The 57,671-nt window shown below is 64.9% G+C and carries 43 protein-coding genes (2 of these 43 cut by a window edge); 14 read left to right on the top strand and 29 right to left on the bottom strand.

Annotated features, from left to right (window positions below; all coding sequences use genetic code 11):
• The 8 genes from ACG04Q_RS09275 to ACG04Q_RS09240 form a co-directional block, all read right to left on the bottom strand.
• Positions 1 to 320, bottom strand: partial view of a CHASE3 domain-containing protein gene (locus ACG04Q_RS09275; RefSeq protein ID WP_394510623.1) — the start only. It extends 1,075 nt beyond the left edge of the window; only the first 320 of its 1,395 coding nucleotides appear in the window; it begins with the start codon at positions 318 to 320; the stop codon falls past the left edge of the window.
• 152 nt (positions 321 to 472) lie between these two features.
• Positions 473 to 1,510, bottom strand: coding sequence for a GGDEF domain-containing protein (locus tag ACG04Q_RS09270; RefSeq protein WP_394510622.1), 1,038 nt, complete (start codon positions 1,508 to 1,510; stop codon positions 473 to 475).
• Positions 1,511 to 1,514: 4 nt separating this feature from the next.
• Entirely contained in the window at positions 1,515 to 7,619 is a 6,105-nt protein-coding gene (locus ACG04Q_RS09265) for an Hpt domain-containing protein (RefSeq protein WP_394510621.1), read from the bottom strand.
• A 9-nt stretch (positions 7,620 to 7,628) separates the two neighbouring features.
• Positions 7,629 to 9,983, bottom strand: a complete 2,355-nt coding sequence (locus ACG04Q_RS09260) for a methyl-accepting chemotaxis protein (RefSeq protein WP_394510620.1) — start codon at positions 9,981 to 9,983, stop codon at positions 7,629 to 7,631.
• A 70-nt stretch (positions 9,984 to 10,053) separates the two neighbouring features.
• On the bottom strand, positions 10,054 to 10,584 hold the full coding sequence (locus ACG04Q_RS09255; RefSeq protein ID WP_394510619.1) for a chemotaxis protein CheW: 531 nt from the start codon (positions 10,582 to 10,584) through the stop codon (positions 10,054 to 10,056).
• A gap of 11 nt (positions 10,585 to 10,595) precedes the next feature.
• Positions 10,596 to 10,961, bottom strand: coding sequence for a response regulator (locus ACG04Q_RS09250; protein ID WP_394510618.1), 366 nt, complete (start codon positions 10,959 to 10,961; stop codon positions 10,596 to 10,598).
• Between the two features lie 24 nt (positions 10,962 to 10,985).
• Positions 10,986 to 11,375, bottom strand: coding sequence for a response regulator (locus tag ACG04Q_RS09245; protein WP_394510617.1), 390 nt, complete (start codon positions 11,373 to 11,375; stop codon positions 10,986 to 10,988).
• A 60-nt stretch (positions 11,376 to 11,435) separates the two neighbouring features.
• Positions 11,436 to 11,588, bottom strand: a complete 153-nt coding sequence (locus ACG04Q_RS09240) for a rubredoxin (RefSeq protein ID WP_394471142.1) — start codon at positions 11,586 to 11,588, stop codon at positions 11,436 to 11,438.
• A gap of 182 nt (positions 11,589 to 11,770) precedes the next feature.
• Between ACG04Q_RS09240 and thiD the strand changes: the two genes are divergently transcribed.
• The 4 genes from thiD to ACG04Q_RS09220 all read left to right on the top strand — a co-directional run bounded on the left by thiD (position 11,771) and on the right by ACG04Q_RS09220 (position 16,203).
• Positions 11,771 to 12,709 (top strand): bifunctional hydroxymethylpyrimidine kinase/phosphomethylpyrimidine kinase, encoded by a 939-nt coding sequence (gene thiD / locus ACG04Q_RS09235; protein WP_394510616.1) that lies wholly within the window; start codon positions 11,771 to 11,773, stop codon positions 12,707 to 12,709.
• Between the two features lie 18 nt (positions 12,710 to 12,727).
• Positions 12,728 to 14,014, top strand: a complete 1,287-nt coding sequence (hemL, locus tag ACG04Q_RS09230; protein WP_394510615.1) for a glutamate-1-semialdehyde 2,1-aminomutase — start codon at positions 12,728 to 12,730, stop codon at positions 14,012 to 14,014.
• A gap of 31 nt (positions 14,015 to 14,045) precedes the next feature.
• Positions 14,046 to 15,413, top strand: a complete 1,368-nt coding sequence (gene mpl / locus ACG04Q_RS09225; RefSeq protein WP_394510614.1) for a UDP-N-acetylmuramate:L-alanyl-gamma-D-glutamyl-meso-diaminopimelate ligase — start codon at positions 14,046 to 14,048, stop codon at positions 15,411 to 15,413.
• 247 nt (positions 15,414 to 15,660) lie between these two features.
• Positions 15,661 to 16,203: a PEP-CTERM sorting domain-containing protein gene (locus tag ACG04Q_RS09220; protein WP_394510613.1), complete on the top strand. Its 543-nt coding sequence runs from the start codon at positions 15,661 to 15,663 to the stop codon at positions 16,201 to 16,203.
• A gap of 92 nt (positions 16,204 to 16,295) precedes the next feature.
• Here ACG04Q_RS09220 and aspS read toward each other — a convergent pair whose 3' ends face one another.
• The 6 genes from aspS to ACG04Q_RS09190 all read right to left on the bottom strand — a co-directional run bounded on the left by aspS (position 16,296) and on the right by ACG04Q_RS09190 (position 22,904).
• Positions 16,296 to 18,086: an aspartate--tRNA ligase gene (aspS, locus tag ACG04Q_RS09215; RefSeq protein WP_394510612.1), complete on the bottom strand. Its 1,791-nt coding sequence runs from the start codon at positions 18,084 to 18,086 to the stop codon at positions 16,296 to 16,298.
• Between the two features lie 98 nt (positions 18,087 to 18,184).
• Positions 18,185 to 18,868, bottom strand: a complete 684-nt coding sequence (locus tag ACG04Q_RS09210; RefSeq protein WP_394510611.1) for a DUF502 domain-containing protein — start codon at positions 18,866 to 18,868, stop codon at positions 18,185 to 18,187.
• A gap of 11 nt (positions 18,869 to 18,879) precedes the next feature.
• On the bottom strand, positions 18,880 to 19,209 hold the full coding sequence (locus ACG04Q_RS09205; protein ID WP_394510610.1) for an FmdB family zinc ribbon protein: 330 nt from the start codon (positions 19,207 to 19,209) through the stop codon (positions 18,880 to 18,882).
• Positions 19,210 to 19,280: 71 nt separating this feature from the next.
• Positions 19,281 to 20,744 (bottom strand): high affinity choline transporter 1, encoded by a 1,464-nt coding sequence (locus tag ACG04Q_RS09200; RefSeq protein WP_394510609.1) that lies wholly within the window; start codon positions 20,742 to 20,744, stop codon positions 19,281 to 19,283.
• A gap of 64 nt (positions 20,745 to 20,808) precedes the next feature.
• Positions 20,809 to 22,371, bottom strand: a complete 1,563-nt coding sequence (gene ubiB, locus ACG04Q_RS09195; protein WP_394510608.1) for a ubiquinone biosynthesis regulatory protein kinase UbiB — start codon at positions 22,369 to 22,371, stop codon at positions 20,809 to 20,811.
• Complete coding sequence (locus ACG04Q_RS09190) at positions 22,368 to 22,904, bottom strand: hypothetical protein (protein ID WP_394510607.1); 537 nt, start codon at positions 22,902 to 22,904, stop codon at positions 22,368 to 22,370. The genes ubiB and ACG04Q_RS09190 overlap by 4 nt, the downstream gene beginning before the upstream one ends.
• A gap of 105 nt (positions 22,905 to 23,009) precedes the next feature.
• Here ACG04Q_RS09190 and ACG04Q_RS09185 point away from each other — a divergent pair, with 105 nt between their 5' ends.
• Genes ACG04Q_RS09185 through rfbC form a run of 8 tightly spaced genes read left to right on the top strand, consistent with a single transcriptional unit; the run spans position 23,010 to position 31,527 of the window.
• Positions 23,010 to 24,419, top strand: coding sequence for an undecaprenyl-phosphate glucose phosphotransferase (locus tag ACG04Q_RS09185; RefSeq protein ID WP_394510606.1), 1,410 nt, complete (start codon positions 23,010 to 23,012; stop codon positions 24,417 to 24,419).
• Complete coding sequence (locus ACG04Q_RS09180; protein ID WP_394510605.1) at positions 24,400 to 25,656, top strand: hypothetical protein; 1,257 nt, start codon at positions 24,400 to 24,402, stop codon at positions 25,654 to 25,656. Before ACG04Q_RS09185 ends, ACG04Q_RS09180 begins: the two co-directional genes overlap by 20 nt.
• On the top strand, positions 25,656 to 26,669 hold the full coding sequence (gene galE, locus ACG04Q_RS09175) for a UDP-glucose 4-epimerase GalE (RefSeq protein WP_394510604.1): 1,014 nt from the start codon (positions 25,656 to 25,658) through the stop codon (positions 26,667 to 26,669). Before ACG04Q_RS09180 ends, galE begins: the two co-directional genes overlap by 1 nt.
• A 12-nt stretch (positions 26,670 to 26,681) precedes the next feature.
• Entirely contained in the window at positions 26,682 to 28,127 is a 1,446-nt protein-coding gene (locus ACG04Q_RS09170) for a mannose-1-phosphate guanylyltransferase/mannose-6-phosphate isomerase (RefSeq protein ID WP_394510603.1), read from the top strand.
• Positions 28,128 to 28,130: 3 nt separating this feature from the next.
• Positions 28,131 to 29,186, top strand: a complete 1,056-nt coding sequence (gene rfbB / locus ACG04Q_RS09165) for a dTDP-glucose 4,6-dehydratase (RefSeq protein WP_394510602.1) — start codon at positions 28,131 to 28,133, stop codon at positions 29,184 to 29,186.
• Positions 29,187 to 29,188: 2 nt separating this feature from the next.
• The gene (gene rfbD / locus ACG04Q_RS09160) at positions 29,189 to 30,070 is read left to right on the top strand and encodes a dTDP-4-dehydrorhamnose reductase (protein ID WP_394510601.1); all 882 of its coding nucleotides are present in this window, start codon (positions 29,189 to 29,191) and stop codon (positions 30,068 to 30,070) included.
• A 9-nt stretch (positions 30,071 to 30,079) separates the two neighbouring features.
• Entirely contained in the window at positions 30,080 to 30,967 is an 888-nt protein-coding gene (rfbA, locus tag ACG04Q_RS09155) for a glucose-1-phosphate thymidylyltransferase RfbA (RefSeq protein WP_394510600.1), read from the top strand.
• Positions 30,968 to 30,975: 8 nt separating this feature from the next.
• Complete coding sequence (gene rfbC, locus ACG04Q_RS09150) at positions 30,976 to 31,527, top strand: dTDP-4-dehydrorhamnose 3,5-epimerase (RefSeq protein ID WP_394511339.1); 552 nt, start codon at positions 30,976 to 30,978, stop codon at positions 31,525 to 31,527.
• 56 nt (positions 31,528 to 31,583) lie between these two features.
• Here rfbC and ACG04Q_RS09145 read toward each other — a convergent pair whose 3' ends face one another.
• The 3 genes from ACG04Q_RS09145 to ACG04Q_RS09135 form a co-directional block, all read right to left on the bottom strand.
• On the bottom strand, positions 31,584 to 32,687 hold the full coding sequence (locus tag ACG04Q_RS09145) for a nucleotidyltransferase family protein (RefSeq protein WP_394510599.1): 1,104 nt from the start codon (positions 32,685 to 32,687) through the stop codon (positions 31,584 to 31,586).
• Between the two features lie 60 nt (positions 32,688 to 32,747).
• Positions 32,748 to 34,082, bottom strand: coding sequence for a UDP-glucose dehydrogenase family protein (locus tag ACG04Q_RS09140; protein ID WP_394510598.1), 1,335 nt, complete (start codon positions 34,080 to 34,082; stop codon positions 32,748 to 32,750).
• Between the two features lie 64 nt (positions 34,083 to 34,146).
• Positions 34,147 to 35,154: an NAD-dependent epimerase gene (locus tag ACG04Q_RS09135; RefSeq protein WP_394510597.1), complete on the bottom strand. Its 1,008-nt coding sequence runs from the start codon at positions 35,152 to 35,154 to the stop codon at positions 34,147 to 34,149.
• Between the two features lie 268 nt (positions 35,155 to 35,422).
• Between ACG04Q_RS09135 and ACG04Q_RS09130 the strand changes: the two genes are divergently transcribed.
• Both ACG04Q_RS09130 and ACG04Q_RS09125 read left to right on the top strand, forming a co-directional pair.
• Entirely contained in the window at positions 35,423 to 41,131 is a 5,709-nt protein-coding gene (locus ACG04Q_RS09130; RefSeq protein WP_394510596.1) for a DUF1800 family protein, read from the top strand.
• Positions 41,131 to 42,555 (top strand): DUF1501 domain-containing protein, encoded by a 1,425-nt coding sequence (locus ACG04Q_RS09125; RefSeq protein ID WP_394510595.1) that lies wholly within the window; start codon positions 41,131 to 41,133, stop codon positions 42,553 to 42,555. Before ACG04Q_RS09130 ends, ACG04Q_RS09125 begins: the two co-directional genes overlap by 1 nt.
• Positions 42,556 to 42,791: 236 nt before the next feature.
• On the opposite strand, the gene ACG04Q_RS09120 is transcribed toward ACG04Q_RS09125, so the two are convergent.
• The 12 genes from ACG04Q_RS09120 to epsF form a co-directional block, all read right to left on the bottom strand.
• A complete protein-coding gene (locus ACG04Q_RS09120) occupies positions 42,792 to 44,963 on the bottom strand; it encodes a phage head spike fiber domain-containing protein (RefSeq protein WP_394510594.1) in 2,172 nt (723 codons plus the stop codon).
• Positions 44,964 to 45,330: 367 nt separating this feature from the next.
• Positions 45,331 to 46,458, bottom strand: coding sequence for a DUF1972 domain-containing protein (locus tag ACG04Q_RS09115; RefSeq protein ID WP_394510593.1), 1,128 nt, complete (start codon positions 46,456 to 46,458; stop codon positions 45,331 to 45,333).
• Between the two features lie 4 nt (positions 46,459 to 46,462).
• Positions 46,463 to 47,557 (bottom strand): glycoside hydrolase family 99-like domain-containing protein, encoded by a 1,095-nt coding sequence (locus tag ACG04Q_RS09110; protein ID WP_394510592.1) that lies wholly within the window; start codon positions 47,555 to 47,557, stop codon positions 46,463 to 46,465.
• Positions 47,544 to 48,713 carry a glycosyltransferase family 4 protein gene (locus ACG04Q_RS09105; protein WP_394510591.1) on the bottom strand — a complete coding sequence of 390 codons (1,170 nt, stop codon included), beginning with the start codon at positions 48,711 to 48,713 and terminating at the stop codon, positions 47,544 to 47,546. The genes ACG04Q_RS09110 and ACG04Q_RS09105 overlap by 14 nt, the downstream gene beginning before the upstream one ends.
• Complete coding sequence (locus ACG04Q_RS09100) at positions 48,710 to 49,987, bottom strand: glycosyltransferase (RefSeq protein ID WP_394510590.1); 1,278 nt, start codon at positions 49,985 to 49,987, stop codon at positions 48,710 to 48,712. The genes ACG04Q_RS09105 and ACG04Q_RS09100 overlap by 4 nt, the downstream gene beginning before the upstream one ends.
• A 17-nt stretch (positions 49,988 to 50,004) precedes the next feature.
• On the bottom strand, positions 50,005 to 51,528 hold the full coding sequence (locus tag ACG04Q_RS09095; RefSeq protein WP_394510589.1) for a lipopolysaccharide biosynthesis protein: 1,524 nt from the start codon (positions 51,526 to 51,528) through the stop codon (positions 50,005 to 50,007).
• A 36-nt stretch (positions 51,529 to 51,564) separates the two neighbouring features.
• Positions 51,565 to 53,058: a hypothetical protein gene (locus ACG04Q_RS09090; protein ID WP_394510588.1), complete on the bottom strand. Its 1,494-nt coding sequence runs from the start codon at positions 53,056 to 53,058 to the stop codon at positions 51,565 to 51,567.
• 77 nt (positions 53,059 to 53,135) lie between these two features.
• Positions 53,136 to 54,377, bottom strand: coding sequence for a polysaccharide pyruvyl transferase family protein (locus tag ACG04Q_RS09085; RefSeq protein ID WP_394510587.1), 1,242 nt, complete (start codon positions 54,375 to 54,377; stop codon positions 53,136 to 53,138).
• 88 nt (positions 54,378 to 54,465) lie between these two features.
• Positions 54,466 to 55,164: an exosortase-associated protein EpsI, B-type gene (gene epsI / locus ACG04Q_RS09080; RefSeq protein WP_394510586.1), complete on the bottom strand. Its 699-nt coding sequence runs from the start codon at positions 55,162 to 55,164 to the stop codon at positions 54,466 to 54,468.
• Positions 55,161 to 56,066, bottom strand: a complete 906-nt coding sequence (xrtB, locus tag ACG04Q_RS09075) for an exosortase B (protein WP_394510585.1) — start codon at positions 56,064 to 56,066, stop codon at positions 55,161 to 55,163. The genes epsI and xrtB overlap by 4 nt, the downstream gene beginning before the upstream one ends.
• Positions 56,066 to 56,929, bottom strand: coding sequence for a polysaccharide biosynthesis tyrosine autokinase (locus tag ACG04Q_RS09070; RefSeq protein ID WP_394510584.1), 864 nt, complete (start codon positions 56,927 to 56,929; stop codon positions 56,066 to 56,068). Before ACG04Q_RS09070 ends, xrtB begins: the two co-directional genes overlap by 1 nt.
• A gap of 45 nt (positions 56,930 to 56,974) precedes the next feature.
• Positions 56,975 to 57,671, bottom strand: partial view of a chain length determinant protein EpsF gene (gene epsF, locus ACG04Q_RS09065; RefSeq protein WP_394510583.1) — the 3' end only. 743 nt of this gene lie beyond the right edge of the window; only the last 697 of its 1,440 coding nucleotides appear in the window; the start codon falls outside the window, past its right edge; its stop codon occupies positions 56,975 to 56,977.

Genomic DNA, 57,671 nt, shown 5'->3' with positions numbered 1-57,671 from the left:
TGCAGTGACAGGGACGGCGCCCCCGCCCGTGCCAGCCTCTCGCGCAGGCCGGCCTTGAGCTGGCCCAGCTCCAGCAGCGCCTCCTCATAGGGGCGCAGAAAAGGCTGCTGGCCGGTGATGATGAAGCCGCGCTGCCCCGTCTCGATGTCCAGCAACAAGGTCTTGAGCCGCTGCAGATCCGCCTCGGTACGCATCGCCTCGCTGCGCTCCGTGTCGCGCACGAGCAACTCCGCCAGACTGCGCGACGTGCCCACGGCGGCGCCCACGAAGGCCAGCACGGCAGCCAGCAACAGGCTGAACGGGAGCCAGGAATAACGCATCTGTTGACCGGCGCGCGGGTCCAGGGACCGGGGTCCACACCGGGCGCAGGCGCCGGCGCGGGGAAGTCGCGCCTAGGCTATGGCCCTGCCCGAGAAAATGCAAGAACCGGGCTTGCCGCGCTTGACGGACGCGTTAGGACTCTGACACAGGCCTAGAACAGCTCAACGTCGCTGAGCTGCGTGGCTTCCTGGATCACGCCGCTGGCCACCAGCGCCGCATAGTTGTGCACCTGGTTGCGGCCATGTGCCTTGGCGTGATAGACGGCCTTGTCCGCGCGCTCAAAGGCGGCGGCCGGCGCATCACCCGCGCGCACCTCGGTGAAGCCGATGCTGACCGTGATGCGGCCCACCTGCGGGAAGGCGTAGCGCTCGGTGTTCAGCCGCAGCCGCTCGAAGGCCTCGCCGGCGTGTGCCTCCTCGTCGCAGCGCATCAGCACGACGAACTCCTCGCCGCCGAAGCGGTACAGCAGGTCGTGGAAGCGGAACGAGCCGCGCATCAGGCGCGACAGCAGCAGCAGCACCTCGTCGCCAATCAGGTGGCCGAAGCGGTCATTGACGGACTTGAAGTGGTCGATGTCGATGACGCCCAGCACGTAGTGGGGCGTGGCCGTCTCGTGGCGGCGGTCTTCGGCCTCATGCTCCACTTCCGGCCGGTGCGGGATCTCGGAGAGCACCTTGAGGAAGCTCTCGTCGAAGGTCTTGCGGTTGAGCAACCCCGTCAGCGTGTCGCGCTCGGAGTAATCCAGCAGGCCCTGGAAGTTGTGATAGATCCGCAGCACGCTGCTGACCATGCGCTGCGCGGCCGTGCCCAGCCTGCGCGTCGACAGGATCTCGATGACGCCAATGACGTCGCGGTCCGTGGCGATGGGGAACAGGTACAGCCACTGCCCCGCCTGCGCCACCTGCGTGACGCTGCGGCTGCGCATGGCCTCCAGCCGCAGCGGATGCTCGGCGGACAACGGCAGCGCCTCGGGCTTGGCCCACAGCGGGTCGGCCGACGCGACGGCATCGCCCGCGCGCAGGTGCGCGCGGGTGAGCCAGCGCTCGTTGCCAGGCTCGCCCACCAGCCGGTAGATGGCGGCCGACTCGGGCTCGAGCAGGTCGCGCAGCGCCATGACCAGTGTGACGTCCATGACGTCACGGTCACGGAAGCCCGTGAGCTCGGCAAGGTGGTCGACTACCTGGGACATGGCGTCAGGCTACCACCGACGCCCGCGTGTACTGGCGAATCAGGCCCAGCAGTTGCTCTTCGTCATAGGGCTTGCCGAGATAGTGATCCACGCCAAGCTGCGCTGCATAGTCGCGATGCTTCTGCGCGATGCGGGACGTGATCATGATGACCGGCAGGCCGGCCAGGCGCGTATCCGCCCGCATGTTGCGCACCAGGTCGAAACCGTCCATGCGCGGCATCTCGATGTCCGACAGCACAACCGACGGCAGCTCGTCCGCCGACAGCTTCTCCATCGCATCCAGGCCGTCCTTGGCGAGCATGACGCGGAAACCCACGCGTTCCAGCAGGCGCTGGGTCACGCGGCGCACAGTCAGCGAATCGTCAACCACCAGCACCAGAGGCGCCTGCACGACGTCGTCGAACACCGGCGCGGCCGGCATCGGCGTGTCGACCTGAGCGTTGACCGCGGACAGGCGCGCCTGCGCGTCGGCACCGTACCAGTCCGCCAGCGCGACGACGTTGTAGATCAGCGCCACTTCACCCGAGGCCAGCAGGCTGATGCCTGCCAGGCCCGGCACGCGGTTGAGCTGCGCACCCAGGTTCTTGACGACGACTTCCTGGTTGCCGACCACTTCGTCCACATGCAGCGCGAGCGCGGCCTGCGCGCTGCGCACCAGCACGACCGGCGCGTGCTTGCCATGCGTATGACCCCGGCCGGCATGACCCAGCAGGCCGCCCAGCCAGTAGAACGGCAGCTCGATGCCGCCGTACTGCAGCTTGCCGGTGGCGTAGGCCGCCTCGACGGCCTCCACCGGCACACGCTGCACGGACTGCATCAGTGCCGCAGGCACGGCCACCGTCTGCTCGCCGCTCTTGAGCAGCACGATCTGCGTCAGCGCGGTGGTCAGCGGCAGGCGCAGCAGGAAGCTGGTGCCCTGGCCCGCCGTCGAAGCGGTCTCGATGCTGCCGCCCAGCGTGCCGACCTCGGCGCGCACGACGTCCATGCCGATGCCCCGGCCGCTCAGCTCGGTGATCTGGCTGGCCGTGGAGAAGCCCGGCGCGAAGATCAGCCGCTTGAGCTGGGCCTCGTCGGGTTCGGCGTCGGCCGAGATCAGCCCCAGCTGCAGGCCGCGCTCGCGGATGCGGGCAAGGTTCAGGCCGGCACCGTCATCGACGAAGTTCAGCAGCACTTCGTTGCCGTGCTGGCTGACCTCGATGCGCAACGTGCCGGTGGCGTCCTTGCCCACCGACGTGCGCACGTCCGGCATCTCGATGCCGTGCGCCACGCTGTTGCGCAGCAGATGCTCGAAGGCGCCCGCCGTGCGCTCCAGCACCGAGCGGTCCAGCTCGGTCTGGCCGCCGCTGATCTCCAGCTTGACCTGCTTGCCGGCATCGCGGGCCGCCTGCCGCACGACGCGGTGCATGCGCTCGCCGATGCTGTCGAAGTCGACCAGGCGCGTGCGCAGCAGGTCGTCCTGCAGCTCACGCGTCAGCCGCGACTGGGCGGCCAGTTCGTCTTCGCCGGACTGCACGCTGCGCGTCAGCGTGCGCTGCAGCGTGGCCACGTCGCCGACCGACTCGGTCAGCATGCGGGTCAGCTCCTGGAAGCGGGTGTAGCGGTCGAACTCCAGCGGGTCGAACTCGCGGCCACCCTGCTGCGCGGCTTCCTGCTGCGCGTGCATCTGCGCCTCGGCCTGCAGGTCCAGCTCGCGCAGCTGGGTGCGCAGGCGCTCCAGGTTGTCGTCCAGGTCCAGCAGCGCGCCCTTCATCTGGACGAGCTCGGACTCCATCCGCGCACGGCGGATGCTGACCTCGCCGGCCTGCGTGGCCATGCGCTCCAGCAGACTGCCGCGCACGCGCACCAGCGCCTGGCCGATGGCCAGGTTGTCGCTGCCCGGCGCCACTTCGGCCTCGCCGGCAAAGCGGCTCCAGTCGATCTCGCGCGACGGCTCGGCCGCGGCCTCCTCGATCGGCGCCGGCTGCGCAAAGCGCGCCAGCGGCTCGGGGCGGGGTTCCGGCTGTGGCAGCGGCTCCGGCGCGGCGACCGGTGCCGGTGCCGCCACAGGCGCGGCGACGGCGGCCGGCGCGCTCAGGCTGCGGCCCAGCGCTTCAAAGGCATGCTCCAGCGCGTCGCCCTCGTGCTGCAGTGCTTCGACCTGACCGTAGTCGGCCGTGCCGGCGCGCAGCAGCGTCTCGACGCCCGACTCCAGCTGGTGGGCCTGCTCGCCCAGACGCATCGCGCCGGCGAGGCGGGCCCCGCCCTTGAACGTGTGCAGCGCACGCATGCAGGCGTCGGAGCGCGCCAGGTCGGCCGGCTCGGCCAGCCAGTCGCGCAGCGCGGCGTGCAGCTGCTGCAGCAGGTCGCGCCCCTCTTCCTCGAAGATCGGGAAGAGCTCCGGCTCGATGGCATCGGGCAGCCCGGGCTCGGGCTCGGCCTCTGCAGCCGGCATGGCCGGCTCGACGGGTTCGGGTAGCACGTCCGCCAGCGCGGCGGCGACGGTGACCTGAGGCTCCGGTTCCAGCTCGTTCACCGGCTCCGGCTCCGGCTCCAGCGCCAACTCCGGCACGGCTTCGGCCGATGCTGCAGGCTCCGGCTCCGGCTCCGGCTCGACGACTGGCTCGGGCTCCAGCTCCGGCAGCGCCGCCGCGACGGTGGCCTGAACCTCGGGCACGGGCTCGGCAAGGTCGGCGGCCACGGTGTCGGTGCCGTAGGACGAGGCCAGGTGCGGCTCGTCCAGCGGCACGGCAGCGGTCAGCGGCTCCTCCTGCGGCTGGTAGGCATGCAGGCGGGCGACGACGTCCGGGTCGTGCGGTTTTAGGAAGCCGGCCGCGAACTGGTGCAGCAACACGCGGATGTCGTCCGCGGCGCGCACGAACAGCTCGGCATCCTCCGCCTCGTAGGCAACGGCACGCTGGGCGCGGCCCAGCGCATGCTCCAGCTCGCGGGCCAGGCTGGAGAGGTCTTCATAGCCCACGGTACCGGCGTTGCCCGCCAGCGCATGGGCCTGCACCTCGCAGCTCTGCGGCACCGGCGGCGTGCGCTCGACGGCCCACTCCGCCAGTCCCACGGCCAGCTTGCGCGACAGCTCGTCGGCCTCGTTCAGGAAGATGTTGAACAGCGCGATGCTGATGCGCAGCGGGCCGATGACCTTGTAGCCTTCGTCCAGGTCGACCGGCTCGGGTTCCGGTTCGGGCTCCGGCGCCGGCACGACGGTCAGCAGCGGCTGCGACACGGGTTCGTGGTCGTGGTCGGGCGGCAGCGTGGGCTCGAAATCGGGCTCGCCCAGTTCCAGCGCCGACAGCGCCAGCGTCTGCTCCTCGGGCCGAGCCGGCACATCGACGTCCGGCAGCGGCTGGGGTTCGATGACCAGCGGCTCGTCCTGCGCCAATTCCAGCCGGAAGTTGGCCAGCGTCTGCTCCTCCGACGGCGGCACCGGCAGCAGCTCCGGCAGCGGCATCGGCTCGGTGGGCTCGTGGGGGGCCTCGTCGCGCGCAGCGGGCGAACCCAGGTCCAGCGTAGGCTCCTCGTCGGGCAAAGCCGGAGCGGCCTCCGCAATGACGGCATCGGCCAGGTCCAGCACGAAATCCGGCGCCAGCGGCGTCTCCTCGGCCGGTGGCGGGGCGACGTCGATGACCTCCGGTGCCGGCAGCGGCGCAGCCTCCGCAGCAAAGTCGACCACCTCCACCGAGGCCTCGGCCTCCAGCGGCAGGTCGACGTCGGCGGGCGCCGGCGCAGCGGCCAGCGGCAGGAGCTCACCATTCAGGCGCAGCGCATCGGCGCTGCGGCGCAGCGGGTCGGGCAGACTGGTGCCGGGCTCGTTGCCGGCGATCTGTTCGCGCCAGTGGGCGAAGTAGTCCAGCGCCTCGGTCGTGAAGGCCTGCAGCGCCGTGTCGGCCTGCGGGGTGTGCTCGGCCAGTCGGGCGTTGTAGAGCTGCTCGCAGGCCCAGGCGCCTTCGCCGAAGTCGGTGAGGCCCACCATGCGGGCACTGCCCTTGAGCGTGTGGAAGGCGCGGCGGACGACCGTGAGCTGGGCGTGGTCGGCCGGCGCATCGCGCAGCGCGGCCAGCGCGGCACGGGCGTTGGCGATGACCTCGTCGGCCTCCTCCAGGAAGATCTCGCGCATCTCCGGGTCGTCGGCGACGCTGGGCTCCGCCGAAGGAGCGGGGGCAGGCGGCGGCGGTGCGACGACCGGCGCGGGTGCGGGCGCCAGCGCGGGCTGGGACAGGTCCAGGTCGGGCAGGCTGAGATCGGGCAGATCCAGCGAGGCCAGGTCCACGCGCAGCGGCTGTGTGGCCTCGACGTCCAGCGTGCCTTCGACTTCGGGCTCCAGGTCGACATGGAAGCCGCTGGCCTCGAAGTCGGGCAGCTCGACAGCACCTTCGCGGCGGCCCATGACGGCGTCCAGCCGGCCGGTGCGGTCGTCGAACTGGAACATGCGCTTGGCCAGGGCCGGCTGCACGCTCAGCATGTCGATGAGGAAGCCCAACGCGCCCAGGTTGGTGGCCAGGCGCTCGAAGACGTCACGCGCACCGGGGCGGTTGAAGTCGATCTCGGTACTGGCCAGGCCGTCGATCTCGTCGCGCATGCGCACGGTCGCGAGCGCCGCCTGGTCCAGTCCCAGCACGCTGAGCACGCCGCGCATGGCCTGCAGCTGGCCGGGCACGGGGATCAGCAGCTCGCGGTGGGTCGGGTCGCGGAAGTACTCGTCGCACTGCTTCTCGACCTCCGACAGGCTGGCGCGCAGTTCATGCACCACGCTGCCCAGCGTCTGGCGGTCGGAGACACGGCGATAGAGGTCCTCCATCCAGTCTTCCAGCGGCTCGGCCGGCTGGCCGTGGCCGACGGCCTCGACGCGGCGCGCCAGGCGGCGCACGCGCTCGGCCTGTTCGGGCTGGTCGAAGGCGGCGTCTTCCAGCGCGGCTTCGACGTACAGCAGGCTGGTGGCGACTTCCATCGCCAGTGCCGGCGGCGGCGTGGAGCGCGAACGCAGCGTCGCGACGACGGCGCGCTGCAGCGTCTGCGCCAGCACCTCGCCGCTGGGGAACAGGCGGGTCAGCGATTCGGCCAGGCCGGCGAACTGCTCGTCCAGGCTGGACAGGCGATGCTGGTCGCCCTCGGCAGCGCTGGACCAGCTCTCCTTGGCGGCCAGCACGCGGCGCTTGGCCTGTGCGACCCAGGCCGGGTCGATGCGACCCAGGCTGGCGTCCTCGTAGTCGCCGGCATGTTCGTCGCTGAGGCGGAAGGCTTCGTGCACGGCCGACAGGCGCGGGCCGGCGCCCTGCGTCACGCGACACTGGGCACAGAAGAACAGCAGGTCCTGCGCGAGGCGCTCGGAAACCTCGCCCTTGCCCAGCACGCGCAGTTCATGCAGCAGCTTGGAACCCAGGCGCTTGGTGTAGGCGTCGCTGCCCAGCAGCTTCAGCGCCTGGCCTTCGAAGACGGCGGCGGCCAGTTGCCACAGCGTGCGGCCCGTGCCGGCCGGCAAGGTGGCGGCGAGGCCGGCACACAGGCCCGACAGGTTGGCGGCATGCGCCGAGCTGGGCTCGCGCATGTGGCGCAGCAGCGCCGCCTCGAACGGCGCACGCACGGCGTCGGGCGAGCGCGGCAGCACGCCCGGCTCCAGCGGAATGCTGCGCCAGGCCCAGTCGTAGGCCCACAGGTCGGCCGGGTGGATGCGCTCGGCGCCGTTGAGCTGCTGCAGCGCGCGGTAGCTGGGATACAGCGCCAGCGCGGAGGTCTTGTTGCCGGCCAGCAGGCGGGCGACGTAGGCCAGCAGCGCGAAGTCGGCACGCTCGATGACGTCCACCGTCGCGGCCTCGACCTCCAGCGGGCGCTCGGCCAGCCGCGCGACGGCCGACTCGGCGGCGCGCAGCACGGCTGCGCCGGCGGGCAGGCCCACCAGCGACAGCACACCGCTGACCTGGTGGAGCTGGGCCGAGGCCTGCTGCAGCGGTGCGCTGGGCTGGGCATCGGCGCCGAAGGCGTGGAGCCGGTTGTCGTTGCCTTCGCGCACGTGGCGGCGCAGGGTCTTGTGCACCGACTCCAGCGAGCGGCGCAGTTCTTCCTGAACCCACGCGAGCGGGCTGAGGTCGGCCGGGAGTTCGGCGTCTCGCAGGGAGCTGTCCATGTCGGCTCGTCAGGCGACCTTGAATCGCGACACGGATGCGCGCAGCGCCTCCGCGGACCGCGACAGTTCATGCACCATCTGCGCCGTGGAGCGCGTGCCCTCGGAGGTCTGCTCCGTCACGGCAAAGATGTGCTGGATGTTGGACGCCACCTCGTTGGCATGCTCGGCTTCCTGCTGGGCCTGCGAGGAGATGCGCACGATGAGTTCGTCCAGCTGGCGGGACACGCTGTCGATGTCTTCCAGCGCGCGGCCGGCCGCGTCGGACAGCTGGGTACCTTCCACCACACCGCGCGTGGAGCGCTCCATGGCGGCCACGGCGTCGTGGGTGTCGGTCTGAATGGTCTTGACCAGCGCGGCAATCCGGCGCGTCGCGTCGCCGGAGCGTTCGGCCAGCCGCTGCACTTCTTCCGCAACCACCGAGAAGCCGCGACCGGCTTCACCGGCGGAGGCGGCCTGGATGGCCGCGTTCAGCGCCAGCACATTGGTCTGTTCCGTAATGTCCGAGATCAGCTCCGTGATCTCGCCGATTTCCTGCGACGACTCGCCCAGCCGCTTGATGCGCTTGGACGTTTCCTGGATGGAGTCGCGGATGGCGTTCATACCGGCGATGTTGTTCTGCATCGCGGAGAGACCCTGCTCGGCAGCTTCCCGGCTCTTGCGCGCCACCTCGGCAGTCGTCTGCGCCTGCGCGGACACCTCGGTAATGCGGCTCGCCATGCCCAGCACGGCCTCGCCGGTCGCGCGGATCTCGTGCAGCTGTTCCTTGGACGCGGCCAGCAGGTCGGTGGACGTCTGGTCCACCGCGCCGGTGGTGTCCGTCACGCGGGCCGCCGTGGCCTGCACCTGGCCCACCAGGTTGCGCAGCTCTTCCACGGTGTAGTTCACCGAGTCGGCGATGGCGCCGGTGATGTCCTCCGTCACCGTGGCCTGTTGCGTCAGGTCACCTTCAGCGACCGTGGACAGTTCGTTCATCAGCCGCAGAATGGCCGCCTGGTTGGCGTCGTTGACGCGCTTGGCCTCCTGCTCCTGCGCTTCGGCTTCGCGGCGCTGGGCCTCGGCCAGCTCGGCGCGGCCGGCCTGGTCGGCCAGGTACAGCCGCAGGAAACCGACAGCGCCGGTCACCAGCGCGGCCAGCGACGCGATCAGCAGCAGGATCAGGCCCCAACCTGCACCGCCGGACTTTTCCAGGTCGGCAGCGGCCTGCTCCAGGCCCTTGCGCAGCGGTTCGGAGTCGCCCAGGATGGCCGTCTGCGCCTCACGCGCCGACACCAGGCCCTGCAGATTGCCCAGAATGGCGGAGGCCTGCGTGCGGGTCTGCTCGTACTGCTTCAGCAGCGTCTGCAGACGTTCCTTCAGCTGCGGGTCGCGGGCGGCGTTCAGGCGCAGCTCGGGGCTGCCGTTGATCAGAGCCTCGGTGATGAGCTTGAAGGAGTTCAAGTCCTTGCCCAGCAGGAACACGGCCTCGGGGCTCACGCCTTCCTGCGTCAGGAATTCGTTGGCACTCTTGCCGATACGCTGCGTCAGCATGACCAGCTGACCGACGGCGGACACCTCGCCCGCCGACGAGCCGATCTGCAGCGCTTGAGATGACACGGCCTCGGCGCTTTCCAGCAGGTCGCTGGACTGGCGGTTGATCGCGCGCAGCGCGGAACCCACCTGCGTCAGGATCTTTTCCTGGCCTTGCACGACCTTGCCGTTCTTCTCGGCACGCTCGACCAGCGGCTTGAGCGTCTCCAGCACGGGCTGCACGGCGGCCGGCGCGATGGCCAGGTCACCCTGGCCGGTGCGCAGGTTGCCGACCACGCTGCTCAGCGTGCTGACCGACTCGCGCAGTTCGCCGAACGCGGCCTGGTTGCCCACCAGCGCGGCGGACACGGACTTGGCCATCCGCTGCGAGTGCATCAGCGCCTGACCAGCAGCGCGCACCTGCGCGGCGCTGCGGTTGGACGACACCAGCACCAGCGAGACCGACAGCGCCGTGCCGACGAAGCCCAGGGCCACCAGACCCGTCAGCACGCGCTGGCGGTGGCGACCGAACAACTCGCCCAGCTTGGCCGGCCCGGAGGGCGGCGTGTCCAGCGACGGCAGCGACGTGGGGTCGGCCGCCTGCGTGGTCGGCGCGAAGTTCATCGTGCTGGCCGGAAACTCGCTGTTGGGGCCCGGCTCCGTGGGCATGGCCGGCGAGATGATGGATGGCGTCTCGGGACGCGGCAGATCGGCACCGGCGAGGGTGGAGTCGGCGGGGCGTGTGCCGTCAAAGCCGATGCCGCGCGTGTCGATGGTCGTATCGGCCGCTTCGACGGGCGCCGCCAGCGGCGACTCGTCGGCTTCGGACTTTCCCCTGATCTTGTCCAACAGGCTCATCTCACCCTCGTTCTTCAGTGTTTGTGACGTCCGCTTTCCCGCGCGGACTTCAGAGACTAGAAAGCGCGCATCACGCGACGATGTGCAGGAAGTTCTCCTGCCTGGACAACGCTTCCAGATTGATTTCCTGCCATTGCCGACCGGCATCGTCGCGGCGCAACGCCCCGGCGAAGCGGGGCAGCGGCCCGGCAGGCTGCTCGGCGGCCAGCGGCAGTTGTTCGTCACTGCGCAGCCCGGCCAGGCGGTCGACCAACAGTGCGCAGTTGAGGTTCAGTTCGCTGCTCAGCGACACCAGCCGCGTCTGCGCCGACACCAGGCGGCCCGGCGACGGTTCGCGCAGCCCGAGATAGACGGCCAGGTCCACGACCGTGAACAGACCGCCGCGCAGGTTGGCCACACCGGCCAGCCAGGGCTTGGCGTAAGGCACGGGCTTGATGGGCACGGGCGCGAAGATTTCGCTGGCCTGCTTCAGCGAGAAAAGCAGGCCGACGCCGGCGCAATCCACCGCGAGCCAGTTCGCGATGAGCGTGGTCTCACGCGCGGCCTGCATGCGCTCGGCCAGCCGCTGTTGCAGTTCACGGAGCGCGGTCTTGTTGGCCATGCGCTTTGCCTTCAGCCGAGGGCTTTGATCTTGGCCAGCAGCTCTTCGGCCTTGACCGGCTTGACGACGTAGTCGCTGGCGCCCTGGCGCATGCCCCAGACCTTGTCGGTTTCCTGGTTCTTGCTGGTGCACATGATGACGGGCACACCGGCGTAGCGTTCGTCGCGCGTGATGGCGCGCGTCAGCTGGAAGCCGTTCTGGCCGGGCATGACGACGTCCATCAGGATCAGGTCGGGCTTGGCCTCGGCCAGGCGCTTCATGGCCTCTTCGCCGTTCTCGGCGGTGCGGACGGTGTAGCCGCGCTTGGTCAGCATCTCCGAGAGCGCATGCAGCTCGGTCTTGGAGTCGTCAACCAGCAGGATGTTGTGGATGCTCATGGGGTTTCTCTCAGTGGATGCTTGTCAGGGCCGGTGCTGCAGCACCGCCTGAAGCAGCTGGTCCTTGGTGAACGGCTTGGTCAGGTAGTCCTGCGACCCCACCATGCGCCCGCGCGCCTTGTCGAACAGGCCGTCCTTGGACGACAGCATGATGACCGGCACGCCCGAGAACTCCGGGTTGCGCTTGATGATGGCGCAGGTCTGGTAGCCGTCCAGTCGCGGCATCAGGATGTCGCAGAAGACCAGATCGGGATGGAAGTCGCCCAGCTTGGACAGCGCGTCGAAGCCGTCTTCGGCCAGGGCCACCTCGTGGCCGCCCTGCTTGAGGAAGATCTCGGCACTGCGGCGGATGGTGTTGCTGTCGTCGATGACCAGGACCCGGGTGGGCCCCGCAGCGGAAACTTGCTCGTTCAAACCTTGTCTCCTGGGAACTTCAGCGCGGGCCCGGGCCCGATTGACCTCTGCAGTGCCGCGTCAGATGCGCACCATCTCGAAATCTTCCTTGCGGGCGCCGCAGTCGGGGCAGACCCAGTTCATGTCGACGTCGGCCCATTTGGTGCCTGGCGCAATGCCATGCTCGGGATCACCCGTTTCCTCGTCGTAGATCCATCCGCAGATCAGGCACATCCAGGTACTGGGTTCGCTCACGTTGCTCAGAGTTTGCTCACTACAATCAAATCATTCTAGCCAGGGGCCGACAGCGCAATGCTGAGGGCAAACGCCTGGGCCCAGGCCCTCGGAACAGCCCTTTTAGCGGCAGACTCCACGCTTTGCGGCAGCTCTTTGGCCGCGACCGCCAAGAACTCCAGATGAGCCCAACCTCCCACCCCACCGACCCCGAGGTCGGCCAGCCTCAAGACGAGGAAAGCCCGCCGCCAGCCTGCGTGCTGAGCTTCAACGCGAGCGACGCCTCCGGCGCCGGCGGCCTGGCCGGCGACATCGCCACCATCGCGGCCATGGGCGCCCACTGCCTGCCGGTCGTGTCGGCCGTCGTGCTGCGCGACACGGCCGAGACGTTCGAACACGTCAACCTCGACCCCGACACCATCGCCGAGCAGGCCCGCCACATCCTGGAGGACGTGCCCATCACGGCCTGGAAGGTCGGCTTCCTGGGCAATGCGGAAGGCGTCAGCGCCGTCGCGGAGGTGCTGAGCGACTACCCCGATGTGCCCCTGGTGACCTACCTGCCGTCGGTGGCCTGGATCGACGAGGACGAGCAGCAGCAGTACCTGGACGCGCTGCGCGAGCTGGTGCTGCCGCAAACGGCCGTGCTGGTGGGCAACCACAAGACGCTGACCGATTTCCTGCTGCCCGACTGGGACAACGAGCGCGCACCGTCCGCCCGCGAGCTGGCCGTGGCGGCCGCACAGTCGGGCACCCAGCACGTGCTGGTGACCGGCATCCAGCTGCCCAACCAGTATGTGGACAACGTGCTGGCCAACGCCTCCGGACCCATCACCGGCGAGAAGTTCGAGCGCTTCGAGACGACGTTCGTCGGCGCGGGCGACACGCTGGCTGCCGCGCTGGCCGCGCTGCTGTCCGTGGGCGCCGAGCTGCATTCGGCCGTCAGCGAGGCGCTGTCCTTCCTGGACCAGTCGCTGGACGCAGGCTTCCGGCCCGGCATGGGCAATGTCGTGCCCGACCGCTTCTTCTGGGCACTGCCGCCGGCGGACGAGGAAGCCGCGGAACCGGCGTTTGAGGACATCGAGCCGGAACAGCCGCCCAAGACGCCGCGGCGCATGCACTGAACCTCACCTTCCTTTCCGATGGTTACCAATTCCCAGTTGTTTGAACGCGCCACGCGCGTGATTCCCGGCGGCGTGAACTCACCCGTGCGCGCTTTCCGCGCTGTCGGCGGCACGCCGCGCTTCATCGCCCGCGGCGAGGGCGCCTACATCTTCGACGCAGAAGGCAAGCGTTATGTGGACTACATCGGCTCCTGGGGGCCGATGATCCTGGGCCACGGCCACCCGGCCGTGCTGGAAGCGGTGACCAAGGCTGCGGCCGAAGGTTTCTCCTTCGGCGCGCCGACCGAGCGCGAGATCGAACTGGCCGAGGAGATCCTCAAGCTCGTGCCCAGCATGGACCAGGTGCGCCTGGTCAGCTCGGGCACCGAGGCGACGATGAGCGCCATCCGCCTGGCGCGCGGCGCCACCGGGCGCCCGAAGTTCATCAAGTTCGAGGGCTGCTACCACGGCCACACGGACGCGCTGCTGGTGAAGGCCGGCTCCGGCCTGGCCACCTTCGGCCACCCCACCAGCGCCGGCGTGACGCCCGGCGCGGCCGCCGACACGGTGGTCCTGGAATACAACAACGTCGAGCAGCTCGAAGCCGCCTTCGCAGAGCATGGCGCGGAGCTGGCCTGCGTCATCGTCGAGCCCATCGCCGGCAACATGAATTTCGTGCGCGCGTCGGTGCCGTTCATGACGGCGATGCGCGAGCTGTGCACCAAGCACGGCGCGCTGCTGGTGCTGGACGAGGTCATGACGGGATTCCGCGTCGCGCTGGGCTCCGCACAGTCGCACTACGCCAAGCTCATCCCCGGCTTCGCGCCCGACATCTCGGTGTTCGGCAAGGTCATCGGCGGCGGCATGCCGCTGGCGGCCTTCGGTGCCAGGCGCGAGGTCATGCAGCACCTGGCGCCGCTGGGCGGCGTCTACCAGGCCGGGACGCTGTCGGGCAACCCGGTGGCCACCGCCTGCGGGCTGGCGACGCTGCGCGAGATCCAGAAGCCCGGCTTCTTCGACGCACTGTCCGCCCGCACGCAGCAACTGGTCGACGGCCTGAAGGCGATCGCCGCCGAGAACGGCGTGCCGTTCAGCGCCGACAGCGAGGGCGGCATGTTCGGCTTCTTCCTGCTGCCCGAGCTGCCGCAGAACTACACCACCGTGATGACGACGGACAAGGAGCGCTTCAACCGCTTCTTCCACGCGATGCTGGATGCCGGCATCTATCTTGCTCCGGCCTTGTACGAGGCGGGCTTCGTGTCGGCGGCCCACAGCCAGGCCGACATCGACGCCACCCTCGCGGCCGCGCGCACCGCCCTGCGCTGAACCCAGGCGCTCCTGCGGGAGCGATCCCGACATGCATCTCCACATCCTCGGCATCTGCGGCACCTTCATGGGTGGCCTCGCGGCGCTGGCCCGCGAGGCCGGCCATCGCGTGACCGGCTGCGACGGCAACGTCTATCCGCCCATGAGCACCCAGCTCGAGGCGCTGGGCATCGAGCTCATCGAAGGTTTCGGCGCCGAGCAGCTGGCGCTCAAGCCCGATGTCTTCGTCATCGGCAACGTCGTCACGCGCGGCGAGCGCTTCCCGCTGATGGAGGCCATCCTGGATGCCGGCCTGCCCTATGTGTCGGGCCCGCAGTGGTTGGCCGAGCACGTCCTGCAGGGCCGCCACGTGCTGGCCGTGGCCGGCACGCATGGCAAGACCACGACGACCTCCATGCTGGCGTGGATCCTGGAGCATGCCGGTTTGAAGCCAGGCTTCCTGGTCGGCGGCGTGCCGCAGAACTTCGGCGTGTCGGCCCGGCTGGGCGAAGGCGCGCCCTTCGTCATCGAAGCCGACGAGTACGACACGGCCTTCTTCGACAAGCGCAGCAAGTTCGTGCACTACCGCCCGCGCACGGCCATCCTGAACAACCTCGAGCACGACCACGCCGACATCTTTCCGGACCTGGCGGCCATCGAGACCCAGTTCCATCACCTCGTGCGCACCGTGCCGGCCAGCGGCCGCCTCGTCGTCAACGCCCGCGAGGAGGCACTGCAGCGCGTCATCGCGCGCGGCTGCTGGAGCGAGGTGCAGCGCTTCGGCGCCAAGAAGGAAGAAGCCGGCATGCTGCGCGCCCGCGGCGAGCCTCAGGCCTTCGACGTGCTGCGCGGCAGCCTCAAGGTCGCGCGCGTCGAGTGGGGCCTGATCGGCGAACACAACCAGCTCAACGCGCTGGCGGCCATCGCGGCGGCCGAGCATGTGGGCGTGTCGCCGGAGCGGTCGGCGACAGCGCTGGCCGAGTTCCAGAACGTGCGCCGGCGCATGGAGCTGCGCGGTGAGGCCGGCGGCATCAAGGTGTACGACGACTTCGCCCACCATCCGACGGCCATCCGCACCACCATCAACGGCCTGCGCCGCCGCATTGCGCCGGCCGACCGCATCCTGGCCATCTTCGAGCCGCGCTCCAACACGATGAAGCTGGGCACGATGAAAGCACAACTGCCCTGGGCGCTGGAGGAGGCGGATCTGGCCTTCTGCAACCAGCAGGGGCTGAGCTGGGATGCCAAGGACGCGCTGGCGCCGATGGGTGCCCAGGCGGTCGTCGGCGCGGATGTCGACGCGCTGGTGGCCGCCGTCGTGAAGGCGGCCCGGCCGGGCGACCATCTGCTGTGCATGAGCAACGGCGGTTTTGGCGGCATTCACGACAAGCTATTGCAAAGCTTGGCCGCCCGGACCTGACGGTCCGAGGAGCGGCATTCACGACAAGCTATTGCAAAGCTTGGCCGCCCGGACCTAACGGTCCGAGGAGCGGCATTCACGGCAAGGCACTGCAAAGCTTGGCCGCGCTGGCGGCACACACCCAGGGCAGTCGGGTGCGGCCCGCACCTGCTGAGGCACTTTGCGGTTAGGGGTGGCCGCCGCACGGTGACGGACTTGAAATGGCGACGCTCGCGCAAGTCGCCGTGAGCCCGCCAGGAGCCCAACCATGAATTCTCGTCCGCTTGCCGCCGCACTCCGCGCGGCCGCCTGTGCCGCGCTGGTGCTGGGCACGTTGCACGCCAAGGCCGACAGCACGTCCCTGGAGATCGCCGGCGTCCTGACGGACGGATTCGGCAACCGGATCACGGCCTCGCCGTACATGGTCTACACCGAGGGTATCTATGACCGCCCCACCGGCGGCGTGCTGCTGGCGAACCTCGGCACGGAGCGGGTGCAGGTCATCAACGGCAACTATGTCCAGATCTTCAGCCTGGATGACTCGGTGTTCGCGAGCGGCGCCTACCTGCAGGTCAACATCAACGGCTTCGACATGGGGCCGCGGCTGGACATCTTCTTCAACGGCAGCTACTACATCGCCAACGGCATCACCGGCGGCGGCCCTGGCCTGGAAGGCTCGCAGCTGTTCGTGATGTACGCCGGGCTGGCAACGCCCGTGCCCGAACCGGCGAGCGGCGCACTGCTGGCCGGCGGCCTGGCCTCACTGGGCGCGCTCGCCCGGCGCCGGACGGCCCGCAGCAAACAAACCTGACCGGGCGCACCGCCCGCCGCGCTCACGCAGAAACAACAAACCCCGCGGTCGGCACTGCCAGCGCGGGGTTCAGTGGCTTCAGCGCCGCTTGATCAGGCCGCGGCTGTCGCGTTGCGCAGGCGGATGTGCAACTCGCGCAGCTGCTTCTCGTCGACCAGCGACGGCGCGCCGGTCAGCAGGCACTGGGCGCGCTGGGTCTTGGGGAAGGCGATCACGTCGCGGATGGACTCGGCCTTGGTCATCATCGTGACGATGCGGTCCAGGCCGAAGGCCAGGCCACCGTGCGGGGGCGCGCCGTACTGCAGCGCGTCCAGCAGGAAGCCGAACTTGATGCGCTGGTCTTCCTCGCTGATGTTCAGCGCGGCGAAGACCTTGGCCTGCACGTCGGCGCGGTGGATACGCACCGAGCCACCGCCCAGTTCCCAGCCGTTGAGCACCATGTCGTAGGCCTTGGCGATGCACTTGCCCGGGTCCGACGTCATCAGATCCTCGTGCCCGTCCTTGGGCGCCGTGAACGGGTGGTGAACGGCCGCCCAGCGGTCGTTCTCCTCGTCGTGCTCGAACATCGGGAAGTCGACCACCCACAGCGGCGCCCACTTGTCCTCGAACAGGCCATTGGCCTTGCCGAACTCGCTGTGACCCACCTTCAGGCGCAGCGCGCCGATGGCGTCGTTGACGACCTTGGCCTTGTCGGCACCGAAGAACAGCAGGTCGCCGTCCTGCGCGCCGGTGCGCTTGAGGATCTCGGCGACGGCCTCGTCGTGCAGGTTCTTGACAATGGGCGACTGCAGGCCCTCGCGGCCCTTGGCCACTTCGTTGACCTTGATCCAGGCCAGACCCTTGGCGCCGTAGATCTTGACGAACTCGGTGTAGGCGTCGATCTCGCCGCGGCTCATGGCCGCACCACCCGGCACGCGCAGCGCGACGACGCGGCCGCCCGGCGTCGTGGCCGGGCCGGAGAACACCTTGAAGTCGACGGTGGTCATCGCGTCGGTCAGCTCGGTGAACTCAAGCTTCACGCGCAGGTCGGGCTTGTCGGAACCGAAGCGGTGCATGGCCTCCGCGTACTTCATGACCGGGTAGTCGCCCAGCTCGACGTTCAGGTTCTTGCGGAAGACGTGGCGGATCATGCCCTCGAACATCGAGCGAATCTCCTCTTCCGTCAGGAAGGAGGTCTCGATATCGATCTGCGTGAACTCGGGCTGACGGTCGGCGCGCAGGTCCTCGTCACGGAAGCACTTGGTGATCTGGTAGTAGCGGTCGAAGCCCGACACCATCAGCAGCTGCTTGAACAGCTGCGGCGACTGCGGCAGCGCGAAGAAGTGGCCGTCGTGCACGCGGCTGGGCACGAGGTAGTCGCGCGCGCCTTCGGGCGTGCTCTTCGTGAGCATGGGTGTCTCGATGTCGATGAAGCCGTGCTCGTCCAGGAACTTGCGCACTTCCATCGCGACGCGGTAGCGCAGCATCAGGTTGTTCTGCATGTACGGGCGGCGCAAGTCCAGCACGCGGTGCGTGAGGCGGGTCGTCTCGGACAGGTTGTCGTCGTCGAGCTGGAAGGGCACGGCCACCGACGGGTTCAGCACCTCGATCTCGTGGCACAGGATCTCGACCTTGCCGCTGACGAGGTTGGCGTTCTCGGTGCCGGCCGGGCGGGCCCGCACCTTGCCGATGATCTTCAGGCAGAACTCGCTGCGCACGCCTTCGGCGATCTTGAACATCTCGGCGCGGTCGGGGTCGCAGACGACCTGGACCAGGCCTTCGCGGTCGCGCAGGTCGATGAAGATGACGCCGCCGTGGTCGCGGCGGCGATGGGCCCAGCCCATCAGGGTCACGGTCTGGTCGAGCAGCTTTTCGCTGACTTGGCCGGCATAGCAGGTACGCATGGGATTACTCCGGATTCTTTTCTGGGAATGTTCTGGGTGGAGGCGCTGATGAGCTCGCGGCTCTGAGGATTGAACGCCGGCCGGGGCGCTCAACCCTTCTAATTTCGGCCTGGCTGTTGCGGGGCATCGGCCAGCGCCTCGCAGGGCTGACCCGGGTGCGGCAGAGGCGCCACGGTGCCCATGGAGATGATGTACTTCAGCGCCTCATCAACCGTCATCTGCAGCGGCCGTACGTCGGCGCGCGGCACGATGAGGAAGAAGCCGGACGTCGGATTGGGCGTCGTTGGCACGTAGAGGCTGACATGTTCGCCGTCCAGCTGGCAGGCCACTTCACCGCTGGGCGCCCCCGTCACGAACGCGATGGTCCAGGAACCGGCGCGCGGGTACTGGACCAGCACGGCCTCGCGGAACGCATTGCCGCTGCTGGAAAACAGCGTGTCAGACACCTGCTTGACCGAGCTGTAGATGCTCTTGACGATGGGGATGTGGGACATCAGCCGGTCCCACTGCGTCAGCAACCACTGGCCGAAGATGTTGGCAACGAAGACGCCCGTGGCCAGCAGGCCGACTGCCAGGATCACCAGGCCCAGCCCGGGCACATGCTGCAGGCTCAGGATGCCCTCGCGCCAGGCGGTGGGCATGATGAGCGCCAGCGTGGACAGCAGAGCGCCAAAAACGCCGTTGACCACATCCAGCGCCCCGGCCAGCACCCAGACGGTGATGGCCAGCGGCAACCAGACCAGCAGGCCGGCGACGAGGTATTTGCGAAGTGAGGCGCCCACGTCGACCCGCTTCAATGGCAGGCGCAAGAGCCGCCGCAAGCGGTGGACGCGCCGGCGGACGGCTCGGAGGCCGCCGAATCCGCCTTGGCCGGCTCGGCGGCCGGCGCAGTGGCTGCTGCGGCCCCGGTAGCCGCCCCAGCGGCCGCACCGCCGCCGCTGCCGCCGCGGAAGTCGGTCACGTACCAGCCCGAGCCCTTGAGCTGGAAGCCGGCAGCCGTCACCTGCTTGCCGAAGGCTTCGGCGCCACAGGCCGGGCAGGTGGTCAGGGGAGCATCAGAGAGCTTTTGCAGCACGTCCTTGGCATGGCCACAGGCACTGCAGCGATAGGCATAGATGGGCATGGTGGTGCAAAAGGAGGGTTGGGCAAAACCCGCGATTTTAGGGCCACCGCGCCAGCTTCAACCCCCGGGGCTCAAGGATGGGGGTGGAGATGGTGGCTGACGTGCTCGTGCCGGTTAGTCAGGACCTGCGGCATCAGCGAGCCGATCACCATGCCGGCAAGCGCTGCCAGCAGCCCGGCGAGCTGGCCCGGGAAGAACTCGCCCCAGGTCGTCACCTGCGGGAAGAACGCGACCCAGACGGCGATGCCGGCAAAGATCGAGAAGATGGCACCCTGCGTGGTGGCGCGCTGCCAATACAGCCCGAACACCAGCGGCACGAAGGCCGCCACCAGCGTGACCTGGTAGGCCGCGCTCACCATTTCATAGATGGGCGTGCCCTGCAGCGCGATGGAGTAGGCCAGCACGCAGGCCGCGAAGATGACCAGCGTCACCCGCATGGCCACGAGCTGCTGGCGGTCGCTCATGCCGGGACGGATCTGCTTGAGGATGTTCTCCACGAAGCTGGTCGTGGGCGCCAGCAGCGTGGCCGACGAGGTGCTCTTGATGGCCGAAAGCAGTGCGCCGAAGAACAGGATCTGCATCAGCAGCGGCATGTGGCCCATGATGAAGGTGGGCAGCACGCGCTGGTAGTCGTTCTGTGCGAGGTCCAGCGCCTTGTCACCCATGACGGCCACCGCGGCCAGCACGATGAACATCGGCACGAAGGCGAAGGCGATGTAGCTGAAGCCACCGATGATGGCGCCGCGCTGGGCGGTCTTGGCGTCCTTGGCGGACATCACGCGCTGGAACACGTCCTGCTGCGGGATGGAGCCCAGCATCATGGTGAGGGCCGCGCCGAGGAACATCGCGATCTGCGTGAAGCTCGGCTCGGGCAGGAACTTGCCCAGGTCCTTGGAGGCTGCCAGGTCCAGCACCACGCCAGCGCCGCCGGCCAGGTCGGCCGAGAACACCGCGATGACAGAGAGGCCGATGACCAGCACGATCATCTGGATGAAGTCGGTCCAGGCCACGGCCAGGAAGCCGCCGATGACGACGTAGATCAGCACCGCCAGCAGCCCGACGATCATGCCCATCTGCGGGCTCATCGCCCCATTGGTGAGGATGTTGAAGACGAGCCCCAGCGCCGTGACCTGCGCGGCCACCCAGCCCAGGTAGCTCAGGATGATGGCCAGCGAGCAGAAAATCTCCACACCCTTGCCGTAGCGCTGGCGGTAGAAGTCGCCGATGGTCAGCAGGTTCTTCTGGTAGAGCTTGGCCGCGAAGAAGGCGCCCACCAGCACCAGACACAGGCCGGCGCCGAAGGGGTCTTCCACGATGGCGTTCAGGCCGCCCTGCACGAACTTGGCGGGAATGCCCATGACCGTTTCGGCACCAAACCAGGTGGCGAAGGTCGTCGTGATGACCATGACCAGCGGCAGGCTGCGGCCGGCCACCGCGAAATCGCTGGTGTTCTTGACCCGCGTGCCGGCCCAGACGCCGATGCCCAGCGTGCCGAGCAGATAGAGCACGACGAAGACGATGAGCGTGGTGTTCATGGGCGAGGGACGCGTGGGGCCAAAAATTTGGCGCGGATTATGAAGGCGGGTCGCCGGCGCGGGCCTAGAGGCCGAGGTCCAGAAAGCGCAGAGCCAGCCACGCAAGCGTGATGCCAGCCGCGAAGCCGACACCACCCCACAACAGACCGGACAGCAGCCGGTTGGTGCTGCGCAGCTCGCGCACCAGCGCCTTCAGCTCGGCGTCGCCACGGCGCTGCGCCTGGTTCTTCAACGCGTCATGCAGCAACCGCGGGAGCTCGGGCACGAGCTGAGCGAAGCGCGGCGCCTCCTTCATGAGCTGCTTGTTGAACGCCGGCCAGCCGACCTGTTCATTCATCCAGCGCTCCAGGAAGGGCTTGGCCGTGGCCCACAGGTCCAGCTCGGGGTCCAGCTGGCGACCCAAGCCTTCGACGTTGAGCAACGTCTTCTGCAGCAGCACCAGTTGCGGCTGGATCTCGACATTGAAGCGGCGCGAGGTCTGGAAAAGGCGCATCAGCACCTGGCCCAGCGAGATGTCCTTCAGCGGGCGGTCGAAATGAGGCTCGCAGACGGCGCGGACCGCGCTCTCCAGCGCATCGACGCGGGTCTCGGGCGGCACCCAGCCGGACGCGATGTGCAGCTCGGCCACGCGCTTGTAGTCGCGCTGGAAGAAGGCGATGAAGTTCTGCGCGAGGTAGTCCTTGTCCACCTCGGTCAGCGTGCCGATGATGCCGAAGTCCAGTGCGATGTAGCGGCCGAAGGTCTCGGGCGCCAGGCTCACCTGGATGTTGCCGGGGTGCATGTCGGCGTGGAAGAAACCGTCGCGGAACACCTGCGTGAAGAAGATGGTCACGCCGTCGCGGGCCAGCTTCTTGATGTCGATGCCCGCCTCTTCCAGCACGGCGCGCTGGGAAATGGGCACACCCTTCATGCGCTCCATGACGATGACTTCAGGGCTGCACAGGTCCCAGTGCATCTCGGGCACCATGACGAGGCCCAGGCCGTCCATGTTGCGGCGCAGCTGCGCGGCATTGGCAGCCTCGCGCACCAGGTCCAGTTCGTCATGCAGATACATGTCGAACTCGGCGACCACCTCGCGCGGCTTCAGCCGGCGGCCATCCGCCGAGAAGCGCTCCACCCAGACCGCGACCTGGCGCATCAGGGCCAGATCGTCGTCGATGACGTCCAGCATGCCAGGGCGCAGCACCTTCACGGCCACCTCGCGGCCGTCCATCAGCGTCGCAAAATGCACCTGCGCGATGCTCGCGCTCGCCACCGGCTCTGCATCGAAGCTGGCGAACAGCTCGGTCAGCGGACGGCCGAAGGCGCGCTCCACCAGCTCGCGCGACAACGCCGCCGGGAACGGTGGCACGCGGTCCTGCAGCTTGGCCAGCTCCAGCGACACGTCCAGCGGCAGCAGGTCGCGCCGCGTGGACAGCACCTGCCCGAACTTCACAAAAATGGGGCCCAGGCGCTCCAAGGCGAGGCGCAGCCGCACGCCGCGAGGCTCCTGCCAGCGCCGGCCCAGCCGCGTGATGCGCCGCAGAAGCTGGAAGCGCCGCTGGCTCAGGCCGGACAGCGCCAGGTCATCGAGGCCGAAGCGCCAGATCGTCCACAGGATGACCAGCAGCCGGGAGACAAACCTCATGCGCCGCTACCGGCCATCTTGGGCGTCAGGCGTGCCGCCGCGCCCGACAGGGTGCGGCGCAGCGCACGGCCAAACTGCGCCAGCTGGCGGGCTGCCAGCGGGCCGACGATGCCGGCCAGGTCGTCCTCGACGTCCCAGCGCAGGTTGTCCATCAGCCAATGCATCTCGCCGGCAAAGGCAGCATCACCCTGCACGGACACGCGCGGCGGCTCGCCGCTGAGGGCGCCCAGCGCGAGCTTGGCCGGGTTGGCCGCGTCGATCTCTATACGCAGACCGCCGAGGCCGGCGGGCGGCGCGTCCAGCCGCTCGAACAGGCCCGCGGGGGTGACGCCCAGCACCAGGTCGGGCGCGGCCGGAAGCAGCGACGGCCAGCCGGCGAGGTGGACGACCAGGCCTCGGCCAGCCAGCGGCTGCAGCCGTTGTGCGGCGATGGGCTCGCGCGAGACGACGTGGTTGATGAGCAGCACGAGACGGTCTTGCAGGGCCGGCATCAGCAGCGGGGACAGGGAGGGCAGAGGCCAAGGGGCGGGCATGGTCAAGATTGTAGGCAGCGGACCCTGAACAGGGGACGCCCCCGCAACGACTGTCAAAATTGTTGGGGGAGAATCCCGGATCGCTTTTTGCAAGCCAATGCCCATTTGGGCCACCGACCTGTCACGATGTTCGAGGATCGCAGCTACAAGAGAACGTTCTACAGCGCACCGCAGTCGGTCGAGTCACTGATCGCCGCATTTCTTGAGCCCGGAATCATCGTCCTGACGTTCCTGCTCGTGAACGGCCATTTCGACGAGCCGGTCATGCGCCCCACGCTGACGCTGTGCCTGCTGGTGTTCGCCCTCACGTTCCCGGGGCGCAACCGCTTCAACGACCACCCGGCCAGCGCCTTTGTCGACGTCGTGTCGTCCTGGCTGGTGCTGCTGGGCATCCTGGCGCTGTGCGGCTATGCGACGAACAGCCTGCACTATTTCGAGGAAGAAGTGCTGATCTGGTGGGCCGTCATCACGCCCGTTCTCCAGGTCATCGCGATCGAGACGGGCCGTCGCGTGCAGCGCTGGCGGGCACGCGACCCCAGCGCGCGCCGCACGGCCGTCATCGTCGGCGCCGGGCCGCTGGGCCACAAGGTGACCAAGGCGCTACGCGACTCGCAGGGCGTCATCTGCCTGGGCTACTTCGATGACCGCAACCGCGAGCGCCTGCACCCCGATGCCGGTTCGGAGCTACTGGGGCCGCTGTCCAAGCTCAGCGAATTCGTGCGCGAGAAGGGCGTACGAGAGGTCTACATCACGCTGCCGCTCGGTTCGCAGCCGCGCATCGTGGAGCTGCTGGAGCAGGTGCAGGGCACCACGGCGTCGCTGTTCTTCGTGCCGGACGTGTTCGGCATCAGCATCATCCAGGGCCGGCTGCAGGACATGAACGGTGTGCCGGTCGTGGGCATCTGCGAGACGCCGTTCACGGGCACCAACCAGTTGATCAAGCGCATCAGCGACATCGTGCTGGCGTCCATCATCCTGGTGCTGATCTCGCCCATCCTGCTGGCGCTGGCCATCGGCGTGAAGCTGAGCTCGCCGGGCCCGGTCATTTTCAAGCAGCGCCGCAACGGGCTGGATGGTGAGGAAATCATCGTCTACAAGTTCCGCTCGATGCGCACACAGGACAATGGCGCAGTCGTCAAGCAGGCCACCAAGGGCGATTCGCGCATCACGCCGTTCGGCGCCTTCATCCGCAAGACCTCGCTGGATGAACTGCCCCAGTTCATCAACGTGTTGCAGGGCCGCATGAGCATCGTGGGCCCGCGACCGCACGCGGTGGCCCACAACGAGGAGTACCGCAAGCTCATCAAGGCCTACATGGTGCGACACAAGGTCAAGCCGGGCATCACCGGCTGGGCCCAGGTCAACGGCCTGCGCGGCGAGACGGACACCATCGACAAGATGGTGGCGCGCGTCGAATACGACCTGGAGTACCTGCGCAACTGGTCGCTGGCGCTGGATCTGCAGATCATCCTGCGCACCGTGCGACTGGTGGTGTTTGATCGTCATGCCTACTAAGCCCCCTCACCCACCCCGCATCAGCCGGCTGGCGCTGCTGGTCGCGATGGCGTCGCTCGCGCACGCTGCGTCGGCGCAGACGGACGACGCCGCGCCGTTCTACGCCGGCGGTTCGCTGGGCGTCTCGCACGTGTCGAACGTATACCGGCAAACCGACACGCCGAACAGTGACAGCGTCATCAGTGCCGGACTACTTGCCGGCATCGACCAACGCTTTGGCCGCCAGCATCTCAAACTCGATACCTCACTGCAAAACAACCGTTACCGCACGAATAGCGCCCTCAACTATCGTGCCTATAGCATTGCAGCCGCCTTGAACTGGCAAACGGCGGGAAATTTATCTGGCGTTCTCAGCGCAAAATCGGAGCAGACCCTAGCCGACTTTAACATAGGCAACGGGATAAATCCGATATTCAAGAAGAATATTGAAAAGAAGGACGAATATAAGGCGGTAGCACGCCTCGGCCTTGCCACTCGATACTTGCTTGAAGGCGCTTGGGTTTACAGACGCAAAAATTTCACGGCGGAAGAATACAACCGCTTCATATACAACCAACATGCAACATCGTTAGGCGCTTACCTTACGCCAGCCGGCAATTTAAGACTGGGGCTTGTTCTGCGCCGTACCGATGGAAGCAACCCTCGCTATCCCGCCGGCTTTGCCATCAACCCCGATACGGCGGAAATCGTAGCCGTGACGAAGTCAAACAAATACGTACGCAACGACTTTGATTTCACAACGCGATGGAGTGTCGGTGGGCACAGCACTCTCAATACGCGCGTCAGTCGCAGCAATACCAAGAACAGCTTGAACGAGTTGGTGAGCGACTTCAGCGGAACGACAGGTGCGATCGGCTGGACTTGGGTGCCTTCTGCCAAATTGAGGTTCGAACTGCAACATTCACGGGACACCGGCTTGGAAAGCGCCATTCGCAGCAGTGATTTGAACCGCATCTATACCATTTGGGACTTCGGGGCCGACTACGCGCTAACCAGCAAAATCGGCCTCCATGCACACCTGAGCAACAACAAAGCCCGCCGCACCAGCAGCACTGACATCGTTATTCGATCATCGCTGGACGACACAAAATCCTACAGCCTAGGGCTGCGCTGGGCTTTTTATCGTGGATTCAGCTTTGGCTGTCAATATGACCACGTAAGTCGCGACAGCAGCATTCCGCAATACGTTTACAGCGCCGGCAGTTACGGCTGCACAGGGCAGGCGCTCGTTTACTAATGACCACCATTTTGCTCACCGGCGCCGCCGGCTACATCGCCTCGCACACCTGGCTCGCGCTGCAAGAGGCCGGCTACCGCGTCGTCGGCGTCGACAACTTCAGCAACAGCTCGCCGCGGGTGCTGGAGCGCCTGGCCGAACTGTCCTCGGCGCCCATCGAGTTCGAACGCGGCGATGTCGGCGATGCCGCGCAGATGGACGAGATCTTCGAGCGCTACAAGCCGGCCGCCGTCGTGCACTTCGCCGCCTACAAGGCGGTGGGCGAGTCCGTCAGCCAGCCGCTGGCCTACTACCGCAACAACATCGGTGGCCTCCTCAACATCTGCGAGGTGATGAAGCGGCACGGCTGCTCGCGCTTCGTGTTCAGCTCCAGCGCGACGGTCTACGGCGCGGCGGAGCGGCTGCCGCTGCGCGAGGATGCCCCCACGTCGGCGACGAATCCCTATGGCGCGACCAAGCTGATGGGCGAGCAGATCCTGCGCGACCTCGGCGTTGCAGATCCGGCCTGGCAGACCGCCTGCCTGCGTTATTTCAACCCCGTCGGCGCTCACGCCAGCGGGCGCATCGGCGAAGACCCGCGCGGCACGCCCAACAACCTGATGCCCTATGTCGCCCAGGTTGCCGTGGGTCGGCGCGACACGCTGTCCGTGTTCGGCAACGACTACCCCACGCCCGACGGTACCGGCGTGCGCGACTACATCCACGTGACCGACTTGGCCGAGGGCCATGTCGCGGCACTGCGCCGGCTGCTGGACCAGCCCGGCTCGCTGACGGTGAATCTGGGCACCGGCCAGGGTTACAGCGTGCTGGACCTGGTACGCGCCTACGAGGCCGCCAGCGGCCGCAAAGTGCCCTACGAGATCGTCCCGCGACGCCCCGGCGACGTGGCCGCCTGCTGGGCCGATCCCGCGCTGGCGCGTGAGTTGCTTGGCTGGGAGGCCAAGCTGGATCTCGCCCGCATGTGCGAAGACAGCTGGCGCTGGCAGCACAACAACCCGCAGGGCTTCAACTGAACTGATACCGATATGTCGACCGAGAAGATTTCCGTCCTGCCCGTCATCATGGCCGGTGGCTCCGGCACGCGGCTCTGGCCGCTGTCCCGCGCCGGCTATCCCAAGCAATTCCTCGTGCTGTCCGGCAACGAAAGCCTGTTCCAACTGGCCGCACGGCGTCTCGCGTCGCTGGCATCGCCCGAGTTCGACTTGGCCGCCCCTTGCATCGTCGGCAACGAGGAGCACCGTTTCCTGGTGCTGGATCAGTTGCGCGAGACCCGCCAGGAGCCTGGCAGCGTGCTGCTGGAGCCGCTGGGCCGCAACACCGCACCCGCGCTGACGCTGGCCGCGCTGGCAGCGCTGGAAGGCGGCCAGGATCCCATCCTCGTCGTCACGCCGGCCGACCAGACGGTCACGAATGGCGCCGCCTTCACGGCTGCCCTGCAGGACGCCATCCGCATTGCCGCCGAAGGCGCCATCACCATCCTCGGCATCACGCCGGACCGCCCCGAGACCGGCTACGGCTACATCCGCACGAAGTCTGACACCAGCGGCCTGGCGGTTGCCCAGTTCGTCGAGAAACCCGACCTCGAGACCGCCCAACGCTACCTGGCCGAAGGCGAGTACTACTGGAACTCCGGCATGTTCGTGCTGCGCGCCAGCGTGTGGGTCAAGGCGCTGGAGCGCTTCCGCCCTGACATCCTGGCGGCAACACGGGCCGCCTGGGCGGTCCGAAAGACCGACGACAAGTTCGTGCGCCCCGGCAAGGCGGAGTTCGCCACCGTGCCCAGCGAGTCCGTGGACTATGCGGTCATGGAGCGCTGCCCAGGCACGGACATCCCGCTGCGCATGGTGGCGCTGGATGCCGGCTGGAACGACCTTGGCGCCTGGGAGGCCGTCTGGCAGGTGGCCGACAAGGACGACGCCGGCAATGCCTTCGTCGGCGATGCGCTCATCGCCGACAGCCAGAACACGCTGGTGCACGCCACGAGCCGACTGGTTGGTGTCGTGGGCCTGAAGGACATCGTCGTCGTCGAGACCGCCGACGCCGTGCTGGTCAGCGACCGCGCCCGCAGCCAGGAGGTCAAGCAGATCGTCAACCGGCTGGGCGCGGAACAGCGTGGCGAGCACGCGCTGCACCGCAAGGTGCACCGCCCCTGGGGCTGGTACGACAGCATCGACAACGGGCCGCGCCACCAGGTCAAGCGCATCATGGTCAAGCCGGGCGCCAGCTTGAGCCTGCAGATGCACCACCACCGCGCCGAGCACTGGATTGTCGTCAGCGGCACCGCCGAGATCGTCAACGGCGACAAGACCATCCTGCTGACCGAGAACCAGTCCACCTACATCCCGCTGGGCCAGACCCACCGCCTCGCCAACCCGGGCAAGGTGCCGCTCGAGATCATCGAGGTCCAGTCCGGCTCTTATCTGGGCGAGGACGACATCGTCCGTTTCGAAGACACCTACGGCAGAACCTGAACCATGACCATCCTTGTCACCGGCGGCGCCGGCTTCATCGGCAGCAACTTCGTGCTCGACTGGCTGCGCCAGTCCGACGAACCCGTCATCAACCTCGATGTGCTGACCTACGCCGGCAACCTCGAGAACCTGGCCTCGCTGGACGGCGACGCCCGCCACACCTTCGTCAAGGGCGACATCTGCGACCGCGCGCTGATCGACAGCCTGCTGTCCACGCACAAGCCGCGCGCCATCGTGCACTTCGCCGCCGAGAGCCATGTCGACCGCTCCATCAGCGGCCCCGGCGCCTTCATGCGCACCAACGTCGACGGCACGTTCACGCTGCTGGAAGCTGCGCGTGCTTACTGGGGATCCCTTGAGGGCGGGGCCAAGGCGGCCTTCCGCTTCCATCACGTGTCCACCGACGAGGTCTACGGCTCGCTCAAGCCCAACGACCCGCCCTTCGCCGAGACGAATCCCTACGAGCCCAACAGCCCGTACTCGGCCAGCAAGGCAGCCAGCGACCACCTGGTGCGCGCCTGGCACCACACCTATGGCCTGCCGGTCGTCACCACCAACTGCTCCAACAACTATGGCCCCTATCACTTCCCCGAGAAGCTGATCCCGCTGATGATCGTCAACGCGCTGGCAGGCAAGCCCCTGCCGGTCTACGGTGACGGCCAGCAAATCCGTGACTGGCTGTACGTGACCGACCACTGCAGCGGCATCCGCGCCGTGCTCGCGGGTGGCACGCTGGGCGAGACCTACAACATCGGCGGCTGGAACGAGAAGGCCAACATCGACATCGTCAAGACAGTGTGCGCATTGCTGGACGAACTGCGCCCGTCGGCCGAAGGCCCTTACTCGCGCCTGATCACCTACGTGAAGGACCGTCCCGGCCACGATCGCCGCTACGCGATTGATGCGCGCAAGATCGAGCGTGACCTGGGCTGGCGGCCGGCCGAGACCTTCGAGACCGGCATCCGCAAGACGGTGCAGTGGTACCTGGACCATCCCGAGTGGGTTGCCCGCGTGCAAAGCGGCGCCTACAAGGAATGGGTCTCCAAGCAGTACAGCTGACCATGAAGATTCTTCTGCTCGGCAAAGGCGGCCAGGTCGGCTGGGAATTGCAACGCTCGCTGGCCGTGGTCGGCGAGGTCGTCGCACTGGACCACGATGACGGCGGGGACTTCACGCAACCGGACCAATTGCTGGCTCGTGTTCAGGCCATCGCGCCCCAGGTCATCGTCAACGCCGCGGCGCACACCGCCGTCGACAAGGCGGAGAGCGAGCCCGATCTGGCGCGCCAGATCAATGCATCCACCCCTGCGCTGCTGGCCATCGAGGCCAAGCGGCTGGGCGCGCTGATGGTGCACTACTCGACCGACTACGTCTTCGACGGCAGCGGTGACCAGCCGCGCGACGAGGATGCGCCCATCGCGCCGCTCAGCGTCTACGGCAGCACCAAGGCCGAGGGGGAGGACGCCCTCCGCGCGAGCGGCTGCCAGCACCTGATCCTGCGCACCAGTTGGGTCTATGCAGCACGCGGCGGCAACTTCGCCAAGACCATGCTGCGGCTGGCCGCGGAGCGCGACCAGCTCAAGGTCATCGCCGATCAGGTGGGCGCCCCCACCGGTGCCGACCTGCTGGCCGACCTGACGACCCACATGCTGCGCGCGGCACGCGTGAACCCGGCACTGACGGGCACCTATCACGCGGTGGCCGGTGGGGAGACGAACTGGCATGACTACGCCCGCTTCGTCATCGAGTTCGCGCGCTCGCGCGGTCGGGACATCAGGGTCGCGCCCGATCAGATCCTGCCGATCCCGACCAGCGACTACCCGACGCCGGCCAAGCGCCCGCTGAACTCACGCCTGTCCACCACCAAGCTGCAGCAGCGCTTCGGCCTGCGGCTGCCCGATTGGCAGCAGGGCGTGGAACGCATGCTCAACGAGATCCTCTGAAAGCGCACCATGACGAAAAACCGCAAGGGCATCATCCTCGCTGGCGGCTCGGGCACGCGGCTGCACCCCGCCACGCTGGCCATCAGCAAGCAGCTGCTGCCGGTCTACGACAAGCCGATGATCTATTACCCGCTGAGCACGCTGATGCTGGCGGGCATTCGGGACATCCTCATCATCAGCACGCCGCAGGACACGCCGCGCTTCGAAGCGCTGCTGGGTGACGGCGCCCGCTGGGGCCTGAACATCAGCTACTGCGTGCAGCCCAGCCCTGACGGCCTCGCGCAGGCCTTCATCCTGGGCCGCGAGTTCGTCGGTGGCGCCCCCAGCGCGCTGGTGCTGGGCGACAACATCTTCTACGGCCATGATTTCGCCGGGCTGCTGGCCAATGCCACGAGCCAGCCGGCGGGCGCCAGCGTGTTCGCCTATCACGTACACGACCCCGAGCGCTACGGCGTCGTCGAGTTCGATGCCGACCAACGTGCCCTGTCCATCGAAGAGAAACCCAAGGCGCCCAAGAGCAACTACGCCGTCACGGGTCTGTACTTCTACGACGAGCAGGTCTGCGACATCGCCGCCAACATCAAGCCCAGCGCACGCGGCGAGCTGGAGATCACCGACGTCAACGCCGAGTACCTGAAGCGCGGTCAGCTCAACGTCGAGATCATGGGCCGCGGCTACGCGTGGCTGGACACCGGCACCCACGACAGCCTGATGGAGGCCGGCCAGTTCATCGCGACGCTGGAAAAGCGTCAGGGCCTCAAGGTTGCCTGCCCGGAGGAAATCGCCTTCCGCTCAGGCTGGATCGATGCCGCCCAACTGGAAGCGCTGGCCAAGCCGCTCGCCAAGAACGGCTATGGCCAGTACCTGCGGAAACTGCTGGTCGAGAAGGCGTTCTGACGATGTTGCTGCAAGTCACGCCGACCGCGCTGCCCGAGGTCTGCATCGTTGAGCCCAAGGTGTTCGGCGACGCCCGCGGCTTCTTCATGGAGAGCTGGAACGAGGCGCGCTTCAACGAGGCGCTCGGGCAGGCCGTCCATTTCGTGCAGGACAACCATTCCCGCTCGTCGCGAGGTGTGCTGCGCGGCCTGCACTACCAGCTCGACCCGCACCCCCAAGGCAAGCTGGTGCGCTGCACGTCCGGCGCCGTGTTTGACGTGGCCGTCGACGTGCGCCGCTCCAGCCCGAACTTCGGCCGCTGGGCGGGCGTCGAGTTGACGGCCGACAACCACCGTCAGCTGTGGATTCCGCCCGGCTTCGCGCACGGCTTCGTCGTCATCAGTGAGACCGCCGACTTCCTCTACAAGACCAGCGGCCGCTACGCACCGGAATGCGAAGGCGCGGTGCGCTGGGACGATCCCGCCATTGGCATTCAATGGCCGCTGGACGGCATCACGCCGCAGCTGTCGGCCAAGGATGTGGCGGCACCACTGCTGAAGGACGCGAAGACCTTCGCCTGACCAAGGTCGATGCTGAATGAACAACGGGCCCGATTCGGGCCCGTTGTCTTGTGCGGTCAGGCGCGCGCGTCGCCCCATCGCAGTGGCGTCACTTCGTCGCCAACGTAGCTGGTGTGCCCCGAGCGATCCACGCAGTACTGAGGCGAGATGATCATCTCGCGCACGGTCATGCCCTCGCCAATGCGCGTGTGCTCAATGAGCACCGATCGCTCCACGGTGCAGCCGCTGCGCAGATGCGAGCCATGGCCGATCCAGGTCGGCCCTACCACGCGAGCACCGGGCTCGATGCGCACGTTGGAGCCGATGTAGACGGGCCCCTCGATGTGCACCTTGTCCCAGTCCACGGACGTGTTGAGGCCTGTCCACACCTGCGGGCGCACTTCACGCCCCGGCACCTGCATCTGCGCCACCTCGCCGGCCAGCACGCGCTGCGTGACGGCCCAGTAGTCCGTCAGCCGGCCGATGTCGATCCAGTTGAACGGCCGGTTCTGCGCGAAGAACGGCAGGCCTTTCTCGACCAGCAGCGGGAACAGCTGGCTGCCAATGTCGAACTCCTTGCCCGGCGGGATCAGGTCCAGCACCTCGGGTTCAAAGATGTAGATGCCGGTGGAGGCCAACGTGCTCTTCGCATCCTCGGGTCTGGGCTTTTCCTGGAAGGACGTGACCCGCCCGTCCGCGTCGGCAACCACGATGCCGTAGTTCTTCGTGTCCTCGCGCGGAACGTCCAGCGTCACGACGCTGGCGATGGCGCCCTTGGCCTTGTGCTCGGCGATCGCGGCCGTGATGTCCATGTCGATGATCGCGTCACCGCACAACACCAGGAAGGTCTCGTCGAAAAAGCCGCCGAAATCCTGGATCTTGCGCATGCCGCCGGCCGACCCGACCGGCTTGCACACCACCTCACCCTGCTCACGGACCCCCTCGTAGGAATAACCGAGTTCCACCCCCCAACGCGCACCGTTGCCGAAATAGTTCTCGATCTTCCAGTGCAGGAAGGCCACGTTGACCATGATCTCCCGGACGCCATGGCGCGCCAGGTGCTCCACCAGGTACTCCATGACCGGCTTGCCCAGGATGGGCACCATGGGCTTGGGCGTGTACTTCGTCAGCGGACGCACCCGCGTTCCCTGGCCGGCTGCCAGGATCATTGCTTTGGCCATTGCCTACCCTCAGTTTTTTGTTGCACCGATTCTCGGGCAAGCAAAGACCGCGCCTGTCCCTTAAACCGGGCGCCCGCGGCCGATACCGTGGTACTCCAAGCCCAGCGCCTGCATCAATTGCGGATCGTAGAGATTGCGGCCGTCGAAGATGACCGGCGCCTTGAGTAGCGCCTTGACGGCATCAAAGTCAGGCGTGCGGAACTCTTTCCACTCGGTCACGATGAGCAGGGCGTCCGCCGCCTGCAAGGCGATCTCTGCGCGAGCGACGAGGGCGACATCGTCGCGGGGTCCCAGGACGCGGGCGGCCTCGGCTGTCGCCACGGGGTCGTAGGCAGCCACCGTCGCGCCCCGCGCCGTCAGCTCGTCGATGACGACCAGCGACGGGGCCTCACGCATGTCGTCAGTGTTGGGCTTGAAGGCCAGGCCCCACAACGCGAACCGCCTGCCTTTGAGGTCTTGGCCGAACCGCTCGACGACCTTGTCGACCAGCACCCGCTTCTGACGCTCGTTGGCGGCCTCGACCGCGGTCAGCACCTGCAGCGGGACGCCGCTGTCCGCCGCCGTCTTGACCAGCGCCTTGACGTCTTTAGGGAAACATGAGCCGCCATAGCCGGCGCCTGCATAGAGGAACTGGTAGCCGATACGCGGGTCCGATCCGATGCCGCGACGCACCAGCTCGATATCCGCGCCGACCTTCTCGGCCAGCAACGCCAGCTCGTTCATGAAACTGATGCGCGTGGCCAGCATCGCATTGGCCGCGTACTTCGTGAACTCGGCACTGCGCACATCCATGATGTGCATGCGGTCCTGCGTACGGTTGAAGGGCGCGTAGAGCGCCCGCATCAGCAGCGTGGCCTGCTCGTCATCGGAGCCCAGGATGATGCGATCCGGCTTCATAAAGTCCTCGATCGCCGCCCCCTCTTTCAGGAACTCCGGGTTGGACACCACCGCATACGGGAGGTCCTTCAGCCCTCGCTTGGCCAATTCCTCGCCGATGCCTCGGCGGACTTCATCGGCCGTGCCGACCGGCACCGTGCTCTTGTCGACGATGACCTTGTAGTCGGTCATGCATTGCCCGATCGAGCGGGCAGCCGCCACGACGTGGCGCAGATCGGCAGAACCGTCGCCCCCGGGCGGCGTGCCCACGGCGATGAAGAGCAGCGTGCCGTGATGCACCGCCTGGTCGACATCAGTCGTGAACTGCAGTCGCCCTGCCGCCACGTTGCGGCTGACGATCTCCATCAGCCCCGGCTCGTGGATGGGAATCTGCCCGCCTTGCAGTACGCGAATCTTCTCGGGATTCACGTCCAGACACAGCACATGGTTGCCCATCTCGGCGAGACAGGCCCCGGTCACCAGGCCTACATAGCCTGTGCCGATCGTGGTGACCTTCATTCCATCTCCTTGTCAAACACGGGTCGCGTCGTTGTAACGACCGTGCATGACAAAGTGATGGAGATCAGACCTTGTAGTACTCCCGGTACCAGCCCACGAAACGCTTGATGCCCTCAGGCACCGGCATCGCCGGTCGGAAGTCCGTCCAGGCAGCCAGTTCGTCCACGTCCGCGTGCGTGGCGGGCACGTCGCCGTCCTGCATCGGCATGAAGTTCTTCACCGCCTCGCGGCCCACCGACTGCTCGATGGCCTCGATGAAGCTCATCAACTCGATGGGCGCATGGTTGCCGATGTTGAACACGCGATACGGTGCGCTGGAACGTGCCGGGTCGGCCTTGATCGGGTCGTAGGCCGGGTCCCCCGTCGCCGTCCGGTCCAGCACCCGCACCACACCCTCGGCGATGTCATCGATGTAGGTGAAGTCTCGGATCATCTTGCCGTGGTTGAACACGTTGATGGGCCGGCCTTCAATGATGGCCTTGGTGAACAGGAACAGCGCCATGTCCGGCCGCCCCCAGGGCCCGTAGACCGTGAAGAAGCGCAGCCCCGTCGTCGGCAACCCAAAAAGGTGCGAGTAGGTGTGGGCCATCAACTCGTTGGCCTTCTTGGTCGCCGCGTAGAGGCTGATGGGGTGGTCGACGCTGTGATGCTCGGAGAACGGCATCAGCGTGTTGCCGCCGTAGACGCTGGAACTCGACGCGTAGGCCAGGTGCTGCACGCCGCTGTGGCGGCAGCCTTCCAGGATGTTCGTGAAACCGACGATGTTGCTGTCGATGTAGGCGTGCGGGTTCTCGATGGAATACCGCACCCCGGCCTGGGCCGCCAGGTGGACGACACGATCAAACTTCTGCTCGGCGAACAGCTTCGCCATGCCTTCGCGGTCAGCCACGTCCATCTTCACGAAGCTGAAGCCTGGCTTGCCGGTCAAGCGCGCGAGCCGATCATGCTTCAGTTGTGGGCTGTAATAGTCGTTGAGGTTGTCCAGACCCACCACCTCGTCACCGCGGCCGAGGAGGATCTGGCTGACATGCATGCCGATGAAACCGGCTGCTCCGGTAACGAGAACCTTCACGCTGAATCCCTATGCTGCCCAAATCGGGCGCCGCATTCTCCTACGTGATGTATTCAACAGTCGCCCCCCGAATGAGGAAACCGTCACTACTGGCGGCCACGTGTCCTCGTGTAACGAGGATTGGGGGCGTGATGGCATTCACGCGGAAGCGGCGTTAACCCATTTGATAGACAACGTCAACCACCTACATTGAGCACGTGGGCTAACGCCCCAATCAGCCGCCCGCTCCATGTGGCGCACATCGTTGTACCAAGTGCCCCATCACGCCATGTCCTTCTTCCACCACGTTTCGCGTCCGATCCTTGCCGCACTGGCCGCTGCCCTCACGCTTGCCGGCTGCGGTGGTGGAGGTAGCCAGAACGCCACCGTAGCGCAGGCCGTCCCAACGGCAGCTTCAGTGCCTGCTCTGCGTACCATCCAGGCAGCAACCACGACAGAAAGCGGACCAGCTTCGCTGACGTTGCGAGCGCATGCCACCGTGGCGGGCGGCGTGGGTGCGATGGTGTCGGTGCGCATTGACGGCGTGGTGACAGACACCGTCGAGGTCAAGGCGACAGAGCCGACCGACTACCGCTTGGCCGTGCCCGCACTCAAGCCAGGCAGTCAGATTGACGTCGTCTACACGAACGACGCTGCCGTCAACGGCGTGGACCGCAACCTGTTCGTGCAGCAGATCAGCACCGCCGACACGGCCGTACTGCCTACCGCGTCCATCGTCACCCTCGACAATGGCTCCGGCAACGGCGCCTTCGACGGGCAGAACGTTGCCCCCGGCACAACCAACATCTATGCCAACGGCGCACTGCGCATGGTCTGGCCTGCGCCCAATCTCACGGACCGTCTTACCGTGCGAGCCAGCGCCAACGCGGCAGGCGGCACCGGCGCCCAGATGATCGTCCGCGTCGACGGCATCGTCGTCGGCTCAGCCACGGTGTCTTCCACCGACCCGGTCGACCATGTATTCGCTGCTCCACCCTTGACTGCAGGCAGCCGGGTCGATGTCGCCTTTGCCAACGCCGGCACCGTCGAGGGCCAAGCCCGCAGCCTTCGCGTGCACTACCTGATGTCAGGCACCACCGTGCTGTTGCCCAGCGGCGGCAGCATGGCCTTCGACGCCGGCGGCGGCCTGGCCGCTTTTGATGGCGTCAGCGTCCAACAGACCGCCCAGAACCTGCTCACCGCCAACGGTGCGCTGCGCGGCAAGTGGCCGGCAGCCAACATGACCGACACGCTGACGCTGCGCGCCACGGCGCGCCTCGCAGCGGATATTGGCCCCATCGTGCGCGTGCAGGTGGATGACGTCGTCATCGGCACTGTGGAACTCCGCTCCACTACACCGGCAGACATCAGCCTGCCGACGCTGCCCATGAAGACCGGCCAACGCGTCGAGGTCGTCTACACCAATCCTGCTGACGGGCGTGACCTGCAGTTGGCCTACGCCATCGCAGGCAAGACCGTTCTGCGCGCTAGCAACAACACCATCAGCGCAGCTTGGCCCGAACCCAACCTCACCGACTCACTGACCGTGCGCGCGCGTGGCGTGATCGCCGGCGGCGTCGGCCCTGTGATGCAGGTGCTGGTGGACGGCATTCTCGTGGGAAGCGCGGAAGTCAAATCCGCGGAGCACGCGGACTATCGCTTCGCCGTGCCGCCGATGACGGCCGGGCGCAAGCTGGATATTGCCTACGTCAACGACGCAACCGTTGACGGCGTAGACCGCAACCTCTTCATCGCCTACGCAACCACCAGCAACACGGTCTGGTTGCCTGGTGCCGCGGGCAACACCTATGACCGGGGCAATGGCGCCGCCGCGTTCGATGGCGTTGACGTCGTCGCCGCCAGCGGCACGCTGGCCGCCAACGGTGCGCTGCGCTCGACATGGGCAGAGCCGAATATCACCAGCACGGTTGTAGTTCGTGCCACGGGCGTGGGCGCGCTCATGACCCTTTGGGTTGACGGAGTGGCTGTCAGCTCAGCGACAGTCAATACCACCACAGCGACTGATTTCCTCATGCCCTCGACAGCGCTCAAACCTGGCAGCCAGGTTTCCGTTGTCTTCGCAAACCCCGGCAGCACTGGCGGTGTTGAGCGTCAGCTCAATGTGCTCAACCTAGTTTCAGGTACCTCATATCTCGCACCATCGCTGTCAGGCGTCAGCTACTCCGCAGGCAATCTCACCGCCGCATGGCCAAAGGCCAACCTGACCAATACGCTGACCGTACGCGCACACGCCAACGTGGCGGGGGGCGTCGGAGCGATGGTGTCGGTGCGTGTGGATGGCATGCTTACAGACACCGTCGAAGTGCGCGCCACGGAACCGACCGACTACCGCTTGGCCGTGCCCGCACTCAAGCCAGGCAGTCAGATTGACGTCGTCTACACGAACGACGCTGCCGTCAACGGCGTGGACCGCAACCTGTTCGTGCAGCAGATCAGCACCGCCGACACGGCCGTACTGCCTACCGCGTCCATCGTCACCCTCGACAATGGCTCCGGCAACGGCGCCTTCGACGGGCAGAACGTTGCCCCCGGCACAACCAACATCTATGCCAACGGCGCACTGCGCATGGTCTGGCCTGCGCCCAATCTCACGGACCGTCTTACCGTGCGAGCCAGCGCCAACGCGGCAGGCGGCACCGGCGCCCAGATGATCGTCCGCGTCGACGGCATCGTCGTCGGCTCAGCCACGGTGTCTTCCACCGACCCGGTCGACCATGTATTCGCTGCTCCACCCTTGACTGCAGGCAGCCGGGTCGATGTCGCCTTTGCCAACGCCGGCACCGTCGAGGGCCAAGCCCGCAGCCTTCGCGTGCACTACCTGATGTCAGGCACCACCGTGCTGTTGCCCAGCGGCGGCAGCATGGCCTTCGACGCCGGCGGCGGCCTGGCCGCTTTTGATGGCGTCAGCGTCCAACAGACCGCCCAGAACCTGCTCACCGCCAACGGTGCGCTGCGCGGCAAGTGGCCGGCAGCCAACATGACCGACACGCTGACGCTGCGCGCCACGGCGCGCCTCGCAGCGGATATTGGCCCCATCGTGCGCGTGCAGGTGGATGACGTCGTCATCGGCACTGTGGAACTCCGCTCCACTACACCGGCAGACATCAGCCTGCCGACGCTGCCCATGAAGACCGGCCAACGCGTCGAGGTCGTCTACACCAATCCTGCTGACGGGCGTGACCTGCAGTTGGCCTACGCCATCGCAGGCAAGACCGTTCTGCGCGCTAGCAACAACACCATCAGCGCAGCTTGGCCCGAACCCAACCTCACCGACTCACTGACCGTGCGCGCGCGTGGCGTGATCGCCGGCGGCGTCGGCCCTGTGATGCAGGTGCTGGTGGACGGCATTCTCGTGGGAAGCGCGGAAGTCAAATCCGCGGAGCACGCGGACTATCGCTTCGCCGTGCCGCCGATGACGGCCGGGCGCAAGCTGGATATTGCCTACGTCAACGACGCAACCGTTGACGGCGTAGACCGCAACCTCTTCATCGCCTACGCAACCACCAGCAACACGGCCTGGTTGCCTGGTGCCGCGGGCAACACCTATGACCGGGGCAATGGCGCCGCCGCGTTCGATGGCGTTGACGTCGTCGCCGCCAGCGGCAACCTCTTCTGGGGCGGCGCGCTGCGCGCCACCTGGCCAGCAGCCAACATCACCAGCACCGTCACAGCGCGTGTCAGTGCCGTGCCCGCCGGCGGTGTCGGCGCGCTGATGACTCTGTGGGTCGATGGAGTGGCTGTGAGTGCCGCTGAAGTTAGCAGCAGCACGCCGACAGATTTCCTCATGCCCTCAACCGCGCTCAGGCCTGGCAGCAAGGTTGCCGTGGTTTTTGCAAACCCTGGCGCCGTCAATGGAACAGAGCGTCAACTCACTATTCTCAGCCTCACCTCTGGCACCACCTTCATCACCCCAGCGTTTTCCGGTGTCAGCTATGCAGGCGGCAACTTGTCTGCGACCTGGCCGTCACCTAACTTTACAGACACCGTGACCGTCAGAGCCTATGCCCAGTTGGCCGGTGGTACGGGCGCAATCTTGCAACTCCGGGTCGACGGCATGATCATTGGTAGCGTGGAAGTGCGTAGCACTACGCCGGCGGATTACAGCTTTGCCGTGCCAAAGCTCTCCGCTGGCAGTCGCGTCGACTTGGTCTACACCAATGACGCCACGGTCAACGGCGTCGATCGCAACCTGTACGTGCAGTACCTGCGCACTCCCACGGGAACGTTGATTCCGTCTGCGAACGACGTCGTGTTCGATGCTGGCACCGGCTCGGCAGCGGTAGATGGGCTCGGAACAAGCGCTAGCAGCGGCGCCATGTACACCAACGGGGCACTGCGATTCACGATGCCGACCGCAACGGCAGCGCCAAGCGCGGCGCACTTCGCCGCTTCGCGTCTGTTGCAGCAGGCCACTTTCGGCCCCACGCTCGAGGAAGTGAATCGGGTTGTGCAGATGGGTCAGGCCGCCTGGATCGACGAGCAACTGGCGCTGCCTTTCACGGCTGACATGGTCCCCGCAATTCAAGCACGCTATGACATGGGTGACGCCTATCGCCCAGCGGGCAGTGCCTATACCGTTGATTGGGTTGGCCAGCAGTTCTGGGCTTCGGCAGCCACAAGCCAGGATCAACTGCGGCGGCGTGTGGGATTCGCCCTTCACCAGATTCAGATGGTTTCGCAGGCTGACTCCAATCTGTACCGGCATGCTCGCGCCTATGCACAGTACGTCGACACTCTCAACCGAAACGCCCTCGGCAACTACCGAACACTTCTGGAACAGGTCGCGCTGAGTCCTGTGATGGGAATTTACTTGTCACATATGCGCAACCGTCCTGAAAATTTCAGGAACGGCCGCATGCCAGATGAGAATTTTGCTCGCGAAGTCATGCAACTGTTCACCATCGGTCTGCATGAGCTCAACGCTGACGGCTCTCCGAAGCTTGATTCGCGCGGCCAGCCTATTGAGTCGTATAGCAACGATGACGTTATGGCGATGGCAAAAGTCTTCACCGGCTGGAGCTGGGGCTTTCCGGACAGTCAGCTGAACGACGCCACCTTCCTTCAGTCCAGCCCCGACCTCAGCGCGGCAGGTGACCAACGCGTCGACCTGCAGCAGATGAAGCCTTACCCAGGACAACACTCCTCCGCCGAGAAGCGTCTTTTTGTCGGGAAACCGCAAGCCACAACAATCCCCGGCGGCAGCGACGCTCGGACCAGCCTGAAGATTGCTCTCGATGCACTCTTCAACCATCCTAACGTTGGGCCGTTTATTGGCCGCCAGCTTATCCAACATCTCGTCGGCAGCAATCCCAGCCCAGCTTACGTCGCGCGAGTTGCCTCGGTATTCAACAACAACGGCAAGGGAGTTCGCGGCGATCTGGGCGCAACTGTACGCGCCATCCTTCTCGACCCCGAAGCTCAGACACCGCCGCCAGACGACATCGGCAAGCTTCGCGAACCAGTACTGCGCGTGAGCCATTGGATGCGCAGTTTCAAGGCAACGTCCGCCAGCGGGCAGTACGCCATCATCACCGACCTGGATTCCCTGGGACAGAAGCCACTTTTCGCACCGTCGGTGTTTGGATACGTGCGCCCTGGCTACGTACCGCCCAACACCGTTTTCACCAACGGCAACATCACGGTACCTGGCATGCAGATCGTCAACGAATCATCGACGGCGCAATGGATCAATCTTGCACAGCGGATGGCCGGCAGTGGCCTGGGCTGGACCGGCTCGGTGAACGACGTTTCCATTCAAATCCAGCCCTGGGTCGACCTCCTGTCTGCCGGTCAAGTCAATGCGTTTGTGGATAGGCTCAACCTGCTGCTGTACGCGGGACGCATGAGCGCCACGCTCAAACAGGACTTGATTGAAACGCTCGTCAGCGTCAGCGGTGATGCCGGAAGCAACACGAACAGGGTCCGCGCAGCACTTTTCCTGGCACTCGCCTCGTCCGAATACCTGGTGCAACACTGATGTCACACGCTAAGCACTCTCGTCGCAGTTTCCTCAATGCCCTGAGCGGCCTGGCGGCAACCGCAGCCCTTCCGCGGCTGAGTCTTCCGCTAGCAGGCCAGTTGGCCGGATTAGCTGCCCTGGCGAGCCAAAGCAGCCATGCCGCAGACACTGGCGGATACAAGGCACTCGTATGTCTATACATGAGTGGCGGCAGCGACACCCACAACTGGGTGGTTCCAATCGATGCTTCGGGCTACGCGGAATACAGCATCGCACGAGGCGATCTGGCTATCGCCGCAGATCGCCTGCAAGCCATCACGGTAAACGGCCAAGGAGCCGGACGCGGGTTCGGGATGCCGCTGGAGCTTGCCGCATTGCGCCAGCGATACGAAGCAGGCCAGGTGGGCATTGTTGCCAACGTAGGCCCACTCCAAAGGCCAATCTCCAAAGCCGATTTCATTGCAGGTGTCGGCTTGCCTTCCAAACTCTTCTCGCACAACGATCAAGCGTCGACATGGCAAAGCTTGGCGCCGGAAGGCGCCCGATCGGGATGGGGTGGGCGGCTAGGAGACATCCTGATGTCCGCGAATGCTCAGCCAGTATTCACAGCAGTATCAGCCGCTGGCAATGCAGTGTTCCTGACAGGCAGTAGCGTGAGTCAGTTCCAAGTGGGTACAGAAGGACCGGTCACTGCGAGCGCAATGAACGGCGGCAACGTTTTTTATTCCAGTACTGTTAGTGCTGCGCTGCGCCGCAGCTATGGCGCGACGTCGAACGATGCGCTACAAAACGAGTACAGCCGCGTCATGCAGCGGAGCCTGAGTGCGAACACGACTTTGCAGTCAGCATTGGCGAATGTAACTGTTCCGGCATTGCCGACAACGTCCATCGCTATGCCAGGTGGCGGGAGCTCGACATTTGAAAAGCTAAGCCTGTCACGCCAATTGCGTGTCGTGCTGCAAATGATCGCCGCCAATCAGGCACTCGGTATGCGCCGGCAAGTCTTCATGGTCTCAATGGGCGGCTTCGACACCCATGCATTCCAGATGCGCGACCAACCGGCCCACATGGCCCAAGTTTCGCTGGCGATCGATTATTTTCTCAGTACGCTATCAACACTTGGCCTCCAAAACAACGTCACACTATTTACCGCATCCGACTTCGGACGCACGCTTTCGAGCAACGGTGACGGAAGCGATCACGGCTGGGGCAGCCACCATTTCGTCGCCGGGGGCGCAGTCAAGGGTCGCCAGATGTATGGGCGATTCCCGGTGACTGCAGTGGGAACGAACGACGAAGTCGGTTCCGGTCGCCTACTTCCAAGCACATCCGTGTCGCAGCTTGCAGCCTCGCTAGCGGGTTGGATGGGACTCAGCGCCACTGAAATCAGTTACGTTCTTCCCAATATTGCCAATTTCAGCGCAGGACCTGCACTGTTCTGAACAGTACCTGTAGATTCCCGGTAGCATGAAACGTACCAGTGTTTTGTCGCGCCTCGCCTTCGCAGGCTGACCTGCCAGCGGCAGACCAACTTCATCGCTACACGTGAGGCGGTAATGATCCAGCGCTGATACCGACCACGATCCACTATATAAGTAGCTTTAAATCTCCACTGAACGAGCATTGCCAAGCCAAATTGAGGCACCCAGCGCAGCTTACGCGGAGCGCGAGCAGCGAACTAAGAAACGCGGATTGTTCGCAAGCGATTTTCATCTGCAGTGATCTGTTCCGTGGATATGACGATATTACCCACAGAGAGTGGGTGAGAAGTACCCGACTCGTTCAGCCTGCCAAAGCGAATCACCTCCATCGGAAAATGCAGATCACCGGACGAAGTCCCGTCGATCGGAAATGGGTAGGTCCGCAAGGGCGCGTTCTTTCCGTTGATCGAATAACCATACGCACCGGGCGACGAGAACGAAGATATCAATATGCTCGCCGCTTGGTTGATGTTTGACACAACGCCCGTGGCAGCTCGATGCTGACCGGCGAACGCGGAAACACCGTAGTCCAACACACACGTATCGTATGGCTCCCAGATGCCCAGAATCGTGTTGTCATGGTTATTTTGCCAACGCACGGATCCATCTGAAGTAATGTGCGTGACTTGATCTGGCACGGCGACAAACGTTTCATCCCAACGCGGCTCAACCGCCCCTGAACGCCCGCCAGTCATGCACAAGAACATCCTGCGCGAATTCTGATTGTCCAACTGAGTATCGGTCGGGATAACAACATCGCCAATCTTGTAGTCTGTATTCGGCTTCCAATAGTAGAGGGGATTCGGATCCCCAAGATATCGATCGCCGAAGAACGCAACCGTGGTTGGACGCAGCCCGACCCCAAGGCGATTCTGCCTGTTGTTGGGCGAAGCCGCATACGCATACCAGAGCCCTTTCCACTCAGGCGTTCGCCCACCCTTTATCGTTATGCCTGAATAGTAGGCAAGCACGGACTCCATAGTTACGACAAAGTTCTGCTGGCCAAGCGTCTTTGCATCGACATTGGGTATTTCAACGGTGTGCGAACGTCGGGCTGGCCCCACCTGATCAGTATTATTTGGCAAATAGGAGGTGGGAAACTCCATCGCGCTCGCGTTGGCACCCCAAATGAAAATTGCCTTCCCCGTCCCTTGGTACTCAGTCGCACCATTTTCTGCCGCCACGCCTAGCCGAACCTCCAAGGGAAGACTGCCGCTCGCCGCATTCGACGTCGTCAAAACACATCGGTACCAGCCATCTGCCCAAGGTTCAATATGAGCCCAGGCCTGCCGACCAGCTGGCGAATCAACGGCGGCTACAGCACCCGTTGACAGTTCGAAACTGGCCCCACATGTCCCACCATCAATCGCCTTGATGGTCATCCGCGCTACTCTTGCAGTGTCCGCCTTCGCAAAGCATGTCAGCGTTATTGGCGCTCCTGCAGGTATAGCGCCAAGACCCAACGAGATGTACTTCTCACCCGACTGCCCCCCTTCATTCAATCGAATCGAGCGATTTTCACAGCGCAGATTTTTTGTCGAAGTTGACGTAACTGCCACCCCACCCACGGCGGTCCAGGTTGTGAACACCTCCGTTTGAGTGCACAGATTCGTCGAGGTAGGTTCAATCCTGAGGAACCTCAGGATCTCGGGTGGAATCAAGGCGCCACGAGATTCAGTTACGTAGCCGGCAGAAACTGTATTTCCGTTATATCGATCAAAATACGCCACCCCATCGACCATGGCGCCATTGAAGACAGGACCCTGACCTGGCAAATCCGTGCTGACGTACTCTGAGGCTGCGCTCCCAGCCCCGGACAAATCTTCTAGCTGCGCATTGCAAATAAGCACGCTGCCGGCGCCCCCCGAACTGAACGGGCCAGGTGATACAAGCACGCGACAAGATCCCGTCCCATCAGGTGTGCCAGTGATCTGGATCCGAGTCCAGACATCAGGCTTTAGATCGAAGAGACCTGAGGCAAGAACGACACCTCCCGCCACGTAAAACTGCAGATACACCTGCGAGAGCGTTTCAGCCCGCGCATATATCGAAAAAACGTGCTCGACCGCTGGCAGCACACCCACGTCTTGAGCTCTGCCTGCTTGCGCGGAAACCTTGGACAACCGGTGCGTGCGGAATGTCCCCACAGCATCCGGAAATTTAGTGTCATTGGCAAGCATGGCGATTCCGACGGTGCCTGCGCTCCACCAAAAACTCCCATTTGCAAAGTCGGCAGATCCGCGCAACTTATTCTCTACCCGACGAGCCCCCCAAAATCTTGCCTCGCCAAGTCGCGCATTCCTCAGGTAGCCAAAACAATCGCGAACCGTAGAGGTCCCCAAGCCAGCGCCGAGCAACCAGCTGGGCATTTGACCAATTTCTGGCACCAGGGTATGGGTCCATTTAGCTGAAAAGGTCCGCTTTGCGACGTCAGCGGTGGACTGCGTCGCCGCTCCGCTCCAATAGGTAACAGGAGGCGGCGGCGGGGGGGGCGGGGGCGGAGGAACCGGAACGGGCGCAGGCTCAGCGCCACCGACACTGCCGCCGCCGCCACAACCACTCAATCCACCCATTACCGACCCAATGCCAACCAGGGCGCGCCGGCGATTGAGACTGGCCTCTCCTCGGCTCGAGTCGATTTGCCCATCGGCATTGGTTTCCATCCCCATCCTTCCAACTACGATAAGTGCAGCCCCGACGGCCGCTCAATTAGATGTCCCTGCCGATGTCGAGGCATCAGGGTAATGCGGTTGCCTTGGCACTGCGCGGCACGTAAGCGCTCAGACATGCTTCATAGGCTTGAAGTATTTGGCCCCAGGTGAGCCCCTGCTCCAGCCTCTGAACAGAATGATTGCCCATTTGCTGGAGGCTTGCAATGTCGCCCAACAATCTATCGAGAACACTCGAGAATCCTGTGGCATCCGCGAAGTAGGCGGCCCCGGTTCCGGCAACCCAGCGATTGAAACGATTGTCGTGTGCAATAACGGGATTGCCGGCCCCCAGCGCCTCAACAAGCGACGGGTTGGTGCCACCTACCTGGTGGCCGTGCACATAGGCCCGGCAGTGATAGCGCAGTGCCTGAACGACGGCCTTGTCGTAGATAGCGCCCAGGAATCGAACCTCGGGTCCCGCAGCTGCCATCACGGCACGATGATAGGCATTGGACTCGTCGTATTTACCAAGCACAGCGAGCGTGCAGCCGCGCCTCGCTTTCGAGAAACCTGCCACCACCTCAAGGATGGAGTTCTCGGGCTCTGGACGGGCGATGAGCGTGAGGTACTGCCCAGGAATGAGGCCAAGGCGACGAACTGGCTCCTCCGGAAGATCTCGCAGGCGATCCGCACCATAGGCAATCGTCGTGACCTTGCGCCGCGACACGCGCGTAGCCAGGTGATTGGCGATCTCGGGGTGGTCCGCCACCAGATGGTTACCCAACCAGCAACCCGCCCAGTCATTCAGCCAGAACCACGCCTTGGCCACCCCACCCCACTTGGCACGAGACCACTCGATACCGTCCATGTTGATCACGTTAGGCACGCCCTTGACGCGCAGCCAAGCGCAGAAGACCGCCGTGTTGTAACCAAGGGTGAGGCACAGGTCGCGTGACTGCGCCGCTGCATGACGAATGGCCTTCCAGTCGAAGGCCATCGTTCCCTTAGGCCCGGGGATATCGATCGGGATATTCACCCTATGGACACCCTCCCAAACATCCTCATACATCGGGCCTTGGCCATCGATTTGGCAATACACCGTGATCTTCCAGCCACGATCACGGAGGTAGAGAGCCAGGTACTCGGCAAAGGTCTCAAACCCCCCATGAGCCGCCGGCAGACCTCGAATACCCAGGATTCTCAGATGTTTCACTTGTTCATTTTCCCTTCAGCACCTTGCGGATCGCGTCGATGCGGCTGTTGCCCCACTCGCGCGTTGGCTCTATGACAGAACCCTCCCCATGTTCGTTCCAGCAGCACAACACCACAGTGTTGCGCGTCTTCTCGGGGTTGGCGCGCACCACGGTTCGGAGGCGACGTAGGTGCGCCTCGAACTCATCAGGAGCGGCCTCGCTATCATCGTGTAGCGGGTTAGCACTCCCGCCCCATGGCCGTTTGTTCCACCCTGCTATGCCGGGGACGATATAAGGCACTGGGGAGTTGGCGATCATCCAACGCCAGGTCATCGCATAGGCATCATCCAATTCCACGAAGCTTTGCGTAGTGCGCCGATCTGCTACATAAACCCCTTCGAATCCGCGGTGGTAGTTGTAGGCGCTGTAGGCGTCATAACCGGTTTCTTTGCCGTACTCAGTAACCCAGTAGGGCACGGCTTCAGCGCTGCCAACGATGAACAATTCACCCACGCCCGTCTCGCGGCCAATGCGGCGCGCAATCTGCAAAAGATCGCGGGGATGCAAGCCCATCTCAATCGCACGGTCGCGCAGGTTCTGCTGAGAGAACACAAATACTGCCGGCTTGCCATCAATGCGCAGATAGTCAGACCGCTTCAAGAAGTTCTGGCACCAATACTCCACCATGCGCTCGAAGTTTTCACGGTTTTGAGGCACCTTCATGTGGTTCGCCCACAGCAATGCGAACTTCATCCCCGGCCAGTCAGGAGACGCGAGGAATGACCGCAACGCATGCTCCAGGTAAGGCTTGTTGCCCTCGGCCCAGTACCAATCGAACACCACGAAGTCCAATTTGGCCTGCCTCATCTGCGCCAACTGCTTGGACACCACCTCGGGTTGCCCTTCGTCGTACCAGCCAATCAGAGGCTCCTTCTCGGGATACTTCTTGATCGGATCCCACGGGCGTTTGGACGGAGCCCCTGGCATGTCGTTCTTCCATCCAGGAAAGTAATAGACGCCTACCTGGGGCGCACCCTGAGCATGCGCCATCAGCGCAGCTAGCAGCAGGCACAGGCCGACAAACCAGGGGACGCACCGAGAAGTTCTAGCGTGCTTCATACAGTCTCCTGAATCCACGCCCCTGGGCGTCGAGGCTGAAATGATTGCGCACGCGGTCGTAGCCGGCTTCGCCCTGGCGCTGGCGCAGCTCCGCATCCGCCGCGAGGCGTTGAATGGCCTCCGCCAACTGGCCATCGTCTCCGGGGCGCACGAGCGCACCCGTCTCGCCGTCCACCACGATGTCAGCCAGCCCGCCATGGTTAGCAGCCACCACCGGCCGACGAGCGCACATCGCCTCCAATGCCACCATGCCGAAAGGCTCTGGGTCAGTGGAAGGCACGACGGCAATATCCATGCCGCACCAAACCGGCCAGACATCTGGGGTGAAATCAAGCACCCTCACGTGCGACTCCAACCCAGCCTCGGTTATCTGCTGCAGCAACTGATCGCGCAGTTCGCCCTGTCCGGGCGGCGGACTGCCCACGATGACGAAGCGCAGCGGCGTCGCCGGATCGGCTGCCACGATGCGCCGTGCAGCCCTCACCAGGACGCCCTGCCCCTTCCAAGCATTGATGCGGCCAACCAGACCAACCACCACCTGCGCTTCCAGACTCTGTGCACTGCGCCACTGGCTGCGGGCAGGCTCCCTGTCCCGATCAGACATCACCATGCCATTCGGCACCACCACAGCCTGGCGGGCAATACGCGGGCATTGGTTCACCAGGTTTTGTCGCACCATCTCAGAGATGCACGCCACCTTGTCGGACAGACGCGAGGCAAGCCAGGCAAGAGCCCTGGCGACCGGCCGAGGACGCAAAATGATCTCGTGCACATGCCACACATGCCGCACGCCGCGCATCCGGCTCCAAACGGCGCCGGACACCACGGCGATGGTATTGCTGTGGACGGCGCCGATGGAACGGCCAGCCACCACTGAATCCAGCTCCGACAACGACCCTGCCACCTGCCGCAGGAAACGTACCAATCCGCCGGGCGTGAACGCGCTGCGCTGCACCTTGGCCAACGTGCGCACATGCACCTCTACACCGATGCGGCGGAACTCGGCAATCAGCGGGCCCTCACAAGGCACCACGACGATGGGATGCACTTGGCCATGGCGTGCAAGCCATTCCACGAGCGCAAGCAGCACGCGGTCGGAACCGTACAGCTCGGCGGCCTGGTGCACGAATAGAACGTTCAAGGCCTGTTGATTCATGCGTTTTTCGCCAGCGCCGGACGCACCGGCCGGATGGCGTCTGCAAACAGGCTCACCGCGTGGTCGGCACTGAAGTACGCCCGCGCCCGCACACGCCACTGCGCGTTGGGCGCAGGCGCGTCGGCCGCAGCCAGTGCCTGCAGTTGGCTGGCGAAGCTCTGCGGGTCGTCCGCCAGCGTGAAGCAATCAGCGACCTCTGGCGGCAGGCCTTGTACGCCTATCCGGGTGCTGAGCAACTGCGTATGGCTGTACAGCATCTCCACGCTTTTCAGGTTGACGCCGCTCCCGCCCTGCACCGGGTTGACCAGCACTCGGGCTTGCGCCAGCAGCGGCGCGATCTCGGCCGGGTTAGGGATCAGCTGGATGCGCGCGTCACTGCGTACCAAGGCCTCCACCTCAGCAGAGGGGCGCGAGCCCGCGATGGCGAAGCGGTAGTCCGGCGACTTCAGCAGCGGCAGGACGCGCTGCACGAACCAGCGTACGGCTTCCACGTTGTTGGGCGTATTGAGGTTGCCGAAATACATCGCGTGATAGGGGCGCGACTGCGAACTCGCGCTGGCCAACTGGTCGGCGAACGCGCGATCGACGATGGGCGGCATCCAGTGCGAGCGGGTTACACCTTGTTTGCGCCAGTACGCCATGTCACTGGCGGAAATGTCGAGCACGGCGGCCGCGCCAGCTTGCACTCCGCGCTCGAAGCGGCCAAGCCCCCACACGTTGGCCATCAGCCCAAGGCGTGACTTGAGACGCGTGGCCTGCGCCAACTGCATCTGCATGTAGTGGTGCTCGATGTTGTGTGAGCGGTACACCCAGGGTACACCCAGCTCGGCGGCGAGCCAGCGCACGACGTGAGCGCCGTAAAGACCATCGGCTAGCAGAAGCGTGGGCTGGAAGCCGCGCGCCCAGTCAAGGACACGAGGCCGGTCCAGCGTCACCCAGCGAGAGGCCACATGCGATGGCCAGCGCCATGCGTTGAGAACCCGGCCGACCAGCTCGGCCGGACTACGAGAAATGCAGCCCATGTGCATGGCCTCGCAATGCACAGCCAGCTGCGCACGCAGGTCGGCGCTGGGCTCTCCGTCGCGCGGGCCGTCGTACCACGTGAGCAGACCCATGGAGGCGCCCGCGCCGCGCAGCGCGAGCAGCCGGCGCCAGACATCAACCCGGCCACCTGAGTTCACCGGCAGAGGAAGCTCGTTAGGCACCACGATGATGCGCTCACCCGCCAGGGTGCCAAGCTGTTGCCGCGAAGAAGTGAAGTCGAGATTGCTCATGTGCGGATGAACCAGAACTAGGCTGAGCGACGCTTGAGCATGCCGGTCAGCATCTGCCGCTCCGCCGGCGTGAACAACCCGCCCACTAGAAGCATCGCAAGTACCAGACTTGACGCAGCAACGCCCAGCACCAGATCTTGCAGAGCGAACGGCGGCATCACAGCCTTCGCGGAAACCGCTGCTGCGGCGATGATTGCGCCGCCTGCGCCGCACAGCAGCAGCGCACGCCAGTCGGGCCGGTAGGGATAGCCTGCGCGGCGCAGCCAGGCCACCGCCGTCAGGTTGTAAAGCAGATAGGACACCCACGCGCCCCCCACCAGCGCCGCGATGCCATAGCTCGGCACCAGCCAGGCGCCGACGACGATGCCCGGCAAGGCGCACGCCGCTGCTTTCACCTGGGTGTCGTTCTGCTCCGTGGTGTTGGCGATGATGGACACGACCCACTGGTTGCTCATCGGCACCAGCAAGGCGACGTAAGCCACCAGCAGCCAGCCGGCATCCGCATAGCGGCCCTTGGACAGCATGCCGAGCACCATGTCGCCGGCAAGCACGAGGAACACGATCAACGGCGTCAGCACGGCGAGGTTGATCTTCAGCACGATGGCGCCCATGGCGTTGAGCGCACCGAAGTCGCGGTTGGCGGTGTAGCGCGAGATGAATACAGGCCGGATAAGGCGCAAAAGCATGAACGCTGGCAGGTAGCGCTGGATGTACTCGTAGAGGCTATGAACTGCACCAAATCGTGCCGCCTGGACCAAACCGGCCTGGGACGAGGCCACCAACCGAAGCGCATCGGGGCCATACAACAGCATGACAAGTTGGGCGCCGTAGTTCTTTGCACCGAATGCCAGCATGCGCGCGCGGATGCTCTCGGGCAACTCACGCCATACCTGTCGAGGACGCAGCACGCTGCGCAGACCACCAACTTTCAGCCGGGTCACTGATACAAGCAATCCGGCCAGCGTGGCAACACTCTCACAAACGATCACCTTGGTCAAACCATCGGCCGACGGCCAAGTGCGCGACAGCACGACGAACAAAACGATCTTGAGCAGCGTGTAGAGGGCCTGTGTGAACTGGGCGGTCCCCTGATTCAAAAGCGCCTCATGGATGGCACCGGCCGTGTTCATCAGGCCGAACATCAACAGCCACGCCAGGGCTAGCGGCAGCACCTCTTTATAAGCCTGCAGAGACAGCAAAGGCACCCACCACCCCATGGTGGCGAGCCCCAACAGCACCAGCAGCAGCAGCACACTGGCCCGCACGGCAATGCCCAGCAGGATGAGCTGTGACGCTCCGACTTCGTTGCCCGCTGTGCGCAGTTCTGGCAGAAAGCGCTCAAGCGTCGCCTCGATGCCCAGCGTCGCCAACACCGCCACGCCGGCCTGAATGGCCAGGATGGCGGTGTAGGCTCCGAACTCTTCGCGGTGCAGTTGCCGAAGCACCAGCACGAAGAACACGAGGCCCAGAGCACCAGTGGCAGCGCGGCCTAGTAAGAAGCGCTGCAGCGCGCGTTGGAAGTTGGCTTTGGAATAGTGCATCAAGGCGGGCGTAGACCGGCAAGAGCCGGGTGGCGGTCAGGCCTGCGCGAACGACACAGGCCGTTGAGCGCGAAGCGGGTGGCGAGCGCCCAATCGTGCGGCCACTGCATACAAGATCATGGCGATCAATTGCATGGGCGGGCTACTGACGATGGTCACCTCATAGAGCACGGCCAATGCCAATACAAGCGTAGTCGCACGCAGGGCTTGCACGAACGACCGCAGCAGCGCTTCGCCTTCGTGCTGTACGCGGCCAAAAGTAACAAAGGCCATGAACAACGGCGCCACATAGGCAACCAACCCCACCAGGCCCACCTCCCAGAGTAGTTTTGTCGCTCCCGTGACGTCAGTGCCCAAACCGAACTTCAGGGCAGCCACACCTGGGCCGGCGATGGTGGACATGCTGGTGGCTGCAGCCATGCCATAGCCCACCAACCAATGGTAAATATCACCGCTGAAGTCCTGATTCCGCCACCAGATCGCCAGGCCTGTCATACGGCCGGGCCAGTTGTTGGCTGGCATGAAAGTGGGGTCGAAGCTGTAGCTGAATCGCCGAACGATCACCAGCCAGACGTCGCCACGGTTCTCCGCTGCCCAGAAGAAGATGAAGTAAACGTAAAGGAGGAGTGCCATGGCCCCCAGCGCGAATAGCGCCCCTATCAGGAAACGCATCGGGCGTTGATAGAGCTCGCCTGAGTAGAGCACTGCAAGTGCCAACGGGATCATCACGAACACGACCTTGGTCTCCGCCAGGCCAATGCCAATCATGATGGCCAAAAGGCTGCCAATGACTTGTCGCCCGTTCAGCAGCTGATTGCGATACATAGCCAAGGCCAACACCATGGCAAAAACCAAATAGATGGCCAGCGAACCACTCGCCCCCCCCCCGAACTTGGGGCCACCAAAGCTGCCGACGATGCTGTCAAACGCTGACCCGAAGGAATTGGCCGCGACGCGCTGCGGGACCACCACAACCGCCTGGTACACCTCGATGGGAAACTGCACCAGCGCCACGAGCAGCAAAAACCACACCGTTCGCCGCAACGTGTCCGCCGACATGCCACCCAACCGCAGGTAAACGTAGAGGCCCAGGAATGGCAGGTAGTTGCGCAGACCTGCCGCAACATGGGGAGCCCCGCCTTCGCCGAACACCGTAGACACGGTAGCCGTCGTAGCAAAGACGATCATGGCGGCATCCACGCCTGTGAGTCGGCCTGTTCCGTCAGACTTGGCACCTGCGCCCTGAAGGAAACCGCTCACCAGAAGACATATGCCGATTCCAGAGGCCACCCATTGCAACTGGCCATGGTCGGTGAAGTACTGGACAGTACCGCTGATCAGCAGCACCAGCGCCAACATCGCCCAATAGAAGAACCTGGGAAAGAAGATGATGACGATGGCTGCCGGCAATGCCCACAGCGCCACCAGTGGCACGATGCCGCCAACGGGCAGGATGAGGCCGCTGAACAATGCCAGCGCCGCCCCAGCGGTCAGCACGGCGATCATCGGCAGCGGAGGCATGCGCTTCATGTTGACTTCCGCTCAGCAGCAAACAGCTGAAGTCGTGCAGTACCCAACACGCTTCTTGCGGGCATCCGTAGGCCGCATCACGCCGCCAGTCGCTCAGCCAACAGCTCGACGGTGCGACGTGAGCGCACCACGGTGGGGCCCAACACCTCGCGAAGCTGTGTGCGAATCGCATCTTCACGATCTACCATCAGGTCCAGCTTTTCCATCAGCGTACGTGCGCTGACGTCGGGCGTGCTGAGCACGAAGTCTTCATGCCCGAACAGATCCTTGTTCAGGCCACGAGCCTTGGTACTGTAGGCAATGGACACAGTCGGCGTTCCGCGCGAGATTGCGCCAATCGTGGCGTGCGTGCGCGCACCGATGAAGTAGCGGGCCTGCCCCAACACAAACTTCAGTTGCGCTGCATTCAGCGTCTTCGGCAGGATGCGCACGTTCGGCACATCCTTGGCCAGATTCAGAACAGCCGTCATGTAACGATGGTCGCAGTTGTCCGATTCGATGCCATCGTTGAGAGGTCCCACGTGCGGAATCAACACGCAGGGCAGTCCGTACTTGGCATGAGCTTCGCGCATGAACCCGGCAACCTCACGTTGCAAGACCGCGGGGTCTTCTCCTGCTGCACGGAACTTGGCGATCAGCGGACTCACATTGAGACCCAGGAACCCCGGCTCCAGGTCAAAGCCGAGTTGGGCCGCGTCGACCGGCTCCGGCTTCATCACGAAGGCCGGATCGCACACGCCGTGCAGGTTGTGAGAAACCCCGATGCTCTGCAGGTACTTGAGCGTGATGGATTCGCGGATAGTCACCAGATCCAGTCGATTCAGGAAGGTGGCCATGTCCTTCTCGATGATCGGCTCTTTTGCGAATGGTCCCACGGACGCAGCCCACAGCACTGTGGGCTGCTTATCCTTGAAGAAGTCTTCCGCAAATGCACGGTGCCAGAGCAGCGGTCCGAGGCCGTAGTCAAGCGTGATCACGTCTCCACCGATCATGATGGTTGCATCACAATCCAAAACCATGCGGCGGTAATCAGCGGGCACGCTGAAGCCAGGCTTCCATACAGACTTGAACAGGTCGGACTGCCGAACCGCCCTTCCCCACAACTTGATGTTGAACGGGTAGACCGGTACGTCAACGAACCGCACCCCCTGATCGGCATGGTCTCGCCATTGGCGGCCATCCGCCGCGGCGTCATAGCTCGGCACCAAAAACTCGCTGGGTCCGAACTTCTCGGTCAGCATCTGCACCGTAGAACGCACCAGCGCTTCGCAGCCGCGGTTGCCGAAATTGTTGTGCCCTGCGAGATAGAACTTCTTCATACGATCAGTGTTGTCAGGGCCGAACGGCCCGGTCGGAAGGGACTGGCTGGCGATTCGAGCTCGATGCCCGGTGACTTACGTTGTCGAATCAGCTCGCCGCAGACGAAAGCGGAAGACCAAAAATGCGATCCAGTTCTGGCGCACGCAAACTTCTTGCCAACTGCTGGGCGAACGCTTGATGGAGTTGGTAGCTGACCTCAGCGTCGGGGCTGATGTTGGATATGCGCACCAACATGCCGTCCGGAATCAGCCCTCGAGTCGAATAGGCCAACTGGCGGAGCTTTTGTTCCGTGCCGCTTACTGCCACTTGATTTCCAACCATCACCCAATAGGTTATGGGTTCGACCCGCCCGCCTTGGACGGCGACCAGTCGCCGGGTATGCACAGTCCTGTCAGCAAGACGGATGAGGCCGCTATGGTCATCTTTGATCTGGAAGCCTTGCGCCGGATAGCAGACTTCCGGGCGATGCGCACGAGTTGCATCTGATTGATCTCCGCCGTACGCGACGGACAACATGATCCGCTGCCCCTCGCTGCTCACATAAGTACGGCTGAGTGTCTGGCTGTAAATCTGGTCAAGTACGGCCTTCTGGTCAGGGGATACGAGCTGCACAGGCAGCCTATCGTCCACCCCCCAGCCGTCCAGCGTCCTCGGGAACGCGGTCTCCAGATCAAATTTTGGCAACCTATCCGCCAGGCGCTGCGTTGGGCGCCACCAGTGCGCACAACCCAGTGCGGCAGCACTCGCAACACACACGGTCAGCGCTTTGCGTCGCGACGATGTCATGCCACACCTCTGCGTTGACGCTCAGCGGGAATAAACCAAGCAAGCACCTTGTCGAGGCCGAGCATCAGCGTCAGTGCGACCAAGAACAGAACCATGCCCGCAAAGCCGTGAACAAAGCCTTGGCCAGCTGCGTCGCCGAAATGATAGGTAACCAACACCAAGATCATCACGCGCACGATGTTGGCCATGAACGCAGTAGGCACCAACAGCAATGCAAGAGCCACATTGCGCAGCGGGTTTGTGTACTTCATCAGATTCATGTACAGCATTCCCAGCGCTTCAAGCGTGAACATGCTGTTCAAGCCTGCGCATGCATCCGCCACCAGCAGCTGATAGGGACCGACAGTCATGACGACGCCGCTTCGGCCGACGGGATAGCCGATGGCGTACAGCAGGTTACTGGCGACTGCAGAAACTGCACTCTTGAGAGGCGCGGTGACCATTGCAACCAGCGCCTCTGGCAGCGGCACCATGAACAACATGAAGAACAAGGGGAACCAGACCAACCGCAATGCCGCGCCGCCCTTGAAGATCAGTAGAAAGGCGGCAAGCACGCCGATCTGAGAGCCCACCGCGAACATGCTGATGTCTTGTGATCGACCGAATGCGTAAACGATCAGGCTCGCGGCAAGAAGCAACCAACCCAACACGGGCATCGGCTTGATGGGAATCTCCGCCAAAGCAAATCTGGCGCGGTACAACAGCCAGAAACTCACGGCCAGAATGATCGGGCCGTGGCCCTGTTCGTCAGTGCTCCAGTACGTTCTTGACAGCTCGTAATAGGCCGGCAGGAACAGCAGTGCAAAGCTAATCGCCAGCGCGGCCAGCACCACCCGGTCCATGCCCGGAGGCAGCACCGTGCGGGACCTGCTCCCGGCTGCGGACGTGGCGGCCATTTGCATCAGAACTCGTTGAATACCACGCCAGCGACTTGGGCAGGCGTTTCGGCAAGGTTGGCAACCAAGTCCTGCAAAGCCTCCACGCGCGCCTCATTCTTGCGAGCAACAACCAAGGCTGCTCCGCAGCGCGCGGCAATCACGGCACTGTCACTACCGAAACAGGCCGCCGGAGTGTCAACGACCACATGGTCGAACTTGGAAAGCAGCTCGCGAATCAGCAGCCCGAACGCCGGGCGCTCCACCAACTCGAGCGGGTTCGGCGGCGTCGTACCTACAGGTAGGACAAACAGGCTGGACACACCGGGGACTTGCTGGATGACCTTCGCCTCCGCACGACCACTGAGGATGCCAGAGAGCCCGGCTCGGTTCTCCACGCCAAACACGTCATGCTGGCGGGGATGGCGCAGGTCGGCGTCTACAAGCAGCGTGCGCCCGCCCAGTTGGGCGAGAACGACGGCGAGATTCGCTGCGAAGAAAGTCTTGCCGTCGCCGGCCTCGGGACTCACCACGGCAATCGCCCGGCGCTCCTGGCCTTCGTTGAACAGCCGCATGATGATCTGGCTACGGATGGCGCGCAGACTTTCAGCTTGAACGCCGAAAGGCTGGTTCAACGCGACCAACTCGGGGCTGGCACTTCGCCGCTCTTCCGGGGCGTAGGGGTAGTGAAATTGCTGACTCAGTGCGAACAGGACGTCGTCGCTGCTAGCGAAGCCGAGCGCAACAGCTGCTTCGCCAAAACGGACGCTCTGCTCGCGCTGATGGCGAACAATCCTCTCCACCTGATCAGCGGACAGGTTGCGCAGATTGGCCAGGATGCTGCCGATCGAGCGATCGGCAATGTTTGAATCTTGGGTGTCGACAGTCACGAGTCAGTCTTTCTGTGCGGCTGGGTACGGTGATTGGGTGACCAGTCAGATACCGGATTGCGAACCAGGCGCAGGCAAGCTCACGGCGCGCTGATTCGCGAAGCCCAGAGCCACAGGGCGCGCGGGATTGAAACGCTTGGCGTTCGGGGTCGGCAACGAACCCAAAACTGGCAGACCCAACGCTGTGATGACGTCATCGGGACTGCGAACACGGCGGTCCGTCATCTCCATCAGCAGCGCGACACCAACTGCCAACAGCCCGCCCATGAAGACCGCCAATAGCACATTCAGTACGATTTTTGGGCTGCTGTGTTCCGAAGGCGGTTGCGCCACCGTAAGGACGTTTGCGTAACTTTGGGTGTTCTGCGCCTCCAGGGCGGACTGGTTTTGGCGCGCCACAAGACTGTCAAAGACCCGCTGAGCATTCTCCACTTCGCGCTGCAGGACCATGCCTTCATCACGAACCGCTTTCATCTCAAGCATCTTGGTGCGCTGAGAATCCAGCGCTGCACGAAGCTGCCCTTCGCGCGCTTTGTTGATGTTGTTGCTAACAGCGACCCCACTGGTAACGCGCCGAGTCTCAGCCTCGATCTTCGAGCGCAGCTCGGCAATGTTCGCGCGAGACTCCTGCACCTGCGGGTGGTTGTCACCCAAGCGCTGAACCAACTCCTGCAGTTTTGCCTCATTGCGCGAAAGATCCGCCTTGAGCCCACTGATGAGCGGGTTGTTGAGCACCTCCTGC

Origin of the sequence: Pelomonas lactea (assembly GCF_043555885.1) — a bacterium.
Taxonomy (GTDB): domain Bacteria; phylum Pseudomonadota; class Gammaproteobacteria; order Burkholderiales; family Burkholderiaceae_C; genus Pelomonas; species Pelomonas lactea.
The sequence above is the reverse complement of the archived record's forward strand: the minus strand, read 5'-3'. Positions and strand labels throughout refer to the sequence as shown.

Bases quoted from the DNA above. Each gene is read 5' to 3' on its own strand.
- ACG04Q_RS09120 (WP_394510594.1), bottom strand. From the start codon at position 44,963: ATGCCCAGCTGGTTGCTCGGCGCTGGCTTGGGGACCTCTACGGTTCGC.
- ACG04Q_RS09190 (WP_394510607.1), bottom strand. From the start codon at position 22,904: ATGCCCGCCCCTTGGCCTCTGCCCTCCCTGTCCCCGCTGCTGATGCCG.
- ACG04Q_RS09220 (WP_394510613.1), top strand. From the start codon at position 15,661: ATGAATTCTCGTCCGCTTGCCGCCGCACTCCGCGCGGCCGCCTGTGCC.
- rfbA (WP_394510600.1), top strand. From the start codon at position 30,080: ATGACGAAAAACCGCAAGGGCATCATCCTCGCTGGCGGCTCGGGCACG.
- ACG04Q_RS09205 (WP_394510610.1), bottom strand. From the start codon at position 19,209: ATGCCCATCTATGCCTATCGCTGCAGTGCCTGTGGCCATGCCAAGGAC.
- ACG04Q_RS09100 (WP_394510590.1), bottom strand. From the start codon at position 49,987: ATGAGCAATCTCGACTTCACTTCTTCGCGGCAACAGCTTGGCACCCTG.
- ACG04Q_RS09105 (WP_394510591.1), bottom strand. From the start codon at position 48,713: ATGAATCAACAGGCCTTGAACGTTCTATTCGTGCACCAGGCCGCCGAG.
- thiD (WP_394510616.1), top strand. From the start codon at position 11,771: ATGAGCCCAACCTCCCACCCCACCGACCCCGAGGTCGGCCAGCCTCAA.
- mpl (WP_394510614.1), top strand. From the start codon at position 14,046: ATGCATCTCCACATCCTCGGCATCTGCGGCACCTTCATGGGTGGCCTC.
- ACG04Q_RS09170 (WP_394510603.1), top strand. From the start codon at position 26,682: ATGTCGACCGAGAAGATTTCCGTCCTGCCCGTCATCATGGCCGGTGGC.
- ACG04Q_RS09110 (WP_394510592.1), bottom strand. From the start codon at position 47,557: ATGAAGCACGCTAGAACTTCTCGGTGCGTCCCCTGGTTTGTCGGCCTG.
- ACG04Q_RS09130 (WP_394510596.1), top strand. From the start codon at position 35,423: ATGTCCTTCTTCCACCACGTTTCGCGTCCGATCCTTGCCGCACTGGCC.
- ACG04Q_RS09145 (WP_394510599.1), bottom strand. From the start codon at position 32,687: ATGGCCAAAGCAATGATCCTGGCAGCCGGCCAGGGAACGCGGGTGCGT.
- epsI (WP_394510586.1), bottom strand. From the start codon at position 55,164: ATGACATCGTCGCGACGCAAAGCGCTGACCGTGTGTGTTGCGAGTGCT.
- ACG04Q_RS09270 (WP_394510622.1), bottom strand. From the start codon at position 1,510: ATGTCCCAGGTAGTCGACCACCTTGCCGAGCTCACGGGCTTCCGTGAC.
- ACG04Q_RS09255 (WP_394510619.1), bottom strand. From the start codon at position 10,584: ATGGCCAACAAGACCGCGCTCCGTGAACTGCAACAGCGGCTGGCCGAG.
- ACG04Q_RS09200 (WP_394510609.1), bottom strand. From the start codon at position 20,744: ATGAACACCACGCTCATCGTCTTCGTCGTGCTCTATCTGCTCGGCACG.
- ACG04Q_RS09095 (WP_394510589.1), bottom strand. From the start codon at position 51,528: ATGCACTATTCCAAAGCCAACTTCCAACGCGCGCTGCAGCGCTTCTTA.
- ACG04Q_RS09250 (WP_394510618.1), bottom strand. From the start codon at position 10,961: ATGAGCATCCACAACATCCTGCTGGTTGACGACTCCAAGACCGAGCTG.
- hemL (WP_394510615.1), top strand. From the start codon at position 12,728: ATGGTTACCAATTCCCAGTTGTTTGAACGCGCCACGCGCGTGATTCCC.
- ubiB (WP_394510608.1), bottom strand. From the start codon at position 22,371: ATGAGGTTTGTCTCCCGGCTGCTGGTCATCCTGTGGACGATCTGGCGC.
- xrtB (WP_394510585.1), bottom strand. From the start codon at position 56,066: ATGCAAATGGCCGCCACGTCCGCAGCCGGGAGCAGGTCCCGCACGGTG.
- ACG04Q_RS09090 (WP_394510588.1), bottom strand. From the start codon at position 53,058: ATGAAGCGCATGCCTCCGCTGCCGATGATCGCCGTGCTGACCGCTGGG.
- galE (WP_394510604.1), top strand. From the start codon at position 25,656: ATGACCACCATTTTGCTCACCGGCGCCGCCGGCTACATCGCCTCGCAC.
- ACG04Q_RS09240 (WP_394471142.1), bottom strand. From the start codon at position 11,588: ATGTGCCTGATCTGCGGATGGATCTACGACGAGGAAACGGGTGATCCC.
- ACG04Q_RS09260 (WP_394510620.1), bottom strand. From the start codon at position 9,983: ATGAGCCTGTTGGACAAGATCAGGGGAAAGTCCGAAGCCGACGAGTCG.
- rfbD (WP_394510601.1), top strand. From the start codon at position 29,189: ATGAAGATTCTTCTGCTCGGCAAAGGCGGCCAGGTCGGCTGGGAATTG.
- ACG04Q_RS09085 (WP_394510587.1), bottom strand. From the start codon at position 54,377: ATGAAGAAGTTCTATCTCGCAGGGCACAACAATTTCGGCAACCGCGGC.
- ACG04Q_RS09265 (WP_394510621.1), bottom strand. From the start codon at position 7,619: ATGGACAGCTCCCTGCGAGACGCCGAACTCCCGGCCGACCTCAGCCCG.
- ACG04Q_RS09140 (WP_394510598.1), bottom strand. From the start codon at position 34,082: ATGAAGGTCACCACGATCGGCACAGGCTATGTAGGCCTGGTGACCGGG.
- aspS (WP_394510612.1), bottom strand. From the start codon at position 18,086: ATGCGTACCTGCTATGCCGGCCAAGTCAGCGAAAAGCTGCTCGACCAG.
- rfbB (WP_394510602.1), top strand. From the start codon at position 28,131: ATGACCATCCTTGTCACCGGCGGCGCCGGCTTCATCGGCAGCAACTTC.
- ACG04Q_RS09125 (WP_394510595.1), top strand. From the start codon at position 41,131: ATGTCACACGCTAAGCACTCTCGTCGCAGTTTCCTCAATGCCCTGAGC.